The sequence below is a fragment of the Bradyrhizobium sp. 186 genome (genome assembly GCF_023101685.1).
In the GTDB taxonomy this organism is placed as follows: Bacteria; Pseudomonadota; Alphaproteobacteria; order Rhizobiales; family Xanthobacteraceae; genus Bradyrhizobium.
Genome location: NZ_CP082164.1, coordinates 9,387,534 through 9,441,608, shown reverse-complemented (window position 1 = coordinate 9,441,608; position 54,075 = coordinate 9,387,534). Strand labels below are relative to the sequence as shown.

Annotated in this window: 61 protein-coding genes (2 of these 61 running past the window's edge); 41 read left to right on the top strand and 20 right to left on the bottom strand. The window is 64.3% G+C overall.

What is annotated here, in order from left to right; translation table 11 throughout:
• A protein-coding gene (locus IVB18_RS45010; RefSeq protein WP_247986490.1) for a sigma-70 family RNA polymerase sigma factor crosses the window boundary here: on the bottom strand, positions 1–117 show its beginning. 741 nt of this gene lie to the left of the window's left edge; only the first 117 of its 858 coding nucleotides appear in the window; it begins with the start codon at positions 115–117; its stop codon lies beyond the left edge, outside the window.
• 99 nt (positions 118–216) lie between these two features.
• Here IVB18_RS45010 and IVB18_RS45005 point away from each other — a divergent pair, with 99 nt between their 5' ends.
• Positions 217–672, top strand: a complete 456-nt coding sequence (locus IVB18_RS45005; RefSeq protein ID WP_247991884.1) for a carboxymuconolactone decarboxylase family protein — start codon at positions 217–219, stop codon at positions 670–672.
• Positions 673–718: 46 nt separating this feature from the next.
• Here the strand turns inward: IVB18_RS45005 and IVB18_RS45000 are convergent, their stop codons facing one another.
• Positions 719–1,531 (bottom strand): alpha/beta hydrolase, encoded by an 813-nt coding sequence (locus tag IVB18_RS45000; protein ID WP_247986489.1) that lies wholly within the window; start codon positions 1,529–1,531, stop codon positions 719–721.
• A 2-nt stretch (positions 1,532–1,533) separates the two neighbouring features.
• On the bottom strand, positions 1,534–2,352 hold the full coding sequence (locus tag IVB18_RS44995; protein ID WP_247986488.1) for an alpha/beta hydrolase: 819 nt from the start codon (positions 2,350–2,352) through the stop codon (positions 1,534–1,536).
• Positions 2,353–2,489: 137 nt separating this feature from the next.
• Between IVB18_RS44995 and IVB18_RS44990 the strand changes: the two genes are divergently transcribed.
• Positions 2,490–3,032 carry a methylated-DNA--[protein]-cysteine S-methyltransferase gene (locus tag IVB18_RS44990; protein WP_247986487.1) on the top strand — a complete coding sequence of 181 codons (543 nt, stop codon included), beginning with the start codon at positions 2,490–2,492 and terminating at the stop codon, positions 3,030–3,032.
• 16 nt (positions 3,033–3,048) lie between these two features.
• Here the strand turns inward: IVB18_RS44990 and IVB18_RS44985 are convergent, their stop codons facing one another.
• From IVB18_RS44985 to IVB18_RS44975, 3 genes are all read right to left on the bottom strand, one after another.
• On the bottom strand, positions 3,049–4,593 hold the full coding sequence (locus IVB18_RS44985; RefSeq protein WP_247986486.1) for an acyl-CoA synthetase: 1,545 nt from the start codon (positions 4,591–4,593) through the stop codon (positions 3,049–3,051).
• Between the two features lie 116 nt (positions 4,594–4,709).
• The gene (locus IVB18_RS44980) at positions 4,710–5,882 is read right to left on the bottom strand and encodes an acetyl-CoA C-acetyltransferase (RefSeq protein WP_247986485.1); all 1,173 of its coding nucleotides are present in this window, start codon (positions 5,880–5,882) and stop codon (positions 4,710–4,712) included.
• A gap of 82 nt (positions 5,883–5,964) precedes the next feature.
• A complete protein-coding gene (locus IVB18_RS44975; RefSeq protein ID WP_247991971.1) occupies positions 5,965–6,159 on the bottom strand; it encodes a hypothetical protein in 195 nt (64 codons plus the stop codon).
• Here IVB18_RS44975 and IVB18_RS44970 point away from each other — a divergent pair.
• The 8 genes from IVB18_RS44970 (at position 6,095) to IVB18_RS44935 (ending at position 15,374) form a co-directional block, all read left to right on the top strand.
• Positions 6,095–6,691 carry a TetR family transcriptional regulator gene (locus IVB18_RS44970; protein ID WP_247991883.1) on the top strand — a complete coding sequence of 199 codons (597 nt, stop codon included), beginning with the start codon at positions 6,095–6,097 and terminating at the stop codon, positions 6,689–6,691. The two genes, IVB18_RS44975 and IVB18_RS44970, sit on opposite strands and share 65 nt — an antisense overlap.
• Positions 6,692–6,761: 70 nt before the next feature.
• Positions 6,762–7,520 (top strand): SDR family NAD(P)-dependent oxidoreductase, encoded by a 759-nt coding sequence (locus tag IVB18_RS44965; protein ID WP_247986484.1) that lies wholly within the window; start codon positions 6,762–6,764, stop codon positions 7,518–7,520.
• A 217-nt stretch (positions 7,521–7,737) separates the two neighbouring features.
• Positions 7,738–8,544, top strand: a complete 807-nt coding sequence (locus tag IVB18_RS44960; protein ID WP_247986483.1) for an enoyl-CoA hydratase/isomerase family protein — start codon at positions 7,738–7,740, stop codon at positions 8,542–8,544.
• A gap of 43 nt (positions 8,545–8,587) precedes the next feature.
• Positions 8,588–10,459 carry an AMP-binding protein gene (locus IVB18_RS44955; RefSeq protein WP_247986482.1) on the top strand — a complete coding sequence of 624 codons (1,872 nt, stop codon included), beginning with the start codon at positions 8,588–8,590 and terminating at the stop codon, positions 10,457–10,459.
• 158 nt (positions 10,460–10,617) lie between these two features.
• Positions 10,618–11,745, top strand: a complete 1,128-nt coding sequence (locus IVB18_RS44950; RefSeq protein ID WP_247986481.1) for an acyl-CoA dehydrogenase family protein — start codon at positions 10,618–10,620, stop codon at positions 11,743–11,745.
• Between the two features lie 15 nt (positions 11,746–11,760).
• Entirely contained in the window at positions 11,761–13,008 is a 1,248-nt protein-coding gene (locus tag IVB18_RS44945; protein ID WP_247986480.1) for an acyl-CoA dehydrogenase, read from the top strand.
• 113 nt (positions 13,009–13,121) lie between these two features.
• A complete protein-coding gene (locus IVB18_RS44940) occupies positions 13,122–14,366 on the top strand; it encodes an acyl-CoA dehydrogenase (RefSeq protein WP_247986479.1) in 1,245 nt (414 codons plus the stop codon).
• A 306-nt stretch (positions 14,367–14,672) separates the two neighbouring features.
• Positions 14,673–15,374 (top strand): nitroreductase, encoded by a 702-nt coding sequence (locus tag IVB18_RS44935; RefSeq protein ID WP_247986478.1) that lies wholly within the window; start codon positions 14,673–14,675, stop codon positions 15,372–15,374.
• 107 nt (positions 15,375–15,481) lie between these two features.
• On the opposite strand, the gene IVB18_RS44930 is transcribed toward IVB18_RS44935, so the two are convergent.
• Both IVB18_RS44930 and IVB18_RS44925 read right to left on the bottom strand, forming a co-directional pair.
• Complete coding sequence (locus IVB18_RS44930; RefSeq protein ID WP_092288831.1) at positions 15,482–16,030, bottom strand: sigma-70 family RNA polymerase sigma factor; 549 nt, start codon at positions 16,028–16,030, stop codon at positions 15,482–15,484.
• Positions 16,030–16,263 carry a NepR family anti-sigma factor gene (locus IVB18_RS44925; RefSeq protein WP_247986477.1) on the bottom strand — a complete coding sequence of 78 codons (234 nt, stop codon included), beginning with the start codon at positions 16,261–16,263 and terminating at the stop codon, positions 16,030–16,032. The genes IVB18_RS44930 and IVB18_RS44925 overlap by 1 nt, the downstream gene beginning before the upstream one ends.
• A gap of 217 nt (positions 16,264–16,480) precedes the next feature.
• Here IVB18_RS44925 and IVB18_RS44920 point away from each other — a divergent pair, with 217 nt between their 5' ends.
• From IVB18_RS44920 to IVB18_RS44870, 11 genes are all read left to right on the top strand, one after another.
• The gene (locus IVB18_RS44920) at positions 16,481–17,287 is read left to right on the top strand and encodes a response regulator (protein ID WP_247986476.1); all 807 of its coding nucleotides are present in this window, start codon (positions 16,481–16,483) and stop codon (positions 17,285–17,287) included.
• A gap of 181 nt (positions 17,288–17,468) precedes the next feature.
• The gene (locus IVB18_RS44915; protein WP_247986475.1) at positions 17,469–18,068 is read left to right on the top strand and encodes a nuclear transport factor 2 family protein; all 600 of its coding nucleotides are present in this window, start codon (positions 17,469–17,471) and stop codon (positions 18,066–18,068) included.
• A gap of 253 nt (positions 18,069–18,321) precedes the next feature.
• A complete protein-coding gene (locus IVB18_RS44910) occupies positions 18,322–18,720 on the top strand; it encodes a hypothetical protein (RefSeq protein WP_247986474.1) in 399 nt (132 codons plus the stop codon).
• A 138-nt stretch (positions 18,721–18,858) separates the two neighbouring features.
• Complete coding sequence (htpG, locus tag IVB18_RS44905; protein WP_247986473.1) at positions 18,859–20,736, top strand: molecular chaperone HtpG; 1,878 nt, start codon at positions 18,859–18,861, stop codon at positions 20,734–20,736.
• Positions 20,737–20,974: 238 nt separating this feature from the next.
• Positions 20,975–21,250, top strand: a complete 276-nt coding sequence (locus IVB18_RS44900) for a DUF3551 domain-containing protein (RefSeq protein ID WP_247986472.1) — start codon at positions 20,975–20,977, stop codon at positions 21,248–21,250.
• 33 nt (positions 21,251–21,283) lie between these two features.
• Positions 21,284–21,553: a DUF3551 domain-containing protein gene (locus IVB18_RS44895; RefSeq protein WP_247986471.1), complete on the top strand. Its 270-nt coding sequence runs from the start codon at positions 21,284–21,286 to the stop codon at positions 21,551–21,553.
• Between the two features lie 319 nt (positions 21,554–21,872).
• A complete protein-coding gene (locus tag IVB18_RS44890) occupies positions 21,873–23,687 on the top strand; it encodes a long-chain-acyl-CoA synthetase (protein WP_247986470.1) in 1,815 nt (604 codons plus the stop codon).
• Positions 23,688–23,830: 143 nt separating this feature from the next.
• The gene (locus IVB18_RS44885; protein ID WP_247986469.1) at positions 23,831–24,076 is read left to right on the top strand and encodes an acyl carrier protein; all 246 of its coding nucleotides are present in this window, start codon (positions 23,831–23,833) and stop codon (positions 24,074–24,076) included.
• Positions 24,063–25,445, top strand: a complete 1,383-nt coding sequence (locus IVB18_RS44880) for an AMP-binding protein (protein ID WP_247986468.1) — start codon at positions 24,063–24,065, stop codon at positions 25,443–25,445. Before IVB18_RS44885 ends, IVB18_RS44880 begins: the two co-directional genes overlap by 14 nt.
• Positions 25,438–26,160, top strand: a complete 723-nt coding sequence (locus IVB18_RS44875) for an SDR family NAD(P)-dependent oxidoreductase (protein WP_247986467.1) — start codon at positions 25,438–25,440, stop codon at positions 26,158–26,160. The genes IVB18_RS44880 and IVB18_RS44875 overlap by 8 nt, the downstream gene beginning before the upstream one ends.
• A 117-nt stretch (positions 26,161–26,277) precedes the next feature.
• Positions 26,278–26,499 carry a hypothetical protein gene (locus IVB18_RS44870; protein WP_247986466.1) on the top strand — a complete coding sequence of 74 codons (222 nt, stop codon included), beginning with the start codon at positions 26,278–26,280 and terminating at the stop codon, positions 26,497–26,499.
• Positions 26,500–26,631: 132 nt separating this feature from the next.
• Here IVB18_RS44870 and IVB18_RS44865 read toward each other — a convergent pair whose 3' ends face one another.
• On the bottom strand, positions 26,632–27,936 hold the full coding sequence (locus IVB18_RS44865; protein WP_247984493.1) for an IS701 family transposase: 1,305 nt from the start codon (positions 27,934–27,936) through the stop codon (positions 26,632–26,634).
• A 227-nt stretch (positions 27,937–28,163) separates the two neighbouring features.
• On the bottom strand, positions 28,164–28,553 hold the full coding sequence (locus IVB18_RS44860) for a hypothetical protein (RefSeq protein ID WP_247991882.1): 390 nt from the start codon (positions 28,551–28,553) through the stop codon (positions 28,164–28,166).
• 223 nt (positions 28,554–28,776) lie between these two features.
• Between IVB18_RS44860 and IVB18_RS44855 the strand changes: the two genes are divergently transcribed.
• Positions 28,777–29,931 (top strand): DUF3095 domain-containing protein, encoded by a 1,155-nt coding sequence (locus tag IVB18_RS44855; protein WP_247986465.1) that lies wholly within the window; start codon positions 28,777–28,779, stop codon positions 29,929–29,931.
• Here the strand turns inward: IVB18_RS44855 and IVB18_RS44850 are convergent.
• A complete protein-coding gene (locus IVB18_RS44850; protein WP_247986464.1) occupies positions 29,928–30,365 on the bottom strand; it encodes a DUF2147 domain-containing protein in 438 nt (145 codons plus the stop codon). The genes IVB18_RS44855 and IVB18_RS44850 overlap by 4 nt on opposite strands.
• Positions 30,366–30,514: 149 nt before the next feature.
• A complete protein-coding gene (locus tag IVB18_RS44845; RefSeq protein WP_247986463.1) occupies positions 30,515–31,042 on the bottom strand; it encodes a GNAT family N-acetyltransferase in 528 nt (175 codons plus the stop codon).
• Between the two features lie 229 nt (positions 31,043–31,271).
• Between IVB18_RS44845 and IVB18_RS44840 the strand changes: the two genes are divergently transcribed.
• From IVB18_RS44840 to IVB18_RS44790, 11 genes are all read left to right on the top strand, one after another.
• Entirely contained in the window at positions 31,272–31,868 is a 597-nt protein-coding gene (locus IVB18_RS44840; RefSeq protein WP_014491764.1) for a superoxide dismutase, read from the top strand.
• A 261-nt stretch (positions 31,869–32,129) separates the two neighbouring features.
• A complete protein-coding gene (locus IVB18_RS44835; protein ID WP_247986462.1) occupies positions 32,130–32,741 on the top strand; it encodes a permease in 612 nt (203 codons plus the stop codon).
• Complete coding sequence (locus IVB18_RS44830) at positions 32,738–33,238, top strand: hypothetical protein (RefSeq protein WP_212342110.1); 501 nt, start codon at positions 32,738–32,740, stop codon at positions 33,236–33,238. Before IVB18_RS44835 ends, IVB18_RS44830 begins: the two co-directional genes overlap by 4 nt.
• 42 nt (positions 33,239–33,280) lie before the next feature.
• A complete protein-coding gene (locus IVB18_RS44825; protein ID WP_247986461.1) occupies positions 33,281–33,499 on the top strand; it encodes a hypothetical protein in 219 nt (72 codons plus the stop codon).
• 2 nt (positions 33,500–33,501) lie between these two features.
• A complete protein-coding gene (locus tag IVB18_RS44820) occupies positions 33,502–34,257 on the top strand; it encodes an ABC transporter ATP-binding protein (protein ID WP_247986460.1) in 756 nt (251 codons plus the stop codon).
• Between the two features lie 6 nt (positions 34,258–34,263).
• On the top strand, positions 34,264–35,133 hold the full coding sequence (locus IVB18_RS44815) for a metal ABC transporter permease (RefSeq protein WP_247986459.1): 870 nt from the start codon (positions 34,264–34,266) through the stop codon (positions 35,131–35,133).
• Positions 35,134–35,139: 6 nt separating this feature from the next.
• A complete protein-coding gene (locus tag IVB18_RS44810) occupies positions 35,140–36,003 on the top strand; it encodes a metal ABC transporter substrate-binding protein (protein ID WP_247986458.1) in 864 nt (287 codons plus the stop codon).
• A gap of 55 nt (positions 36,004–36,058) precedes the next feature.
• Positions 36,059–37,096, top strand: coding sequence for a GTP-binding protein (locus IVB18_RS44805; protein WP_247986457.1), 1,038 nt, complete (start codon positions 36,059–36,061; stop codon positions 37,094–37,096).
• Entirely contained in the window at positions 37,096–38,115 is a 1,020-nt protein-coding gene (locus IVB18_RS44800; RefSeq protein ID WP_247986456.1) for a WD40 repeat domain-containing protein, read from the top strand. The genes IVB18_RS44805 and IVB18_RS44800 overlap by 1 nt, the downstream gene beginning before the upstream one ends.
• A 30-nt stretch (positions 38,116–38,145) precedes the next feature.
• Entirely contained in the window at positions 38,146–38,862 is a 717-nt protein-coding gene (locus IVB18_RS44795; protein WP_247986455.1) for an MgtC/SapB family protein, read from the top strand.
• Positions 38,863–38,963: 101 nt separating this feature from the next.
• Positions 38,964–39,296 (top strand): hypothetical protein, encoded by a 333-nt coding sequence (locus tag IVB18_RS44790; RefSeq protein ID WP_247991881.1) that lies wholly within the window; start codon positions 38,964–38,966, stop codon positions 39,294–39,296.
• A 132-nt stretch (positions 39,297–39,428) separates the two neighbouring features.
• Here the strand turns inward: IVB18_RS44790 and IVB18_RS44785 are convergent, their stop codons facing one another.
• From IVB18_RS44785 to IVB18_RS44765, 5 genes are all read right to left on the bottom strand, one after another.
• Entirely contained in the window at positions 39,429–40,871 is a 1,443-nt protein-coding gene (locus IVB18_RS44785; protein ID WP_247986454.1) for a homospermidine synthase, read from the bottom strand.
• 48 nt (positions 40,872–40,919) lie between these two features.
• A complete protein-coding gene (locus IVB18_RS44780; protein ID WP_247986453.1) occupies positions 40,920–41,309 on the bottom strand; it encodes a RidA family protein in 390 nt (129 codons plus the stop codon).
• A 143-nt stretch (positions 41,310–41,452) separates the two neighbouring features.
• A complete protein-coding gene (locus IVB18_RS44775) occupies positions 41,453–42,040 on the bottom strand; it encodes an N-acetyltransferase (protein ID WP_247986452.1) in 588 nt (195 codons plus the stop codon).
• A gap of 144 nt (positions 42,041–42,184) precedes the next feature.
• Positions 42,185–43,327: a type III PLP-dependent enzyme gene (locus IVB18_RS44770; protein ID WP_247986451.1), complete on the bottom strand. Its 1,143-nt coding sequence runs from the start codon at positions 43,325–43,327 to the stop codon at positions 42,185–42,187.
• 651 nt (positions 43,328–43,978) lie between these two features.
• The gene (locus IVB18_RS44765; RefSeq protein ID WP_247986450.1) at positions 43,979–44,233 is read right to left on the bottom strand and encodes a hypothetical protein; all 255 of its coding nucleotides are present in this window, start codon (positions 44,231–44,233) and stop codon (positions 43,979–43,981) included.
• A 136-nt stretch (positions 44,234–44,369) separates the two neighbouring features.
• On the opposite strand from IVB18_RS44765, the gene IVB18_RS44760 reads away from it, so the two are divergent.
• Genes IVB18_RS44760 through IVB18_RS44750 form a run of 3 tightly spaced genes read left to right on the top strand, consistent with a single transcriptional unit; the run spans position 44,370 to position 48,192 of the window.
• Positions 44,370–46,451, top strand: a complete 2,082-nt coding sequence (locus tag IVB18_RS44760) for a M3 family metallopeptidase (protein ID WP_247986449.1) — start codon at positions 44,370–44,372, stop codon at positions 46,449–46,451.
• Entirely contained in the window at positions 46,451–47,089 is a 639-nt protein-coding gene (locus IVB18_RS44755) for a DUF1007 family protein (protein WP_247986448.1), read from the top strand. The genes IVB18_RS44760 and IVB18_RS44755 overlap by 1 nt, the downstream gene beginning before the upstream one ends.
• Positions 47,080–48,192: a nickel/cobalt transporter gene (locus tag IVB18_RS44750; protein ID WP_247986447.1), complete on the top strand. Its 1,113-nt coding sequence runs from the start codon at positions 47,080–47,082 to the stop codon at positions 48,190–48,192. Before IVB18_RS44755 ends, IVB18_RS44750 begins: the two co-directional genes overlap by 10 nt.
• A 90-nt stretch (positions 48,193–48,282) precedes the next feature.
• On the opposite strand, the gene IVB18_RS44745 is transcribed toward IVB18_RS44750, so the two are convergent.
• Positions 48,283–48,678, bottom strand: a complete 396-nt coding sequence (locus tag IVB18_RS44745) for an MAPEG family protein (protein ID WP_247986446.1) — start codon at positions 48,676–48,678, stop codon at positions 48,283–48,285.
• A gap of 80 nt (positions 48,679–48,758) precedes the next feature.
• Between IVB18_RS44745 and hemH the strand changes: the two genes are divergently transcribed.
• From hemH to IVB18_RS44725, 4 genes are all read left to right on the top strand, one after another.
• Positions 48,759–49,796: a ferrochelatase gene (gene hemH / locus IVB18_RS44740; protein ID WP_247986445.1), complete on the top strand. Its 1,038-nt coding sequence runs from the start codon at positions 48,759–48,761 to the stop codon at positions 49,794–49,796.
• A 10-nt stretch (positions 49,797–49,806) separates the two neighbouring features.
• Positions 49,807–50,772, top strand: a complete 966-nt coding sequence (locus IVB18_RS44735; protein WP_247986444.1) for an ABC transporter substrate-binding protein — start codon at positions 49,807–49,809, stop codon at positions 50,770–50,772.
• 240 nt (positions 50,773–51,012) lie between these two features.
• On the top strand, positions 51,013–52,008 hold the full coding sequence (locus tag IVB18_RS44730) for an SPFH domain-containing protein (protein WP_247986443.1): 996 nt from the start codon (positions 51,013–51,015) through the stop codon (positions 52,006–52,008).
• Between the two features lie 78 nt (positions 52,009–52,086).
• Positions 52,087–52,530, top strand: coding sequence for an NfeD family protein (locus IVB18_RS44725; protein WP_247986442.1), 444 nt, complete (start codon positions 52,087–52,089; stop codon positions 52,528–52,530).
• A gap of 171 nt (positions 52,531–52,701) precedes the next feature.
• Here IVB18_RS44725 and IVB18_RS44720 read toward each other — a convergent pair whose 3' ends face one another.
• Positions 52,702–53,028: a helix-turn-helix domain-containing protein gene (locus IVB18_RS44720; protein WP_247986441.1), complete on the bottom strand. Its 327-nt coding sequence runs from the start codon at positions 53,026–53,028 to the stop codon at positions 52,702–52,704.
• Positions 53,029–53,100: 72 nt separating this feature from the next.
• Between IVB18_RS44720 and IVB18_RS44715 the strand changes: the two genes are divergently transcribed.
• On the top strand, positions 53,101–53,658 hold the full coding sequence (locus tag IVB18_RS44715; protein WP_247986440.1) for a carboxymuconolactone decarboxylase family protein: 558 nt from the start codon (positions 53,101–53,103) through the stop codon (positions 53,656–53,658).
• 98 nt (positions 53,659–53,756) lie between these two features.
• Here the strand turns inward: IVB18_RS44715 and IVB18_RS44710 are convergent, their stop codons facing one another.
• Positions 53,757–54,075 carry the end of a KpsF/GutQ family sugar-phosphate isomerase gene (locus tag IVB18_RS44710; RefSeq protein WP_247986439.1) on the bottom strand. 689 nt of this gene lie beyond the right edge of the window, so the window shows 319 of its 1,008 coding nt (coding positions 690–1,008); the start codon falls outside the window, past its right edge — the gene reads right to left on this strand; it ends in the stop codon at positions 53,757–53,759.

The window sequence follows — 54,075 nt, the reverse complement described above, 5'->3', positions numbered from 1 at the left end:
TGCCTCCTGCACGGCATCGTCGACCTCGCCGCGCGAGCCCAGCATCCGGTAGGCGACGCCGCGCAAATGGTCCCGATTGACCTCGAACTGTTGGGCGAGAAAATTTTCTTCAGCCATCGGTCACATTCCCTCATCGCGATCCGTCATGCCCATGACGAAGCCAATCCGGCCGATGTGACCGGAACCGTCGCAATTCTCAAACGGAGACGCAAGATGATGCACGCCCGCATGAATCACCCGGTCATGGTCCTGCCTGAGGCCATGAATGTGTTGCAGTCCCTGGCCACCGTGTCCAAGCAGGGACTATCGGAAAAGCTCCTGGAACTGGTGCATCTGCGCGCCAGCCAGATCAATGGCTGCAGCGTCTGTGTCGACATGCACCCGAAGCTCGCCCGCAAGGTCGGCGAGACCGACGAGCGGCTGTTCGCGGTCTCGGCCTGGCGAGACACGCCGTATTTTACGGACACCGAGCGCGCCGCGCTGGCGCTCACCGAGGCGCTGACGCGGCTGTCCGACCGCGCCGACCCCGTGCCGGATGCCATCTGGAACGACGCAGCCAAGCATTTTGACGAGCGTGAACTCTCGGCGCTGCTGCTCGGCATCTCCACGATCAATGTCTGGAACCGGCTGAACGTGGCAATCAAGGCGCCCGTCGGCGCGTGGAAGGTGTGAGCGAGGCGCTCTCACCCTCTTCCCACGCGGGGAGAGGGTGAGAGAGCTACTCCGCCAAGAACGCGTTCACCGCCTCGCCGAATTCCAGCGGCGCCTGTTCGAACATCCAGTGGCCGGCATTCGGGATCACCGCCGTCTTCGCGCCGGCGATGTGTTCGGCCAGCACACGCCATATCACAGACAGGCTGCCGGTGGTGGCGCCGCCGCCGATCAGAAGCGTTGGCGTCCTGATCGCCTCAGCATCAGTCAGCGAATAGGACCTGCGCTGCTCGTTGATCTGGCCGAGAAAGGTGATGGCGTTGTCGCGCAACTGCTGCTTCGCCGCCGCCGGCACGCGTCGCCAGGAGCCGTCGCCTTCGATGCCTTCGTAGAAGTTCTGGAGCGCGCCCTCGATGTCGCCGGCGCGGATCATCTCGACCGAGCGCGCCGTGCGCGCGGCCAGCGGCGGATGCGCGGGCGCGTCGGCCGGTACCGGCAGGCTGGCGTCGAGATCGCCGCCGGGCTCGGCCAGCACCAGTTTCCGCAACAGATCGGGCCGCGCCCGGGCCACGCGAAACGCGATGTGCCCGCCACGCGAATGTCCCATCAGATCGACCGGCGCGGGCCCGACCTGCTCGATGAAGGCGATCAAATCGGCGACGTGCTGCGCCATCTTGTAATCGTCGCCGATGGCGTCCCAATGCTCGGGAAAGAAATGCCGCAGGCTGACCGAGATGACGCGACGGGACTTCGACAGCGGGCCGAGCACCGAATACCAGGTGCGGAAATCGCCGAGCGTGCCGTGCACGCAAACCAGCGGCGGGCCTTCGCCCACTTCGAGATAGGCCATGTCGTAACCGTTGACGCGAAATGTCTGCATGATCAGCCCGCCAGAAAATCCAGGACCAGTTCGGAGTATTTTTGCGGCGCCTGCTCGAACATCGGGTGCGTTGCGTTGGGTATGATCGCCGTCTTCGAATATGGGACGTGCGCGGCGAGTGCATGAAGTACCTTCGGCAGCAGCCCCTTGGTTCGCGCGCCCAGGATGAACAGCGTCGGCATCAGAATCGATTCTGCGTCCGCCTTCGAGAACGGTGGGCGGTTGTCGCGGACCTGGCCGATCAGCGTAAAGGCGTTGTCGCGCAAATTCTGCTTCACCATCGCCGGCAATCGCGGCCAGGTACCTGGTCCTTCCAGCGTGTCGACGAAGACGGCGAGGCCGCCGTCGACATCGCCGGCGGCAATCTTCTCCGCCGAGGCCTTGAAGCGCGCCAGCAGCGGCGAGGGGCCGCCGACATAATCCGGATCGAGGCTCGCATCGAGCTCGCCACCGGGCTCGGCGAAGACCAGCCGGCGCAGCAGATCGGGGCGCGCTTGCGCCACGCGGAAGCAGATGTGCCCGCCGCGGGAATGGCCCATCAGGTCGACCGGGCCGAGGTCGAGCTGCTCGATGAAGGCGATGACATCGTCGACATGCTGGCTGATCGAATAAGTGTCGCCGACGCCGTCCCATCGTGCCGGGAAGAAGTGCCGCAGGCTGACGCAGATCAGCCGATGCCGCTGCGTCAGCGGCCCAAGCACGCACTCCCAGACGCGGAAGTCGTTGAGCGAGCCGTGCACGCAGACCAGCGGCGGCCCGGCCTTGGCCTCGCCCACGTCGAGATAGGGCATGTCATATCCGTTGACGTGGAGGCTTTGCATCGGGGGCTCGCGAAAGAGGCAGGAACTCCTGTGCAAGATTCCCGGAAACCGGGTGGATCGCAACTATTTCCAAGCCTAGATTTGGCTTCAGATCACACTGGGGGCCTGCGACGGGGAAGCAAGCCAGGAACCAAGCCATGACCGACCAGCATTTCACCCTGTTCGAGACCAGGATCGGCCTGTGCGCCATCGCCTGGGGTCCGCGCGGCATCAACGGCGTGCAGCTGCCGATGGGCGGCGAGCAGAAGATACGCACCCGCATCCAGCAGCGCCATATTGATGCCAGCGAAGCCGAGCCGACCGCCGAGGTGCAGCAGGCGATCGACCGTATCGTTAAGATGCTTGCAGGCGCGGCGGATGACCTCGCCGACATCCCGCTCGATCTCGACGGCGTTCCCGAGTTCAACCGCGGCGTCTACGAGATCGCCCGCACCATCCCGCCCGGCAAGACCGTCACCTATGGCGACATCGCCAAGCGCCTCGGCGGTGTCGAGCTGTCGCGCGATGTCGGCCAGGCGCTCGGCCGCAACCCGTGCCCGATCGTGGTGCCCTGCCATCGCGTGCTCGCGGCCGGCAACAAGCCCGGCGGCTTCTCCGCGAATGGCGGCGTGGTGACGAAATTGAAGATGCTCGAGATCGAAGGTGCGCTGGTCAACCACACGCCGAGCTTGTTTGATTGAGGCGACCGGGCGCTTTCTAAATCTTCGCCGGCGCCTTCGGCCAGTAGCGGTCGCGCAGATGGCGCTTGACCAGCTTGCCGGTGGGCGTGCGCGGCAGCTCGGCTTCGAAATCGACCGAGCGCGGGCATTTGATCGCGGAGAGGCGCGTCTTGCAGAAGGCGATCAGGTCGGCCTCGAGCTCCTTGCCGGCGCGCTTGGGGTCGTGCGGCTGCACCACCGCCTTCACCTCTTCGCCCATCTCCTCATTCGGCACGCCGAACACGGCGACGTCGGCGACCTCGGGGTGGGTGATCAGCACGTCCTCGGTCTCCTGCGGGTAGATGTTCACGCCGCCCGAAATGATCATGTAGGACTTGCGATCGGTGAGGAAGAGAAAGCCGTCCTTGTCGAGATAGCCGACGTCGCCGAGCGTCGACCAGCCTTTTGCGTTGTAGGCCTTCTTCGTCTTCTCGGGATCGTTGTGATAGGTGAAGGCCGGCGCGTCGGCGAAATAGACCGTGCCGATCTCGCCCGTCGGCTGCTCCGCGTCGTTCTCGTCAAGTATCTTGATCTTGCCGACCACGGCGCGGCCGACGCTGCCGCGATGCTCCAGCCATTGCAGCGAGTTGCAGACGGTGACGCCGTTGCCTTCCGAGCCCGCGTAATACTCGATCAGGATCGGCCCCCACCATTCGATCATTTTCGCCTTCACGTCGACCGGGCAGGGCGCTGCGGCGTGGATCGCGCCTTTCAGCGTCGAGACGTTGTACTTGGTGCGCACCTCGTCGGGCAGCTTCAGCATGCGCACGAACATGGTCGGCACCAGCTGCGACTGCGTGACCTCATGTTTTTCGACCAGCTTCAGGAATTCTTCGGCGTCGAAATGCTCCATGATGATGGAGCTGCCGCCGAGCACGATCGCCATCATGTTGAAGCGCAAGGGTGCCGCGTGATACAGCGGCGCCGGCGACAGATAGGTGCTGTCGGCGTTCATGCCGCACATGTCGGCGCAGAGCACGCGCAGGAACGCGTTCGGCACGTCGATTTTGTTGCCCTCGAACGCCTTCTTGATGCCTTTCGGCCGGCCGGTGGTGCCCGATGAATACAGCATGTCGTAGCCGGCGACTTCGTCGGCGACTGGCGTTGTTGGCTGCGCGGCCGCTTCCTTGTCGTAGGAGCGAAAGCCGGGCAGCGGCTCATCCACCATGTAGAAGATCGGCTCGCCCGCGGTGCCCTTGATCAGGTTCTTGATCTGGTCGGCGCATTTCGGTGTGGTGATCACGACCTTGGCGCCGCAATCGGCGATGATGTAATCGATCTCGTCCTGCTTCAGATAGCGGCTGATCGCGGTGTAATAGAGTCCGCTGCGCTGTGCCGCCCAACAGATCTCCATGAACGCGAGGCGGTTCTCCATCAACAGCGCGATGTGGTCGCCGGCCTTCAGCCCCAGCGAGCGGAACAGGTTTGCGCCCTGGTTCGAAAGCTCGTCGAGCTCGCGATAGGTGATCGCCTTGCCGGTGGCGGCCATTTGATAGGCGATCTTGTCCGGCGTGGTGCGGGCGTGGATGGAGGGGTGAGTCATGGCGTTTCCTCAGATGTGCGAATGGCGAGTTGCGAATGGCGAATAGGGAAGAAGGACACTCGCCGTTCCCCTGCTCACTATTCGCTACTCGCCACACGCTATTCGCCTTTTTGCTTCTACAACCGCTCCACGATCGTCACGTTGGCCATGCCGCCGCCTTCGCACATGGTCTGGAGGCCGTAGCGCTTGCCGCGCTGATGCAGCGCGTGCACCAGCGTCGTCATCAGCTTGGTGCCGGAGCCGCCGAGGGGATGGCCGAGCGCGATGGCGCCGCCATTGATGTTGAGACGCTCCGGATCGGCGCCGGTGGTCTTCAGCCACCCGGTCGGCACCGAGGCAAAGGCTTCGTTGACCTCGAACAGGTCGATGTCGTCGATCTTCATGCCGGCCTTCTCCAGCGCACGCTTGGTGGCGTGCAGCGGTGCATCCAGCATGATCACGGGATCGCCGCCCATCATGGTCATATGATGGATGCGCGCCAGTGGCTTGACGCCGAGCTGCTTCAGGCCGCGCTCATTCACCACCATGACGCCGGAGGCGCCGTCGCAGATCTGGCTGGCGCTGGCTGCGGAGAGCTTGCCGTTCTCGGCGATCAGCTTGACGCCCTTGATGCCGTCGAGCGTGACGTCGAAGCGGATGCCTTCGTCGATGTGGTGGGTGTCCTTGGAGCCGTCGGCGCGGGTGATCTCGAGCGGCACGATCTCCTTCTTGAAGTGGCCCGCCTGCGTCGCCGCGATCGCGCGCTGATGGCTGTTGTAGGAGTATTCGTCGAGCTCATCCTTCGACAGGCCGTACTTCTCGGCCATCATCTCCGCGCCGGTGAACTGGCTGAACACGATGTTCGGATAACGGTGCTCGATACCCGGGCTCTTATAATTGCCAAAGCCGTTCTTGGCGGGAAGCTGCGACGACAGGCCCATCGGTACGCGCGTCATCGATTCCACGCCGGCGGCGATCACCACGTCCATCGCGCCGGACATCACGGCCTGCGCGGCGAAGTGCAGCGCCTGTTGCGACGAGCCGCACTGCCGGTCGATCGAGGTGCCCGGCACGCTCTCCGGCAGCTTCGAGGCCATGATTGCGTTGCGCGCGACATTGTTGGACTGCTCGCCGACCTGCATCACGCAACCCATGATCACGTCCTCGACCAGGGCGGGATCGACCTTGCTGCGGTCGACCAGTTCGTCCAGCACCTTCGCGGCGAGATCGGCCGGATGCCAGCCGGCGAGGCGGCCCTCCTTGCGCCCGCCGGCGGTACGCGCAGCGGCGACGATGTAAGCCTCGGCCATGTCGGTTTCTCCCTGGATTGTTCTGTGTCGAATTGGGTTGTCGGCGCGGATTTAAGGGGTGGGAGATCATTTAGTCAATCGATCAATTAACTCTTGTGGGGAGGCGCTGCTTGGGCTTATCTGCGGCCGCTCGTGCGACGAGAACAGGGATCTCCGTGACTACCAGCGTACCGAACAGGCTCCCCAGCGGAAAGAATTCCACGGCAGAGAAATTGCTCGTGGCCGCGAGCGAGTTGATGATCGAGCGCTCGTCGATCGAGATTTCCTTGAGCGACATCGCGCAGAAGTCGGGCGCCAACGCCGCACTGGTCAAATATCACTTCGGCAACAAGGACGGCCTGCTACTGGCGCTGCTCGCGCGGGATGCCGCGACCGAGCTGTCCAATCTCGAATATTTGCTGGCGCAGCCGATCACGTCGACCGCGAAGCTAAAGCTGCATATCGGCGGTATCATCCGCGCCTATCACCGGTTTCCCTATATGAACCGGCTGATCCACTATCTCCTGCATGAGACCAATGCAGGCTCCGCCGACGAAGTCTCGAAATTCTTCGTGGCGCCGCTGCTCGATTTCCATCGCCGCCTGCTCGCCGAAGGCGTCAGCCGCGGCGAATTCCGCCAAACCGATCCGGTGCTGTTCTACACCAGCCTGATCGGCGCCTGCGATCACCTGTTCTTTGGCCGGCACGCGATGTCTCGCGCGACCGGCGTCGGCCCGGTCACCGACGAAGTCTGCCGGCAATACATCAAGCACATGGAAACGCTGATCTGCGGCGGAATACTGAATGGGCGAATGGCGAATGGCGAGTAGCGAATAGAGCTGCATGCTCCGTTCGCCACTCGCTATTCGCCATTCGCCAATAACAAGGAGAGGCTCTAAAATGCAGTTGAAAGACGTAGCCGTTCTCATCACCGGCGGTGGCTCGGGCCTCGGTGCCGCGACCGCCCGGGCCATGGCCGCCAAGGGCGCCAGGATCGGCGTGATCGACCAGAGCAAGGAAAACGCCGAGAAGGTCGCCGCCGAAGTGAAGGGCGTCGCCCTCCATGCCGACGTCACCGACGAGGACGGCATCAAGGCTGCCATTGCCAAGGCGGAAAGCGCCCACGGCATCGCGCGCGTTCTGATGAACTGCGCCGGCATCGGTGGCTCGCAGCGCATTGTCGGCAAGGACGGTGTCTATCCGCTGGCGAAGTTCGCCCGCATCATCAACGTCAATTTGATCGGCACCTTCAACTGCCTGCGCCTGTTCGCGGAGCGTCTCGTCACCGCAGAACCCATCGGCGAAGAGCGCGGCGTCATCATCAACACGGCATCGGTCGCCGCTTACGAAGGGCAGATCGGCCAGATCGCCTATTCGGCGTCGAAGGGCGGCGTCGTCGGTTTGACCCTGCCGGCAGCGCGCGATCTCGCCAGCCAAAAAATCCGCGTCAATACGATCGCGCCCGGACTGTTCCTGACGCCGCTTCTGATGGGCCTGAACGAAGAGGCCCGCAAGAGCCTCGGTGCCCAGGTGCCGCATCCCACGCGCCTCGGCGATGCCGCTGAATACGGCTCGCTCGCCGTGCACATCGTCGAGAACCCGATGCTCAACGGCGAAACCATCCGTCTCGACGGCGCCATCCGCATGGCGCCGCGGTAGCGGCAAACTCCGCCGCTGTCCCTTCTCCCCTTGTGGGAGAAGGTGGCGCGCTTTGGAGCGCAATTGCGCTCCTGAGCGCGACGGATGAGGGGTCTCTATCCGCGGAGACAGACCCCTCACCCAAGCGAATTCCTGGCTAGCGACGTACATGCCCTCTCCCACAAGGGGAGAGGGCGCAGCAATCGGCACCGCGACCGGCGGTAAGCAGGAGCGCTCCATGTCCCAACCGCTGCTGATCGAGCACAATGACGGCGTCGACCGGGTGACACTCAATCGTCCTGAAAGCCTCAACGCGCTCGATCCTGCGCTGATCGATGCGCTCAACACCTATTTCCAGGGCCTCCAGCGCAATCGCGACACGCGCGTCGTGGTGCTGAAGGGCGCCGGCAAGAACTTTTGCGCGGGCCTCGACCTCAAAGCGGCGATGCAGCGCCGCGCCGGACAGCAGGAGCCGCCCGGCGTTATGGAGTCGCTGGACTCGCAGCGGCGCATCGCCGACATCGTGATGTTGATGCGGCGCTGTCCGCAGCCGATCCTGGCGCTGGTGCAGGGCGCGGCGGCCGGCGGCGGCTTTGCGCTGGCGCTCGCCTCCGACATCCGCATTGCGACGAAATCGGCGCGGATGAACTGCGCCTTCATCAAGCTTGGCCTCGGCGGTTGCGACATCGGCACCAGCTATTTCCTGCCGCGCCTCGTCGGTGTTTCCGTGGCCTCCGAGCTGATCCTCACGGGACGCTTCATCGGCGCCGAGCGCGCGCTCGCGGTCGGGCTGGTCTCCGAGGTCGTCGACGAGGACAAGCTCGATGAAGCCGCCGAACCTTACGTCGATGCCATCATCACGGCGTCGCCCGTGGGCCTGCGTCTGTCCAAGGAATGTCTCAACATGAGCGTGGACGCCGGATCGCTGGAAGCTGTCATCGCGATGGAGGACCGCAACCAGGTCCTGTGCAGCCGCTCCGAGGAATTTTCGGAAGGCATCAGGGCCTTCCTTGAGAAGCGAAAGCCTGTCTATATCAGGCGCTGAACGACGAGATCCGTAAAGGACAAGAAATTCCGGGAGACGCAAAATGAGTGCGAGCGCGGCGGCGGTGATGACAAAACCCGCCTTTCGCAAGGTGGAGTGGCTGGCGCGTGACATCGATGTCGAGCGCCGCGACGACGGCACGGTGGTGCTGAAGTCGCGCATTCCCCTGCAATCTTACGAGAAGCACCTTCCGGCCTCGCTGGCGAAATGGGCGAAGGAGGCGCCGGAGCGCATCTGGCTGGCGCAGCGCGGCGGCGCTGATCGCGCGTGGCGAAAGGTCTCCTACGGTGAAGCCAAGGACACCGTGGATGCGCTGACGCAAGCGCTGCTCGATCTCGATCTTGATGGCCGCCCGGTCGCGATCCTCTCCGGCAATTCGATCGAGCACGCCTTGGTGACGCAGGCCGCGATGCAGGCGCGGTCGCCGGCGGCACCGGTGTCGCCCGCCTACTCCTTGATGAGCCACGATCACGTCAAGCTGAAATATTTGTTCGACCTGATCAAGCCGGCCGTGGTGATGGTGCAGGACGGCCCGACCTTTGCGAAGGCGCTCACCGCACTCGATCTCACCGGCGTCACTGTTGTTCAAGTCGTGCGGCCTTGCGACGGCATCAAGAGCGTCAGCTTTGCCGAGCTTGCGGCAACGCCGGTGACGGCTGATGTCGAAGCCTCGATCGCAAAAATCACGCCCGACACTGTCGGCAAGCTGCTGTTCACCTCCGGTTCGACCGGCATGCCAAAAGCCGTCATCAATACGCAAGAGATGATGTGCGCCAATGCGGCGATGATGATGCAGGTGCGACCGCGCACGCCCGGCGGCCCACTGTCGACCATGCTCGACTGGATGCCGTGGAACCACACCATGGGCGGCAACGCTGCGTTTCACCCGGTGCTGATCGATGGTGGGACACTCTATATCGACGACGGCCGGCCGATGCCGGGCCAGTTCGAGGAAACGCTTCGAAATTTGCGCGAGATCTCGCCGACCTATTACGCCAACGTGCCGGCCGGCTACGCTGCTTTGGCGGCAGCGATGGAGAAGGACGACGCGCTCTGTCGCTCGTTCTTCAAGAATCTCTCGATCATGGCGTATGGCGGCGCGCGCCTGCCCGACGATCTCTACGACCGCATGCAGGCCCTCGCCGTGAAGACCACCGGCGAGCGTATCGTGTTCTACACCGGCTGGGGCTCGACCGAGACCGCGCCGACCTCGACCGGAACCTATTGGGACACCGAACGCGTCGGCCTGATCGGCCTGCCGTTCCCGGGCGTCGAACTGAAGATGGTGCCGTGCGACTCGAAATACGAGCTGCGCCTGCGCGGCGTCAACGTCACGCCCGGCTATTTCGGCCAGCCTGATCTCACGCAGAAGATGTTCGACGAGGAGGGCTTTTATTGCATCGGCGACGCCGGCATCTTTGTCGACGACGCCGATCCGGTGAAGGGCATCATCTTCGCCGGCCGTGTCGTGGAAGACTTCAAGCTCACCACCGGCACCTTCGTCCATGTCGGCTCGCTCCGCACTGACACGATCGCCGCCGCAACGCCCGTCGTGCATGACGCGCTCGTGGCCGGGCAAGATTTTCCCTTTATCGGCTTGCTGGCCTGGCCGAACCTGCATGCCTGCCGCCAGCTCGTCGGCAATCCCGATCTGAGTTTTGAGGACGCCGTGAAGCATCCGGAGGTGATCGCCTGCTTCAGGCGCGGGCTGGAGGCGCACAACAGGGAATGTGAGGGCGCGAGCAGCCGCATCATCGCTCGCGCCATGCTGATGGCCGAGCCGCCCTCGATCGACGGCAATGAACTCACCGACAAGGGCTACATCAACCAGCGCGCCGGCCTCGAGCGCCGGGCTGTGCTGGTCGAGCGGCTCTATGCCGACAAGCCGGACCAGGATGTGATCATGCTGCGATGAGGGCGCAACTCTCTCCATTCGTCATTCCGGGATGGCCCGGAGGGCCAAGCCCGGAATCCATAGCCCCGGCTCGTGGTTATGGATTCCGGGCTCGCGCTACGCGCGCCTCGGAATGATGGCATCAATGAATGAGAACGAATAAACAAAGGTAAGCCGCCATGAACTTCGATTTCTCTGACGATCAGAAACAGCTCCGCGACCAGGCGCGCAAATTCCTCACCGAAAAATGCTCGCCCAAGGCGGTGCGCGTCGTGCTCGACGGCAAGACGCCCTATGACAAGGAGCTCTGGAAGGGCCTCGCCGAAATGGGTTTTCTCGGTGTCGCTATTCCCGAGGATTTTGGCGGCGCGGGCGCCGGTCATCTCGAACTCTGTGTGATTGCGGAAGAGATGGGCCGGGCGAACGCGCCGGTGCCGTTTTCCTCGACCGTCTACCTCGCGGCCGAAGCGCTGCTGATCGCGGGCCGCGACGCGCAGAAGAAGAAGTGGCTGCCGGCGATCGCGTCGGGTGAGGCGATCGGCACGCTCGCGCTGTTCGAGGGCAAGGGCAATCCGTCGCCGAAGAACGTCAAGCTTGCGGCGGCTGGCGGCGTGCTCAACGGCGTCAAGAAGCCGGTTGCCGATGGCGCGATCGCCGACTTCGCGGTCGTTGCCGCGCGCACGGGATCGGTCGGGCGCGACAGCGACATCTCGTTGTTCCTGGTCGACCTCAAGGCCAGCGGCGTCGAGGTCAAAAACCTCGCCAATCTCGACCCGACCCGTGGCCAGGCCGAGATCACCTTCAATAACTGCAAGGCCGAGCCGCTGGGCGCGGCAGGCGAAGGCTGGAGCATTCTCACGCAGGTGCTCGACCGCGCAGCGGTGCTCTCTGCCTTTGAGCAGGTCGGCGGTGCCGATCGCGCGCTGGAGATGGGCCGTGACTACGCGCTCGACCGCATCGCCTTCGGCCGGCAGATCGGTTCGTTCCAGGCCGTCAAGCACATGCTGGCCGATATGTATGTGTCGGCGACGCTGGCGCGTTCCAACAGCTATTACGGCGCCTGGGCGCTCTCGACTAACGCGTCCGAATTGCCGGAAGCCGCCGCCGCCGCGCGTATCAGTGCAACGCAGGCGTTCCAGCACTGCGCCAAGAACAACATCCAGGTTCACGGCGGCATGGGTTTTACCTGGGAGTTCGACTGCCACATGTACTACCGCCGCGCCAACGCGATGGCCCTCGGGCTCGGCAGCCTGTCCTATTGGGAAGACCAGTTGATCGACCGCATGCGCAAGAAGAACGCGGCGTAAGCGAAGGACAACGTCATGAACTTCGACGACACCCCGCAGGAAGCCGAATTCCGCAGCCAGGCGCGCGCCTGGATCGCGGCGAACGCACCCAAGCAGTACGAGGACGAGCTGCGAAAATCTTCGCTCGGCCGCACGCAACTCAAGAACGCCAACATCCTCGAAGTCGCAAAGGCCTGGCAGAAGAAGAAGGCCGAGGCCGGCTGGGCCTGCCTGCACTGGCCGAGGGACTATGGCGGCCGCGGCTCGTCGCCGATCGAGCGCGTGATCTGGCAGCAGGAAGAGGGCCCGTTCGGCAAGCTCTCCGGCATGTTCATCATCGGTCACGGCATGTGCGGGCCGACCATGATGGCGTTCGCGCGCGAGGAGCATAAGCGCAACTATCTGCCGCCGCTCGCGTCCGGCGAAAAGGTCTGGTGCCAGCTGTTCTCCGAGCCGGCGGGCGGCTCCGACGTCGCGGGCCTGCGCACGCGGGCGGAAAAGGATGGTGACGAATGGGTCATCAACGGCCAGAAGATCTGGACGTCAGGCGCGCATTACTCGGACTACGGCATCTTGCTGACGCGCACCGATCCCAACGTGGCCAAGCACAAGGGCCTCACCATGTTCTTCCTGGACATGAAGAGTCCCGGCGTCGAGGTGCGGCCGATCAAGCAGGCGAACGGTGCCTCCGACTTCAACGAGGTCTATTTCACCAATGTCCGCATCCCCGATCACCAGCGCCTCGGCGAGGTCAATGACGGCTGGAACGTCTCGCTGACCACGCTGATGAACGAGCGCATGTCGATCGGCGCAGGCGTCTCGACCGGCTTCCCTGAATTGTTCGACTATTGCGCGAGCCTGATGTTGGACGACGGTCCCGCGATCGAGGACCGCGCGGTGCGCTCGAAGCTTGCGAACTGGGCGGTGAAGGCGAGCGGGCTGCGCTACACCAGCATGCGCGCGATCTCGGCGCTGTCGAAGGGCGAGCGTCCGGGGCCGGAAAATTCCATCGGCAAGCTGGTCGCGGGGGCGATGATCCAGGACGTCGCGACCTACGCGCTCGATCTTCAGGGCGCGGCCGGCGTGGTCAGCGGCCCCGAAGACGCCGATGTCGCCGGCCGCTTCCAGGCGATGTTGCTGCGCGCGCCCGGCACCCGTGTCGAGGGCGGCACCGACGAGATCATGCGCAACATCATCGCCGAGCGGGTGCTGGGCCTGCCCGGCGACATCCGTGTCGACAAGGACGTGCCGTTCAACAAGATCCCGACGAAGGGAGGAAATTAGCCGTCATTCCGGGGCGCCGCAAAGCGGCGAACCCGGAATCTCGAAGTGAGTAAGCAACCTCTAGATTCCGGGTTCGCGCTGCGCCCCCCCGGAATGACAGAAAGGAAGCAGCCATGAATTTCGACGACACGCCGCAGGAAGCCGCCTTCCGCGAGACCGCGCGCAAATGGGTCGACACCAACGCGCCGAAGGAATTTTTGGCGGAGCTGTCAAAATCCTCGCTCGGCCGCATCCGGCTTGCCGAGCACGATATCGTCGACGTCGGCAAGGCCTGGCAGAAGAAGAAGGCCGAAGGCGGCTGGGTCTGCCTGCACTGGCCGAAGGAATATGGCGGTCGCGGCGCCACACCGATCGAGCGCGTGATCTGGCAGCAGGAGGAGGGCGTCTATGGCAAGCTGACGCAGCCGTTCCAGATCGGCGAAGGCATGTGCGGCCCGACCGTGATGGCCTGGGGCAGCGAGGAGGCGAAACGCCGCCATCTGCCGAAGCTTGCGGCGGGCGACGAGATCTGGTGCCAGCTGTTCTCCGAGCCGTCCGCCGGCTCGGACGTCGCCGGCCTGCGCACGCGCGCGGAGAAGAAGGGCGACAATTGGGTCGTCAACGGCCAGAAGATATGGACCTCCGGCGCGCATTATTCCGATTACGGTTTGCTGATCGCGCGCACCGATCCCAATGTGCCCAAGCACAAGGGCCTCACCATGTTCTTCCTGGACATGAAGAGCCCGGGCGTCGAGGTCCGCCCGATCAGGCAGGCCAACGGCATGCAGGAGTTCAACGAGGTCTATTTCACCGACGTCGTGATCCCGGACAGCCAACGCCTCGGCGCCGTCGGCGAGGGCTGGAGCGTCTCGCTGACCACGCTGATGAACGAGCGCATGTCGATCGGCTCGCGGCTTGCGACCGGCGTGCCTGAAATGTTCGAGTTCTGCTCCAATCTGATGCTGGAGGACGGGCTTGCGATCGACGATCCGGCCGTGCGCTCGAGGCTTGCGAGCTGGGTCGTGAAGTCGAGCGGCTTGAAGTACACGAGCTACCGCGCGATCTCGTCGCTGTCGAAGGGCGAGCAGCCGGGTCCGGAAAACTCCATCGGCAAGCTGGTGTCGGGCATGATGCTCCAGGACATCGCGACTTACGCGATGGACCTCCAGGGCGCGGCCGGCGTTCTCACCGGCACGGACGAGGAAACCGCGCACGGCCAGTTCCAGCAGATGCTGCTGTCGTCGCCCTCGATGCGGATCGCCGGTGGCACCGATGAGATCTTGCGCAACATCATCGCCGAGCGGGTGCTGGGCCTGCCCGGCGACATCCGCGTCGACAAGGACGTGCCGTACAACAAGATTCCAACCAAGGGGCGGTGATCCCTCGCGTCCCCGCATCTTGTAGGGTGGGCAAAGCGAAGAGGCTGGGCAAGTATTCATTGCGGCGGCCGCGTCGTAGAACATCGTTCTTATCGCGTGGGCCCAAGGCGACTTTGATGGAATTTCCTGACTGCCTCCTCGTACAACAACGGATAATTTTCTACAGCATTGAAGATGCATTGGATACTTGCCCAGCCTCGAAGCGTGCCCACCATATGCAGATGCTCCGGGGAGGCACGCCTGCTTGTGGGCACGGCGCTACGGCGCCTTTGCCCACCCTACGAAGAAAAGAGCACGAGCTAATTCATGGATGCAACAGTGAGCCAGAACCAGGACCGCATCGGCGTGCTCGAGGAGCTCCTCAATGAGCGCTACTCCGTCCGCGCTTTCCTCCCCCAGGACGTCGATCGCGCGACCATCGAGCACGTGCTGAGGACCGCGCAGCGCACCGCGTCCTGGTGCAACAGCCAGCCGTGGCAGGTGGTCATCGCCAGCGGCGAGGCCAAGGAGCGCTTCCGCAAGCTGATCTACGCGGAGGCTTCGGGCGGCCTCGGCGACGACTACGATTTCACCCCGCCGCGCGAATATCTCGGCACCTATCTCGAACGCCGGCGCGAGAGCGGTTTTCAGCTCTACAACACGCTCGGCATCGCCCGCGGCGACAAGATGGCCTACGCCAAGCAGGCGCTGGAGAATTACAATTTCTTCGGCGCGCCGCATGTGGCGATCATCCACACCAACGAGCCGCTCGGCATCTACGGCGCGATCGATTGTGGTGCTTATGTCAGCAATTTCATGCTGGCCGCTCAGGCGCTCGGGCTCGGCACGATTCCGCAGGCCGCGCTTGCGCGCCATTCCGGGCTGATCCGCCGCCACTTCAACTTGTCCGACGACCGCCGCGTCGTCTGCGGCATCTCGTTCGGCTATGCCGACAACGCCCACAAGGTCAACAGCTACCGCACCTCGCGCGCAAGCGTCGCCGACACGGCGATGTTCGTGGAAGAGTGATCGGGCGGCTTAAGCACGACCGCCATCACGTTTTCGGACACGCGTAAAGACGGCCGCGGGAACGGCCGTCTTCATCGTCGTCGTCCTGGTCCGATTGACGCCGGCCGCTATCCGCCGCTGCCGCCGATCACGGCGCGCACGGTTTCGTCGGGCCCAAAGTCCTCGGCGCCGTCGACATAGAGCAGCGCGGCGAGCTTCGAGCGGGCGCGGTTGACGCGGCTCTTGATCGTGCCGACCGCGCAGCCGCAGATCGAAGCCGCATCCTCATAGGAGAAGCCGGAGGCGCCGACCAGGATCAAGGCTTCGCGCTGGTCCTGCGGAAGCTTGTCGAGCGCCGTGCGAAACTCCTCAAACTCGAGATGCGCGTTCTGCGAGGGCTGCGTCTTCAGCGTTTTGGCATAGTTGCCTTCCGCATCCTCGACCTCCCGCCGCCGCTTCCGATAATCGGAGCGGAACAGGTTACGCAGGATCGTGAACAGCCACGCCGGCAGGTTGGAGCCGGGCTGGAACGAGTCGATGTTGGCGAGGGCGCGCAACAGCGTCTCCTGGACCAAATCGTCGGCGCGGTCCGCATTGCCGCTGAGTGAGATGGCGAACGCGCGCAGGCTAGGCACGGCCGCCAGGATATCGTCGCGCAGGGAATTCGTGAGAGGCATTAATCCCTCCCAGTGTTGTTGTCGTTAGAGCCCCCGTCATTTTCCACTTGGGGTGACGCTCCCGGCGCATCAAGCTTCTTGATTAGCTCCGCGAACCGGTCCGGAACCCCCTGCCGCACGACATCGTCGTACATGGCGCGCAGTTGGTGCCCAATCCGGGACTGGATCTCCGGTGTCAGGCCTCCCTTGCCGGGGGTCGTGTTTCTGCTGGCTTGAGATTTGAGATCTTTCATGACCTGTTCCACGTTTCCCCGAGTTAAGTCACTGCGAAATCGAGAGGTTTTCTCAACCGGGAGCCGTTCCCTGGATAGGCACAATGCGAGGTTCGATAAAAAGTTCCCCCTCTCGCGGAACTTTTGTTGATTTGGAGCGTAGTCAGTCGTGCAGGGGAACCGGGCCTCCCCGCGGTTATGCTGGTTGAAGTTTGGCCTGAAGATGAATGGAGTGGGGATGTCCCGTTCACAGCTTGTTGCTGAACACCTGCCCTTGTTGCGCCGGTACGCGCGCGCCCTGACGGGCAGCCAGGCCTCCGGCGACGCCTATGTCGCAGCCATGTTGGAAGCCATGCTGGGGGATCCGTCGGTGCTCGACGAGAGCCACGGACCGCGCGTCGGCCTGTTTCGGCTGTTCACCCAGATCTGGAATTCGGTCTCCGTCAACGATGATTCCGAAGTGGCGACCCTGCCGATGCCGCCGGAGCGGCGGCTGTCGAACATCACGCCGCTGCCGCGGCAGGCGTTCCTGCTGCTGTCGCTCGAAGGATTCTCGGAAGAGGAAGTCGGCTACATCCTCGGCACCGACGTCGGCGAGACGCGGCGGCTTGCGGATGCCGCGGGCCGTGAGATGGCGGCCGAGATCGCGACCGACGTGCTGATCATCGAGGACGAGACCTTCATCGCCATGGACCTCGAGAGCCTGGTGAAGAATCTCGGGCACAACGTCGTCGGCGTCGCGCGCACCCATGCCGATGCGGTGGCGCTCGCCAAGAACAGGCGGCCCGGCCTGATCCTTGCCGATATCCAGCTTGCCGACGGCTCGTCCGGCCTGGACGCCGTCAACGAATTGCTGCGAACCTTCGAGGTGCCGGTGGTGTTCATCACCGCCTATCCGGAGCGCTTCCTCACCGGCGAGCGGCCCGAGCCGGCGTTCCTGATCTCGAAGCCGTTCCAGCCGGCGATGGTGTCGGCGGTGGCGAGCCAGGCGCTGTTCTTCCAGCGCAACTCGCGCAACCGCACGTCGAAGGCACCGGCGGCATAATAAGAAAGGCGCCTGCGTCGTAAGAAGGAGCCTGAATCTAGCGAATGGTGATTTGATCCGGCGTGCCGCAAGGTGCGCCGGATTTTTCATGTCGTTTGCCGCGCTTGACGGCCATCGAATTCGCCGCTCATACCTCATGCAGCGGACGCGTTGCAGCCGCAGTGCAATCGGAGACGTGTTCATGGACCAGCAACTCCTCGACCGCCTCGCCATCCGCGACCTCGTCGAGAACTGGGCGGTCTGGCGTGATGCCGGTGATTGGGCGCGCTTTGCGACCGTCTGGCATGAGGAAGGCTGGATGTCCGCCACGTGGTTTCAGGGGCCGGCGCTGGATTTCATCCGCGTCAGCCAGGAGGGGTTTGCCAAGGGCGTGCGCATCCTGCATTTCCTCGGCGGCACCAGCATCGACCTCGAGGGCGAGCGCGCCATCGCGCAGACCAAGATGACCATCTCGCAGCGCGCGCCGGTGCATGACGTGCTCTGCGACGTGGTCTGCACGGGGCGCTTCTATGATTTCCTGGAGAGGCGGCAGGGCCAATGGGGCATCGTCCGCCGCCAGCCGATCTACGAGAAGGACCGGATCGACCCGGTTGATCCCGCCGCGACCCTCCGCCTGGACCAGCAGGCGCTGGCCGCGCTGCCCGAAGGCTACCGCCACCTCGCCTACATGCAGGAGCTGATCGGCTACAAGGTCAAGCGCGACATGCCGGGCCTGACCGGTGCCGAGGTCGAGAAGCTCTATGCCGAGGGGCGGGAGTGGCTCGCGGGGAAGGCGAAGTAGACGCCAGAAAAAAAGTAAGGCGCGACCGGCATCACCACGGTCGCGCCCTACGTCACCGGCTTATGGGGCAGGGGGGAATAGCCGGCTTCTGGGACGACTCCAAGGCCCGGGAGTCGTTCCAAGCGGTTGCAAAATTTTTTTGTGCCGCCTGCGATGATTTTTCGCACACGGTTAAGTGATCTTAACGGCTGAGAACTCCTGGTCCGCTGCTTGCGTTGTTCCCGCGATCGCATGGGGCGAGGGACCGATAGCTATGTCACAGATTTATAAGGGATTTTTGGGCGCGGTCGCGATTGTCGCGACGCTCGGCGCGGTGCAATTGGCCTTCGGCCATGATCTGACCGACCGCTGGCAGGCGGTCGCAGACCAATCCGGCAATGTCGTCAATCGCGCCGGCAAGGCGGACCGGCTCACCGATCTCAAGCCGGAGGCGGTTGCCACCCGCACCGTCTCGATGCGCCTGAACGATCTCGCCGATACGTCAGTGCTGCTGCGAATTCCTGCCGTCATCGAAACCGGCAATGCCAAGCCGCCGATCCCGCCCCAGAAGCAGAAGCAGGGCCGCAACAAGCCAACGATCGCCTGCGAGCCGATGGTCAGCTCCCTGACCGAGGTCGCCAAGCTGCTCCAGCCCGGCCGCTGTGTGACCTGATCCTCAGCGGCCATATCCTCAGCGGCCATGGATAAATCGCCCCTCCCGCCGGGAAGGGCGATATTTCATGTCACTTGATCCCCCGCCCCCTCGCGTTATATCCCGGGTTTCTTCCCTTCCTTTTGACCGGGTAAACGCATGACGACGTCAGATACGGCTGCGCATACGCAGCCTTTCCAGGCCGAGGTTTCCGAGCTTCTGCACCTCATGGTGCACTCCGTCTATTCGGAGACCGATATTTTCCTGCGCGAGCTCGTCTCCAACGCGTCGGATGCCTGCGACAAACTGCGCTACGAGGCGATCGCCAACCCGGCGCTATCAGGCGAGGGCGACGCGCTCAAGATCCGCATCAACCCCAACAAGACGGCGGGGACGCTCACGATCGCCGACAACGGCATCGGGATGGAGCGGCAGGAGCTGATCGACCATCTCGGCACCATCGCCCGCTCCGGCACCAAGGCGTTCGTGTCGAAGCTGAAGGAGGCCAAGGACGGTCTCGGCCTGATCGGCCAGTTCGGCGTCGGCTTCTATTCCGCCTTCATGGTCGCCGACAAGATCGTCGTCCTCAGCCGCCGCGCCGGCGAGAGCGACGTCTGGACCTGGACGTCCTCCGGCGGCTCCGGCTTCGAGATCGCCCGCGCCGATGAGGAGGACACGGCGCGCGTGCAGCGCGGCACCGAGATCGTCCTGCACCTGAAGGACGACGCCAAGAAATATCTCGAGACCTACGAGATCGAGCGCATCGTCGGGGCCTATTCCGACAACATCCTGTTTCCTATCGAGCTCGTGCCGGAAGAGGGCGAGCCGCGCCAGATCAATTCTGCGAGCGCGCTGTGGCAGCGCTCGAAATCGGAGCTTTCGGCGGAGGACTACAAGAGGGCCTACCAGCAGATCGCCTCCGCCTTCGACGATCCCGCAATGGCGCTGCACTATCGCGCCGAGGGCCGCTATTCCTACGCCGTGCTGCTGTTCGCGCCGTCGACCAAGCCGTTCGACCTGTTCGAGCCCTCGCGTAAAGGTCGCGTCAAGCTCTACGTCCGCCGGGTCTTCATCACGGACGACGCCGATCTGTTGCCGGGCTATCTGCGCTTCATCCGCGGCGTCGTCGACAGCGAGGATCTTCCGCTGAACATCTCGCGCGAGATGCTCCAGAACAATCCGCAGCTTGTGCAGATCCGTAAAGCGGTGGCGACGCGCGTGGTGAACGAGCTCGAAAGCCTTGCCGAGAAGGACGCCGAGAATTTTGCAAAGATCTGGGACGCCTTCGGTGCGGTCCTGAAAGAAGGGATCTACGAGGATTTCGAGCGCCGCGAAAAGCTGCTCGCGCTGTCGCGCTTCACCACCACCTCGGGTGAGAAACGCTCGCTCAAGGACGTCATCGCGGATTTCAAGCCGAACCAGACCGAAATCTACTATCTCGTCGGCGACAGCATCGAGCGGCTGAAGTCGAGCCCGCGGCTGGAGGCGGCTACCGCGCGCGGCATCGAGGTCCTGCTATTGTCCGATCCCGTCGACGCCTTCTGGACCTCGATGCCATCGGAGTTCGACGGCAAGCCGCTGAAGTCGCTGAGTCAGGGCGATCTCAACCTCGACCTGATCCCGCGCGTCGACGAGACCGACGAGGCGAAGAAGGACGAGCCGGAGGCGGATGAGGCCGCCACCATCGCCGTGATCAAGGCCGCGCTCGGCGACCGCGTCAGCGACGTCAAGGCCTCGACGCGCCTCACCAGCTCCGCCTCCTGCCTCGTCGCCGACAGCCAGGGCCCGAGCCGCGAGCTCGAACGCATCCTGGCGCAGCAGAACCGCGGCATGCGGACCAAGCCGATCCTCGAGATCAATTTGCGCCATGCGCTGGTCACTGCGATCACAAGGGCTCAGGCCGGCTCCAAGGCGGTCGACGATCTCAGCCTGCTCCTGCTCGAACAGGCGCAGATTCTGGACGGCGAATTGCCGGAGGACCCGGCTGCGTTTGCTGCGCGGCTGAACCGGCTCGTGTTGCAGGGGCTCGGCGGATAGCCGCCGCTTTAGACGTGCGCCATTGCCGCGTGCTCCGCCGCGCTCCCTCGCCCGTTGCGGGGAGGGCGGGCTCGTCGTCGTCACAAAAACGCCGCGCAAATTCGTCGGTCGCGCGAGCTACACCAGGCTCACCTTGCCGTCATCTGTACCTAGGAACAGTCGCCTCCAGCGTGGTGTTATGCCATATGAAGCCGTCGGTAATCCGAGCCGCCGACATGACCGATTCGAGGATTTCTCCATGCGTTTGCCGATCCTGACCCTCACTGCGATTGCCACGCTGTTTGTTGCGGCGGATGCCAGCGCCCAGACCTACGATCCGCGCTATCCGGTGTGCATGCACGTCTTTTCGCCGGGCAACTGGGGCGGTGGCGGGGACTATTACGATTGCTCCTTCACCTCGCTGCCGCAGTGCCGAGCCACGGCTTCGGGCCGCTCCGCAAGCTGCGACGTCAATCCCTACTACGCCTTCAACGAACCGCCGCCGCCGCGCCGGCGTCACAAGAGGGTGCAGTAGCGATCCGCGATGCGGCTTCCGGGGACAATTTTCATGCGTCGCTCATTCGGCCTGATCATCACCCTCGGTGCGTTGCTCATGGCCGCGCCCTTGCATGCGCAGACCTTCGATCCCCGCTATCCCGTCTGCATGCACGTCTATTCCGGCTCGAGCGGTGGCGGCGGGGAGTGGTACGACTGCTCCTTCATCTCGCTGCTGCAGTGCCGCGCCACGGCGGCGGGCCGCGCCGCGACCTGTGATCTCAATCCCTATTATCCCGTCAACGCACCGCCGCCGCGCTGGCGTCACAGAAGAAGCGGCTAGCGCCGGGCGCGGTCACCACTTGCTCACCGCGCAAGCCTCCGGCTAATCGTTCTTGATCCCCGACAGTTCCACCACTTTTCGCCAGCGGTCGATTTCCGCGGTGAGCATGCTGCCGAACTCGTTGGCATTGCCATGCAACGGAATCGCACGTCACTCGCTTTGCTATCGCAGAAACCACCTAAGCCGCACGCCGATCCCGCCAGCCTGGTAAAGGATGACTGGAGTTAATCGTGAGCTAACCGAGTTTTACCTTGTCTCTTAACACCTGGGCAGGGCTCGCCGGTCTAAGCTGCCGAAACAGCAGACACGTTCCGAAAGAATGAACGGCATGACCACCGGCGTCATCGAGCAACCGAAAGCCGCGCGCGCGCCTTCGGCCTCAAAAATCTGGCTGAAGGCAATCGAGCTCACCGCGCGCATCGAGACGCTGCCGGGCCGCCTGTTTGCTGACGTCGTCGCCGATTGGGCGCGGCGCCAACCCGACCGCGCCGCGCTGATCATCGATGACGCAAGCCTCGACTATGAGGGCCTGTCGAAGCGCATCAACCGCTACGCCCGCTGGGCGCGCTCGGTCGGCGTGGCCAAGGGCGACACTGTCGGCCTGATCATGCCGAACGGCATCGACTACGTCGCCGCCTGGCTCGGCATCAGCCGCGTCGGCGGCGTGGTGGCGCTGATCAATACAAAGCTCGTGGGGCAGTCGCTGGCACATTGCATCGACGTCGCAAAGCCGTCGCACATCATCGTCGCGCACGAGCTGACCGAGACGCTGGGCAGTGCGTCGCCGCATCTGAAGACAGAAGCAAAAATCTGGACACACGGCGATGCCCACGGCGAGCGCGCCATCGACGTTGCGCTTGCCGCGCTCCACGACGGACCGCTCTCGCCGGAAGAGCATGGCAACGTCACCATCGACGACCGAGCGCTGCTGATCTACACCTCCGGCACCACCGGCCTGCCGAAGGCCGCCAGCATCAGCCATCGCCGCATCCTCAACTGGGGCTTTTGGTTCGCTGGCCTGACGGGAGCCACGCCGCAAGACCGGCTCTACGACTGCCTGCCGCTGTTTCATTCGGTCGGCGGCATCGTTGCACCCTGCAGCATGCTGGCTGCCGGCGGTTCGGTGGTGATCGCCGAAAAATTCTCTGCCTCGAACTTCTGGCCGGACATCGTCCGGCACGATTGCACGCTATTCCAGTATATCGGCGAGCTCTGCCGCTATCTTCTGAAAGCGCCGCCGTCGGAATACGAGAACCGCCACCACGTGCGGCTCGCCTGCGGCAACGGCCTGCGCGGCGACATCTGGGAGGATTTCCAGGGACGCTTTGCCATTCCCCGTATCCTCGAATTCTATGCTGCGACCGAAGGCAATTTCTCGCTGTTCAACGTCGAGGGGCAGCCGGGCGCGATCGGCCGCATTCCGCCGCTGCTCGCGCATCGCTTTCCGGCGAGCCTCGTCAGGCTCGATCCCGACAACGGTGCGCCGCTGCGCAATGAAGACGGATTTTGCATTGCCTGCGCGCGGGGCGAGGCTGGCGAAGCCATCGGCCGCATCGGCACGGCGGACCAGGGCGGTGGCCGCTTCGAGGGCTATACCGACGCTGGCGAAACCGAGAAGAAGGTTCTTCGCGATGTCTTCGCCAAAGGCGATTCCTGGTTCCGCACCGGCGATTTGATGCGGCTCGACGACAAGGGCTTCTTCCATTTCGTCGATCGCATCGGCGACACCTTCCGCTGGAAGGGCGAGAATGTCGCGGCCTCGGAAGTCAACGACGCCGTGCGCGATTTCACAGGCGTGGTCGACGCCACCACCTACGGCGTCAGCATGCCCGGCACTGACGGCCGCGCCGGCATGAGCACGATCGTCGTGAACGAGGGCTTTGATATCGCAGCGTTGCCCGCGCATCTGGCGCAGCGCCTGCCGTCCTATGCCCACCCGGTTTTCATCCGCATCTCGCGGGAGCTCGACGCGACCGAGACGTTCAAGCAGAAGAAGAGTGAACTGGCGCGCGAGGGATTCGATCCGAACGCGATCTCCGATCCGTTGTTCATGGCCGAGCCGAAATCCGACGGCTATGTCGCGCTGGACCCCGGCGTGTATGCGCAGATCGTCGACGGTTCGATCAGGCTGTAGCGGCACAAATCCGGAGATAGGTCCAATTTTATCTGAATTGTCCAAGAGGCCATTTACTTCTGTCGGGTAAACAACACGGCCGAGGGAGGCGGTCATCAAGAACCGCCGCAACACGAACGAACGATAACAGAAGCGAGCCAGCCATGTCGGTAAGGTTAAAAGTCATTGAAGCGATCCAGCAGATCGCCAAAGAGCAGCACGTCGCGCTGCCCGAACTCTCGGACGATCTGTCGCTGCACGAGACGGGCTTCGACTCGCTCGCCTTCGCCATCCTGGTCGCGCGCCTGGAGGACGAGACCGGCGTCGATCCCTTCACCATTTCCGAGGACGCGGCGTTCCCCGCCACCGTTGGCGATTTCGTGCGGGCCTACGAAAATGTCCCCGCGTGAGATCTTTGCGCTTCGCGATCATCTCGGCGCGGAGCTGAAGGGCCGTACCCTGTCTGATGCACACGACGTCGTGTCCCTGACCGACGTCCTGTCGCAGACCGTCCTGGGGGGCCGCCTGCGCGAGCTGTCCGGCCGCGCGGTCCTGCTGAAGCTATCCGACCAGCTCCGGTCGGGCCTTGTCATGATCGAGCTCGACGGCATCGCCCGTCGCATGCTGTTGTGCCCGCCGGATCTCAACCCGGCGCATCTGGACGCGCTGATCGCGGATGCCGGCATCGATGCCGTAGTCACCGATGAGCCCGATCGCTGGGCGGATGCCGGCGTTCCGCTGGTCGTCACCGCACAATTGCCGCTCGTATCAACCGTTCCCGCTCAGACCGAGCGCGCCACCGAATGGCTGATGCTTACCTCGGGCACGTCGGGTGTGCCGAAGATCGCCGGGCATACGCTGGAAGCGTTGACCGGTGCGATCGTTGCCGAAGGCCCCGCGCGTGCACCGGCGCCGGTATGGGCCACGTTCTATGACATCCGCCGTTATGGCGGCCTGCAAATCTTTCTCCGCGCCGTTCTTTCCGGCGGCTCGATGGTGCTGTCCGACCCGCATGAGGCGCTCGCCGATCACGTCGCGCGGCTCAATGCTCGTGGCGTTTCGCACATCTCCGGCACGCCCTCGCATTGGCGCAAGCTGTTGATGAGCGGTTCGGCCGCGCACTTCGCGCCGCGCTATGTCCGTCTCTCCGGCGAGATCGCGGATCAGGCGGTGCTCGACGGATTGAAGGCGGCGTTTCCGGAATCGTCGGTTGGTCATGCCTATGCCTCGACCGAGGCCGGCGTCGGCTTCGCCGTCAATGACGGGCTGGAAGGCTTTCCCGAAAACTATCTCGGCGATCGCAATGGCGTCGAGATGAAGGTCGTCGACGGCTCGCTCCGCATCCGCTCGAGCCGTACCGCGCACGCCTATATCGGTCGCGACGCGTCTGCGCTCACCGACAGTGACGGATTCGTCGACAGCGGCGACATGGTCGAGCTGCGCGGCGACCGCTATTACTTCGTCGGCCGCCGTGGCGGCATCATCAACATCGGGGGCCTGAAGGTTCATCCCGAGGAGATCGAGGCGGTGATCAACCGTCACCCGGACGTGCGGATGTCACGGGCGAAATCGCGGCGCAGCCCGATCACCGGCGGCATCGTCGTCGCCGACGTGATCCTCGCCGACGGCACCGATCCGGCGCGGGCGAAAGAGATCCGTGAGCAGATCGTCAATCAGAGCCGCGCGCAACTCGCGTCACACAAGGTGCCGGCGGTGATCCGTTTCGTCGAGGCGCTCGACGTCACCCCGGCCGGCAAACTGGCGCGCACTGATGCATAACATTCTCGTCACCGGCGGCAGCCGCGGCATCGGCCTCGCGATCGGCAAGCGTCTGGCCGGCGCCGGCTACAGCGTGATCGCGGCGGCGCGGCGCGAGAGCGATGAGCTCAAGGCTGCGATCGCTGGGTCCGAGGGACGCCTGCATTTCCGCGCCTGCGATCTCGCCGTGATCGATGCGATCCCGGCTTTTGCAAAGCTCGTTCGCGAAGAATTCGGCGCGATCTATGGCCTCGTCAACAATGCCGGTCTCGGCACCGAAGGCCTGCTCGCGACCATGCACAATTCCGAGATCGAGGCGCTGGTGCAGCTCAATGTGCTGTCGCCGATCATCCTCACCAAATATGTCGCGCGCCAGATGATGGCGGATGGTGCGGGCCGTATCATCAACATTTCCTCCATCATCGCGACGACGGGCTACAACGGCCTCTCCGTCTACGGCGCGACCAAGGCGGCCGCCACCGGCTTCACCCGTTCGCTCGCGCGCGAGGTCGGCAAGCTCGGCATCACCGTGAACGCGATCGCGCCCGGCTTCATCGACACCGAGCTCACGCACAATCTGTCCGACGAGGGACGCAAGCGCATCGCCGGCCGCAGCGCGCTGCGGCGCTTGCCGGACACGGACGACGTCGCGCGCATGGTGGAATATCTCCTGGGCGACGGCGGCCGCAATGTGACCGGCACCGTGTTTACGATCGATGCGGGGAACACGGCGTAGTCCCGCCACAATTGAGTTGATCCGGCTCAATGACATCAAGCCGGATTTGGTCGTAAAATGCCCCGCGATCGAGTGGGTTACGTCAATCGATCTGCCCTAATCGACAGGGAGCAGTCCATGACCATCTCAAACATGACCGCTTCGAACACGACCGCCAATCGTGGCCGGACCGAGCAATCCTGCGCGAAGCCGGACGACGTCCACTGCCCGCCGATGACGCATCAAAATTCCGGCGGTCACGGCTATGAGATGTATCCGCAGCAGTTCGTGCGGCTCGTGGGTTGCCACGATGCACCTGCCCCCTCGCTGCGCAAGCGTCAGGACGAGAAGCTGCACTAATTCTACTGCGTCACAAATTTCGGGCGTGGTCGCATTTTGCTTTGGCCGCAACACGGGCATCGCGGCAAGGTTCTGGCGATCGCGTTGGCCAAACGGATGCGCATGGTCGCGATTGAGTTCGGGATGTGACGTTCAGGCCGCAACGGCAGTACCTCTGGGTCGGTAACCTGCGGGAAGGGCAAGTTGCGGGAAGATCGGGGCGTGACGAGGTCCTGAGGGGGGAATCGTCTCCCTTTCGGAGATCAGGAATCCGTAAGCTGCGATGCAGAGCGTTGCGTGATGATGGAAGCCACGCCATCCCCGACCTTCAAAATGCCCGAGGCCGACTTCTTGCTTGAGCTCCTGATAGTCGCGCTCAATGCGCCAACGCAGCTTGGCGAAGTAGACCAGACGGTGAAAGGCGATATCGGCGGGAAGCGTCGACAAAAAGTATTTGGTCGGCTCGGTCTCGTCCTTGGGCCACTCGATCAAGAGCCATTCTTGCGGGCACGGCTCGTGGCGCCTTTCGTCACGCCGCGCGGCACGCACCCGCACCCGCGCAAAGCGCGAAGACATGGTTTCCGCCGAACCTTCTCGCCATTCGATGGTGCGCCAGGCGCGCTTGGGCAGGCCGAGTGCAAGGTCTTTGACTGAGACCGGCCAATGCTTGGCGTCGCGCTGCAGGCGCTTTGGTGGCCGTCCGCGGCCCGACCAAGTCTTCGGCGGCAGCGGTCCCGTCCCGTCTGCCCACACCGTCGTATTCGACAGAATGCCCGCGACGTAAGCCAGCCCCAGGGCCGTGATGTCGGCGCGCAGATTGCTGTTATTGCCATAGCCGGCATCCAGCAGCGCCGCGCCACGCGGCAGACCAGCCGCGCAGGCCCAGTGCAGTTGCTCCAGCGCGATCTCATGCTTGGTCTTGAAGCCAATATCTTCAGGAACCCCCACCTTGCGCAGACGATCGCTATCCTCCGCCCATTCCTGCGGCAGATACAGCCGGTACGCCACCGGCAGGCTCGCATGTTCGTTGGCAATCGACAGCGACACCGCGACCTGGCAGTTGTCCTCCTTACCAAGTTGACCGCAATATTGCCGCGCAACACCGACCGACTGCCGCCCCTTCTTCGGCAGTCCAGTATCGTCGATAATCCACGCTTCGATCGGGCCGTGACGCTCGATCTCGGGCAAGACCTTCTCGCGCACCTTGGCCAAGACGCGTTCGTCGGACCAACGTCCCTCGCCGACAAAATGCAGAAGCGATTGATGCTGGGCGGCCACCCGCGCCGGTGCCGTGACCGCTGCGATCGGTTCGACGCTCTTGCGCTCGCCTCGCAGCATCAGCCCGGTGCAATAATCGCGAAGCGGCTGCTCTCGGTCTTTGTGCCCGATCACGCTCGCAAGCCCCTCGACATAGGCGGCAAATCGCGATTCACTGCTCTTAAACCTTCGGCGATCCATCCTCAGCCCCTACCGCTGGCCTGAATCCCGCCCACTACCTGATTCCTGAATCCCTGGTACTGCGACTTTCTGACTCAGTAGAACTAAAGCATGATCCGGAAAAGTGCGAAGCGGTTTTCCCTCGCGACAAACGCGGGACGCGCTTGCGCGGAGATCATGCTCAAACAACACCTAAAGCGCGATGATGATTCATCCTCATCTCATCGCGATTTAGCGTGTATCGGCGCTCACGGTTCGTGCTTCGGCAGATCGATCCGTTCGTGTGAAAACTCCGGCGGTCCTTCGGTGAGGCGGCGAATGCGGCGCTCGCGTTCGTCCTGCGGCAACGCGGGATCGAGCAGCCGGTCGATCTCGTGCACCGCGATCTCTTCGATTCGGGTGGCGTCCGATCCGGTCGTCAAGTGCGGTGGTGCCGGTGCCGCGGGTGCAGCCCTCAAGCCCAGTTCGACCAGCTTGCAGATCGCATCCGAACGGGTCAGATGATGAGCTTCGGCCCAGGCGTCGACGGCCGAGGTCAGTCCTTCCGGCATCTTCACCGCGCTGACCGCATCGAGCCCGGTGCGCCGGCGCATCGGAGAGGTGGAATCCATGTTGCCGAAGTCAGACACCTCGATCATCCCGCTAAAGGTATGAGTGATCCAATCGTAGTAGCGATCGCCGGGCAACTGTTTGATGCCGATCAATGACGAACTGCGGCAATGCGGCGCGGCGTGACCTTGTTGTCCGGGTCCATTTCAGCCAATGATCGGTAATTCGAGGGGGCGCGCTGGCTGGCGAACCCGGATCGACCCTGCCACGTATCTCTCTCGGACGCGCTTCCCAACCATCCGGCATCACCCGATGACATCAGGCGAATCCTTCTACGGCGGCATTTCAGTCTTCCGCGGCTTCACCAGCCTGATGGATCCCGCGCTCTATTCGCCACTGCCGGACGACTGGACCATCGGCGTCGCCGACATAGTCGAGTCCACCAAGGCGATCGCGGCGCAGCGCTACAAGGCGGTCAACATGGCGGGTGCCGCGGTGATAGCGGCGGTGACGAATGCACTGGAGGGGCGGGAATTCCCCTTCGTGTTCGGCGGCGACGGTGCCAGCTTTGCGGTCGCGCCCGGCGATCTCGATCGCGCCGGCGAAGCGCTGGCCGCGACCGCGACCTGGGTGCGGGAGGATCTCGATCTGAAGATGCGTGTCGCGCTGGTGCCGGTGAGCGCCATTCGCGCGCAGGGCCTCGACGTGCGTGTCGCGCGCTTCGGTCCGTCGGCCAACCTGTCCTATGCGATGTTCTCCGGCGGGGGGTTGGGCTGGGCCGATGCCGCGATGAAGCGCGGCGAGTTCGCCGTCGCTGAAGCGCCCGCCGGGACGCAGCCCGATCTCTCCGGGCTCTCCTGCCGATTCGAAGAGATTCCGGCCTCGCGCGGATTGATCTTGTCGGTGCTGGTGGTGCCGGCGCGCGGCACCGAGGCGCAAGCGTTCCGGAAGGTGATCGAGGATGTGATTCATCTGGTCGAGCGCAGTCCGGATGCCGGCCGGCCCGTGCCGTCGCAAGGGCCGCCGCTGACATGGCCGCCGCAGGGGCTGGAGTATGAGGCGCGCGCGAAGCGAGGCGGCTCGCTGTTCCAGCGGCGCGTCGGCGTGCTCGCTTACACGTTGTTTGCCTATCTCATCATGCGCTTCGACATCAAGGTCGGCGGCTTCGTGCCGAAGCTCTATACGCGGCAGGTGGTCGAGAACTCCGACTTCCGCAAATATGACGACGGCCTGCGCATGATCCTCGACTGCACGCCGGAGCTCGAACGCGCGTTGAGCGATCGCCTCGCGGCTGCCGCGCGCGATGGCATCGTGCGCTACGGCCTCTACCAGCAGGACGCGGCGATGATGACCTGCTTCACGCCGTCGGCGCTGCGCAGCGATCACGTGCACTTCATCGACGGCGCGCGGGGCGGTTATGCGTCGGCGGCGACGGCGCTGAAGGCGATGATGGTGGGAGCGAGTTAGCGTCCCGCCCGCGTCCAGGTCTCGCCGCCGCAGAGCGCGCCGACGCAGCCTTCGACCCGCAGCGCGTCCGCGCCCGTGACGGTGACGCTGCTCGCATAGGTGCTGCCGTCATCGGCATTGTAGATCTGGCCCGACCATTTGTTCGGGCCTGCGGGCTGCATGCCGCTGAACAGCGGCAATCCGATCATCGCCCGCCTGGCGAGCGCGGGATTGGGATTCTTGCTGTCGGTCGCGGGCTGGCCGGTCGCGGTGTCGTAGGGCTCCCTCAGCCAGATGATGACGCCGCAGACGCCGCTGCCGCACTTGCTGATCTTCACGCGCGCATCGCCCGCCTGGGTCAGCCAGGTGCCGCTCGCGTCAGCGCTCTGCGCATGGGCGGGTGCGCCGGACAGCGCAGCCAGGAAAACGGCCAGAACGGCGAATCTGAAAGTCATGGAGAGAGCCCCGGAATGGAGGCGCCTCCATAGCAGCCCATCAGGATAGTGCAACGCCCGATGGAATCACATTCCTGCGCTTATCTGCCTGCGCTCATTTGCCCCAGCGCACGAAGGCGACCGAGGCCGCGGTCGAGAGCCCGAGAACCTCACCACGGCAGACCGCATAGGTCGATGGTGCCCAGGCGTGGTGCGCGGGCGATGTCGAACACGAAAGGCGCCATGTGGTCGAACCGGATACGCCCCTCCGGCTGCTCGCAATAGACGTCGCCGGTAAAGGCGTGCCAGTTGCGGGCCTCGTAGAATTCGACATTGTGCGGCTCGCAGAACAGGAGCGCGAAGCGGACCGCCTCGTTGGCCCGCATGGTGTGCACCGCCGCGTCGATCGCCATCGTCGCGTAGCCGCGCCCGCGGCGATCCTCGCGCGTGCAGACGCCGCCGATGCCGCCGACATGCACCTTGCGTCCGTTCCAGCTGATGGTGCGGAAATAGATGCCGACATGGCAGACAAGGCCGTCCTCGGGTGTCTCGATCAGCACGCGAAGGTCGGCATCGGCCCATAGGATGTGACCCCAGGGCTGCTTCTCGACCCTGTGGCGCGGCCAGACTGCGCTATGCAGCGGCTCCGCGATCGACCACGAGGCGTCGCCGTTCAAAATATCGATCTCGATGCTCATCGCTTTACCTTTCGCCTCTCCGCTCCGTGATGCGTTCGTTCTGTCATAACCGCTTCAAAGGCAATGATATTTTACGGCGAACGACCATGCCCGTTGACGCCCGATTCCTGCGGCGAAGTTGTGCAACCAGGTCGCGCCCGCATTGCAAATAGCGGTATTTAACGGCCGCGGAACCTTCTATAAGGGATGACCGTTAAGCCTCGTTCCCATCAGTTGCGGACAAGAACCCATGACATTCACGCTGCCCCCACTTCCTTACGCCTATGACGCCCTCGGGCAATTCATGTCGAAGGAGACGCTGGAATTCCACCACGACAAGCATCATCAGGCCTACGTCACCAACGGCAACAACGCGCTCAAGGGGACCGAATGGGAAGGCAAGTCCCTTGAGGAGATCGTCAAGGGCTCGTTCGGCAAGAACCCCGCCGTGTTCAACAATGCCGGCCAGCACTACAACCACATCCACTTCTGGAGCTGGATGAAGCCCAATGGCGGCGGCACCAAGCTGCCGGGCAAGCTCGAGAAGAAGATCAACGAGGACCTCGGCGGTTTCGAGAAGTTCAAGACGGACTTCCAGGCGGCCGGCGTCGGCCAGTTCGGCTCCGGCTGGTGCTGGCTCCAGGTCAAGAACGGCAAGCTCGAGATCTCCAAGACCCCGAACGGCGAGAATCCGCTGGTGCACGGCGCCACCCCGATCCTCGGCTGCGACGTCTGGGAGCACTCCTACTACATCGACTATCGCAACCGCCGTCCGGACTATCTGAAGGCGTTCGTCGAGAACCTCGTGAACTGGGAATACGTCGAGTCCCTGTTCGACAAGGCGTGAGTTAGCCATTCGGTCATTCCGGGGCGCCCGCAGGGCGAACCCGGAATCCAGAATTGTGGTGCGAGATTCCGGGTTCGCGCCGTGCGCGCCCCGGAATGGCGAAAATGAAAGGCGGTCGCCAACGCGGCCGCCTTTTTGCCGTGCGGAATGCAGCGAACCAGCCCTGCGCAGTGCGCGCATCGGTCTGTCATCGTACTGTTTGCATCGCGTCGGCGTCGCCCTTAATCAGGACAGGCCTCCCACCGAGCCGATTCCAACCCGTTGTCAGAACCTTCCGCAAAAGACCCGGCGCCTGCCGCGGACGCCGAGTCCGAGCCGCGGCCGGGGCGTGTGCGCAAGCCGATCGGCTGGTCGACGATCATGATCGCGGTGCTGGTGGCGGTGAGCGCGGCGCTGGTCTGGCGGCGTGACGGCACCAGCGGCGTTCTGGACATCCTGACCCACGACCTCTCGCTGTTCGGCGGCATCCTGCCCCGCGTGCTCGCGGGCTGCCTGCTCGGCGCATTCATCTCGGAAATCCTGCCGCACGAAAGGGTGTCGCGCTCGCTCGGACCGAAGTCCGGGCTGAAGGGGCTTTTGATCGGCACCGCCTTCGGCGCGATCCTGCCGGGCGGACCGTTCACCGCCTATCCGGTGGCGAGCGCGCTGCTCGCGGTCGGGGCCGATTTCGGCGCCACCATCGCCATGGTCGTGAGCTGGACCCTGATCGGCTATGGCCGCGCGGTCGCCTGGGAAATCCCGATCATGGGCACCGACTTCACGCTGTGGCGCATCGTCATCTCGCTGCCGCTGCCGGTGCTCGCCGGCGCGCTCGGCCGCTTCGTCTATGTCCGGCTCTATCCGAGGCGTGCGAGCGACGAGGAGACGAATTGAGCGCCGCGCTTCTCATCGACATCCTGCTGTGGGGCTCGGTGCTCGGCGTTGGCCTGATCGCCTTCCGCCGCGGCCCTCCGGTGTTCAAGGCCTCGCTGCGCGAAGGTTCCATGGACTTCATCAACATCGTGCCGCGGATTGCGCTAGGGGTGATCGGCTCCGGCTATATCGCCGCCATCATCCCGCAGGAGGTGATCACCGGCTGGCTCGGGCCGGACAGCGGCTGGCTTGGGGTTGCGACCGCCGTGGTCGCCGGAGCCGCCACGCCGGGCGGGCCGGTGATCGGTTTCTCGATTGGGACGGTGGCGCTGAAGTCGGGCGGCGGCGTGCCGCAGGTGGTCGCCTATGTCGTGGCCTGGGCGCTGTTCGCCTTCCAGCGGGTGATCTTGTGGGAAATCCCGTTCATGCCGGCCCGTTTCGTCTGGTTCCGCTGCGCGGTTTCAGTGCCGTTCCCGTTCGTGGCCGCCGCCATCGCAATGGTGATCGGCAAGCCCTGAGCGGGCGTGGACAGGCGTAATGTTATAATATAACGTCCTCAAATGGTTCCCGCCGCGTCCCACGCCCACCATCACGACCACTCCCATGACCATGCCCATGGGCATGACCACTCGCACGCCCACGTCCATGACGCAGCAGTGCCGCATCCGGCTCAGGCGGCGCCCTGGTCGATCCTGCGCATGACCGTGATGGCACGCCTCTCGGCCGCACTTGCCGTCTGCGCAGTGCTGTGGGGCACCGTGTGGCTGGCGATGAGGTGACCATGGCGGGGCTGCATTTCCACAATGTCACGCTCGGCTACGACCGGCATCCGGCCGTGCACCACCTTAATGGCGAGGTCGCACCGGGCGCGCTGGTTGCCGTGATCGGACCGAACGGCGCCGGCAAGTCGACGCTGCTGCGCGGCATCGTCGGCATCCTCGGGCCGCTCGACGGCAGCATCCATCTCGGCGGCCTCGACTCCCGCGATATCGCCTATCTGCCGCAGAGCGCGGAGATCGACCGCAGCTTCCCGATCTCCGTGTTCGATTTCGTCGCCACCGGACTGTGGCGCGCGACCGGCCTGTTCGGCGGCATCGGCAAGGCCGCGCGCGAAAAGATCCTGCATGCAATTGCGGCCGTTGGCCTCAACGGTTTTGAGAACCGCCCGATCGGCACGCTCTCCGGCGGGCAGATGCAGCGGGTATTGTTCGCGCGCGTGTTGCTCCAGGACGCGAGCCTGATCGTGCTCGACGAACCCTTCAACGCCATCGACAGCAAGACCACGGCTGACCTGCTTGCGCTGGTAAGACACTGGCACGGCGAGGGCCGCACCGTGCTGGCCGCGCTGCACGACCTGGAGATGGTGCGAACGCACTTCAGCGAGACGCTGGTGCTGGCGCGCGGGCCCGTGGCGTGGGGGCCGACGGCGGAGGTGCTGACGCCGGAAAACCTGATGGTTGCGATGCGGATGTGCGAGGCCTTCGACGACAGTGCCGCGGCCTGCGCGGCCGATGATGCCCGCTCGCGGGCGGCGTGATAACTGATGCTCTACGACGCGCTGATCGGCCCGTTCACCGAATTCGAGTTCATGCGGCGTGCGCTCGCGGCCGTCATCGCGCTGTCGCTCGCGGGGGCGCCGATCGGCATGTTCCTGATGCTGCGGCGGATGAGCCTCGTCGGTGACGCCATGGCGCACGCGATCCTGCCGGGCGCGGCCGTCGGTTTCCTGCTCTCCGGCCTCAATCTGTTCGCGATGACGGCCGGCGGCCTGATCGCGGGCTTTGCCGTGGCGATCCTCGCAGGCCTCGTCTCGCGCTCGACCGGGCTGAAGGAGGACGCCTCGCTGGCGACCTTCTACCTGGCCTCACTGGCGCTGGGCGTCACCATCGTTTCGATCAAGGGCACCAATATCGACCTGCTGCACGTGCTGTTCGGCAACGTCCTCGCGATGGACGACCAGACGCTGCTGGTGGTCGCGTTTAACGCCACGGTTACGCTGCTCGTGCTGGCCGTGATCTATCGCCCGCTGGTGATCGAGAGCGTCGATCCATTATTTCTGCGTACCGTGAGCCGCGCCGGCGGCCCTGCGCACCTCGCCTTCCTTGCGCTGGTCGTCATCAATCTCGTCAACGGCTTTCAGGCGCTCGGCACGCTTCTGGCGGTCGGCCTGATGATCCTGCCCGCCGGCATCGCGCGGTTCTGGTCGCGCGATCTCACAGTGATGATCTGCATCGCCGTGATCGCCGCGGCGGTCTCGGGCTATGCCGGCCTCGTGCTGTCGTTCCAGACCCGCGTGCCGTCGGGACCTGCGATCATTCTCGTGGCGAGCGCGCTCTACATCGTCTCGGTCCTGTTTGGCCGCGTCGGCGGTGTCGTCAGGCAGATATTTCCCGGCCGGCATCTGGAAGCGTGACGACCGATGCGGCGTATCCTTCTTTGTGTGCTCTTGCTGATCGCCTCGCCGCTGCATGCCGCCGAGCGGCTCAACGTCGTCGCGAGCTTCTCGATCCTCGCCGATTTCGTCCGCAATGTCGGCGGTGACCGCGTCAGCCTGACGACGCTGGTCGGGGCCGACAGCGACGTCCATGTTTATACGCCAGCGCCCGGTGATGCGAAGCGGGTCGCGGACGCGAAGCTCGTCATCGTCAACGGGCTCGGCCTCGAAGGCTGGCTGCCGCGGCTGGTGCAGTCCTCGGGCAGCAAGGCGACGGTCGTGACCGCAAGCGCCGGCATCACGCCCCTGAAGCTCGGCGCGGCCGCCGATCCGCATGCCTGGCAATCCGTCCCCAACGCCAAGATCTACGTGACCGACATCGCCAATGCGCTGGCCGCCGCTGACCCGGATGGCGCGGACTTCTTCCGCGCCCAGGCCAAAGCCTATCTGGAAAAGCTCGAAACGCTCGACCGCGAGGTGCGTGAGGCCGTCGCCAAAATCCCCCCGGACCGGCGCAAGGTGATCTCGACCCATGACGCCTTCGGCTATTTCGCCGCCGAATATGGCGTCCAGTTCATCGCGCCCTTGGGGGTCTCCACCGAAACCGAGCCCAGCGCGCGGGACATTGCCGGCATCATCGGCCAGGTCAAGGCCCAAAAAATCCCGGCCGTGTTCCTAGAGAATATCAGCGATGACCGGCTGATCCGGCGGATCGCGGCCGAGACCGGCTCGAAAGTCGGCGGGATCCTGATTTCGGACGGTTTGACCGGCGAAAAGGGACCTGCCCCCACTTACATTGACATGGTCAGGCACAATATAAAGGCGCTGACCAGCGCGCTTGACCATTAGGGCAGGGGCCACCCCGCCTCGCGTCGCGCGAAAAAGCCCGATGTCCGGAGTTGTTATGTCTGAAGCGACCTCCCCAAAAATTCCCGTGACCGTTCTGACCGGCTATCTCGGCGCCGGCAAGACCACGCTGTTGAACCGCATCCTGTCGGAAAACCACGGCAAGAAGTACGCCGTCATCGTCAACGAATTCGGCGAGATCGGCATCGACAACGACCTCATCATCGGCGCCGATGAGGAAGTGTTCGAGATGAACAATGGTTGCATCTGCTGCACCGTGCGCGGCGATCTCGTGCGCATCTTGGACGGGTTGATGAAGCGCAAGGGCAAGTTCGACGCCATCATCGTCGAGACCACCGGGCTCGCCGATCCGGCGCCAGTGGCCCAGACCTTCTTCGTCGACGAGGACGTGCAGAAGAACGCCCGGCTCGATGCGGTCGTCACGGTTGCTGACGCGAAATGGTTGTCCGAGCGCCTGAAGGACGCGCCAGAGGCCAAGAACCAGATCGCGTTCGCCGACGTAATCGTGCTGAACAAGACCGATCTCGTCACCAAGGCCGAGCTTGCCGAGGTCGAAGCCCGCATCCGCGGCATCAACCCCTACGCCAAGCTTCATCGCACCGAGCGATGCCAGGTGGCGCTGACCGACGTGCTCGATCGCGGCGCCTTCGACCTCGACCGCATCCTCGACATCGAGCCGAACTTCCTGGAAGCCGATGACCACGACCATGATCATCACCATCATGGCCACGACCATCATCATGATCACGGCCACGGCCTGAAGCACTATCACGACGAGGACATGCAGTCGCTGTCGCTCAAGACCGACAAGCCGCTTGATCCGAACGTATTCATGCCCTGGCTCCAGAACCTGGTACAGGTCGAAGGCCAAAAGATTTTGCGCTCGAAGGGTATCCTCGCCTTCCACGACGATGACGACCGCTACGTCTTCCAGGGCGTCCACATGATGCTGGAGGGCAACCACCAGCGCAAATGGAATGACGGCGAGCCGCGCGAGAGCCGCCTCGTCTTCATCGGTCGCGAATTGCCCGAAGAGCTTATTCGCACGGGCTTCGAGAGCTGCATCGTCTCGTGATGAAAGAGTTTACGCCGGCTCCCGATTCAGCCTCGATCGTCTCCGTCACCGACCGCGTCAAGCCGCTCGCGCTCGGGATGGGCGTGACCTCGGTCCATTTCCTCGGCGACCGCGCCGCCTTTGTCGGCGGCGAGGAGAACGTTGCGCTGGTAGATAGCCAGGGCGAGATCAGCAAGGTCGCCGTGCACAGCGGCGGCATTCTCTCAACGGCGTCCGATGGCAAGCGCATCGTCATGGGCGGCGACGACGGCAAGGTCATAGCCCTCGATGCCAAGGGCGAGGTGACGCTGCTCGCGACCGACCCGAAGCGGCGCTGGATCGATGCGGTGGCGCTGCACTCGGACGGCGCCTTCGCCTGGTCGGCCGGGAAGTTCGCCTTCGTCAAGAGCGGCAAGCTAGAGGAAAAATCGATCGAGGTGCCCTCGACCGTCGGCGGGCTTGCCTTTGCGCCGAAGGGCCTGCGGCTCGCGATCGCGCACTACAACGGCGCGACGCTGTGGTTCCCCAACATGGCGGCGGGTGCGGAATTCCTGCCCTGGGCCGGTTCGCATCTCGGCGTCACCTTCAGCCCGGACAACAAATTCCTGGTCACCACCATGCACGAGGCGGCGCTGCACGGCTGGCGGCTTGCCGACAACCGCCACATGCGTATGACCGGCTATCCCGGCCGCGTCCGCTCGATGTCCTGGAGCGCGGGCGGCAAGTCGCTAGCGACATCAGGCGCCGACAGCGTCATCCTGTGGCCGTTCGCCAGCAAGGACGGCCCGATGGGCAAGGAGCCCGCGATGCTCGCGCCGCTCCAGGCGCGCGTGTCGGGGGTTGCCTGCCACCCGAAGAACGACATCTTTGCCGCGGGCTACAGCGACGGCACCGTGCTGATGGTACGGCTGGAGGATGGCGCCGAAATCCTGGTCCGCCGCAACGGCACCCCGCCCGTGGCCGCGCTCGCCTGGAACGCGAAGGGCACGCTGCTCGCGTTCGCGGATGAAAACGGGGACGGCGGACTTCTGGAGCTTTGATCTGTCATCGTTCTGACCGTATAGGGGGCCATGCGGTTTCTGACGACTTTCCAGATTGCTGATTTCCTCGACACGCTGGTCAGCCTGTTCACGGCCTTCGTGCTGGGCACGCTGATCGGTGCCGAGCGGCAATACCGGCAGCGCACCGCGGGACTGCGCACCAACGTGCTGGTTGCGGTCGGGGCTGCCGCCTTCGTCGATCTCGCCATGCATCTGACGGGCGCCGACGGTGCGGTCCGCGTGATTTCCTATGTCGTCTCCGGCATCGGCTTCCTCGGCGCCGGCGTCATCATGAAGCAGGGCATGGACGTGCGCGGGCTCAATACCGCGGCGACACTGCGGGCGTCCGCCGCGGTCGGCTCCTGCGCCGGCGCCGACATGGTCGCCCAAGCCGCGGCGCTGACCGTGTTCGTCATCGCCGGCAACACCATGCTGCGCCCGCTGGTCAACGCCATCAATCGCATTCCGCTGAACGAGAAGGCCTCCGAGGCGACCTACTACTTCAAGCTCGCGGTCGCGCCGGACGCCCTGCCCGACATGCGCGACCGGCTCGTCGAGAAGCTCGAGGGTGCAAAGTATCCGGTGGCCGATATCGATGTGGTCGAGACCGGCGACGATCTGATCGAGATCGTCGCAAAGCTGGTCGCGACCGCAGTCGACCCGAACGAGCTGAACGCCGTGGCGACCGACCTGCAGCACCTGCCCGGCGTGCGTCACGCCACCTGGGAAGTCAGCACCACGGAGTGAACGCGGCGTTTTGGCGCGCGAACGGACGGTTCCCGCCTTGCCCGGCACGGAACTGCAGTCGGACAACTTCGTTGATCCCGCGGACAAATGCGGTGATCGATATGCACGGCAATAATGACAAACGCAGACTGAAGCTCGACCTGATGATCGCCTGCTCGCTGTTCGCAGCAGGCATCGTGGTGTCCGGCCTGTCGCTGGCGCAAATCCGCGCCGAAAACCGGATGGAGATGGCGCAGGCGACGGGGCCGCTCCAGGGCACGCCGTCGGACGATCAGAACAAGACGCCCGCGGAATCCAAGCCTGGCGGCGACCGGCCGACCACGCCGGCGCCGGAACCCGCGCGCCCCGATCCGCAGACCCAAGGCGCAGCCACCAAGCCGGCGCTGCCGCAGGCGCCCGCGGAGAAGATCGCTCCGCCGATCAAGGAGAAGTAGCTATCTCCGTCATTCCGGGGCGCGACGTAGTCGCGAACCCGGAATCCATTTATCTGCAAACTCTGACGCCCGATAGATTCCGGGCTCGGCGCCAATGCGTTGCCCCGGAATGACGGGCGGAGTGAGTCCGCCTCAGCGCACCAAAATATTCCGGAACTGCCAGGGATCGCTCGTATCGATATCTTCTGGAAACAGTCCCGGACGATCCGTCAGCGGCGTCCAGTCGGTGTAGAAACCCTTCACCGGGCCGAGATACGGGATCTGGATTTCCAGCAGACGATCGAAATCCATCTCGTCGGCTTCGACGATGCCTTCGTTCGGGTTTTCCAGCGCCCACACCATGCCGCCGAGCACGGCGGAGGTCACTTGCAGGCCGGTGGCGTTCTGATAGGGCGCGAGTTTGCGGGTCTCTTCGATGGAGAGCTGCGAGCCGTACCAGTAGGCATTGTTGTCATGGCCGAACAGCAGCACGCCGAGTTCGTCGATGCCATCGACGATTTCGTTCTCATCGAGGATGTGGTGCTTTTCCTGCATCTTCGCTGCGCGGCCGAACATTTCATGCAGCGACAGCACGGCATCGTCAGCCGGATGATAGGCATAGTGGCAGGTCGGCCGATAGATCACCGTGCCCGATGCGTCGCGCACTGTGAAATAGTCGGCGATCGAGATCGATTCGTTGTGGGTGACGAGGAAGCCATACTGCGCGCCGCGGGTCGGGCACCAGGTGCGCACGCGCGTGTTGGCGCCAGGCTGCATCAGATAGATGGCGGCGCCGCAGCCAGCTTCGTGGCTACGCGCATTCTCGGGCATCCATTTTTCATGAGTGCCCCAACCGAGTTCGGACGGCTGCACGCCTTCCGACAGGAAGCCTTCCACCGACCAGGTGTTGACGAAGACGTCCGGCTCTTTCGGTGACTTGGAGCGCTGGGTGTCGCGTTCGGCGATGTGGATGCCCTTGACACCAGCCTGCCGCATCAAGTCCGCCCATTCGGCTTTGGTTTTCGGCTTGGGGGCATTGAGCTTCAGATCGGCGGCGACATTGAGTAGCGCCTGCTTGACGAAAAAGGAGACCATGCCGGGATTGGCGCCACAGCAGGAGACGGCCGTCGTCGAGCCCGCGGGGCGCGCCTTCTTGGCGGCCAGCGTCGCTTCGCGAAGGGCGTAGTTGGAGCGCGCTTCCGGGCCCTTCGAAGAATCGAAATAGAAGCCGAGCCAGGGCTCGTTGACGGTGTCGATATAAAGAGCGCCAAGTTCGTTGCAGAGCTCCATGATGTCGGTAGAGCCGGTATCGACCGAGAGATTGACGCAAAAACCCTGGCCGCCGCCTTCAGTGAGCAGCGGGGTCAGCAAGTCGCGATAATTGTCCTTGGTCACGCCCTGCTGGATGAATCTTACATTGTGCTTCTCGCAATGTGCCTTGCGACCCTCGTCCTTGGGATCGATCACGGTGATGCGCGACTTGTCGTAATCGAGATGCCGCTCGATCATCGGCAACGTGCCTTTGCCGATGGAGCCGAAGCCGACCATGACGATGGGGCCGGTAATCTTCGCGTAGATCTGCGAGGCGGGGCTCATGGGATGGCTTCTCCGGGAAGTGCTGGCGGACAAATGGTGAGGGGTGAATCAGGCGCTGCGGCGCTTCGCGGTCACTTCGATCTCGACCTTCATCTCGGGCTTGTAGAGCGCCGAGACGACGAGAAGCGTTGCCGCCGGGCGGATGTCGCCAAGGACTTCGCCGCAGACCGCGAAATAGGCGTCGGCATCCTTGGCATCGGTGAGGTAGTAGGTCACGCGGACGATATCGGCCATCTCGAAACCGCCCTCCTTCAGGGCGGCCGCGATGGTCTTGAAGCAGTTGCGTGACTGGCTGGTGACATCCGCCGGCATTGTCATCGTGGTGTAGTCATAGCCGGTGGTTCCCGCGACGAAGGCGAACTCGCCATCAATCACGGCGCGGCTGTAGCCGGCGGTCTTCTCGAAGGGAGAGCCGGTGGAGATCAGGCGACGGGACATGGTTTCGGCCTCGACTGAGGGGGTGTTTCGCGGGTTAAAGGGCGTTTCGCTGGCTTGCGCAACCCCAAAGGAACAGGCGTCAACGCAGGCACGGCCGAGCCGCCGCCGGATACGGCGTCGGTCTTCGCCATGATGGCAATCCCTTAAGCCGCGTGCGCTTGCAGGGCGCGAGCCGCCCGCCGTTTGGGCAAGACCGCGCCGGTCGGGACGATCATTCCGGACGCGCCGTCGAGCGCGCCTTCAGTGAATTCCAGCGCGAGCAGGCGGCCGCGCTCGAACGGGCCGGGCAGCGAGAGCTCAGCGGTCTTCTCAGCCGAGAAGCCGAAGCGGGCGTAGTAGGGGGCATCGCCGAGCAGGATCACGGCGGCGTGCCCGCGCGCCCGGGCGGCGGCCAGCGCTTGATGCATCAGCGCGGCGCCGATCCCGAGCTCGCGGCAGGCAGGATCGACCGCGAGCGGTCCGAGGACCAAAGCGGGCCTGCCTCCGGCGCTGACGTGCCACAGACGCACGGTTCCCACGAGCTTCCCCTCGTGCACCGCAGCCAGCGCGAGGCCGGTGGCGGGTGCACGTCCGTCGCGCAGGCGCTGGCAGGTGCGGCCATGGCGGTTCTCGCCAAAGGACGCATCGAGCAGCGCTTCACGCATCGCAACGTCGGCAGCACGTTCCGCACGGATCGCGAACGGAGCGGCTTTCGAAGTGAGGGCAATTTGTGTCTTCCGAAGAGCAGTCATGGCGCATCAGTCCCCGCTTGAACCTGCGTGCGAGAGCACGCCGGTCCAAGGCGTCGTCAGAAATCGAAAATGTCAGGGAGGAGCCGGCACGCCGGCTCCCGGGTTCGTCAGGCCTCGAAAGAGAGGCGGATCAGATGTGGCAAATCAGATGTGATACGTCTTCAGCGGCGGGATGCCGTTGAACGCCACCGACGAGTAGGTCGACGTATAGGCCCCGGTGCCTTCGATCAGCAGCTTGTCGCCGATCTCGAGCGTCACGGGAAGCGGATACGGGTTCTTCTCGTACAGCACGTCGGCGCTATCGCAGGTGGGACCTGCGAGCACGCACGGCGTCATGTCCGCCCCGTCATGCGGGGTGCGGATGGCGTAACGGATCGACTCGTCCATGGTCTCGGCGAGACCGCCGAACTTGCCGATGTCCAGATAGACCCAGCGCACCTCGTCCTCGTCGCTCTTCTTCGAGATGAGCACGACCTCGGATTCGATGATGCCAGCGTTGCCCACCATGCCGCGGCCCGGCTCGATGATGGTCTCCGGAATCTGGTTGCCGAAGTGCTTGCGCAGCGCGCGGAAGATCGAGCGGCCGTAGGTGACGACCGGCGGCACGTCCTTCAGGTATTTGGTCGGGAAGCCGCCGCCCATGTTGACCATGGTCAGGTTGATGCCGCGCTCGGCGCAGTCGCGGAACACCTGCGAGGCCATCGCCAGCGCACGGTCCCACGCCTTCACCTTGCGCTGCTGCGAGCCGACATGGAACGAGATGCCGCACGGCTCCAGGCCCAGACGCTTGGCGACGTCGAGCACCTCGACGGCCATTTCCGGGTCGCAGCCGAACTTGCGCGACAGCGGCCACTCGGCGCCGGCGCAGTCATAGAGGATGCGGCAGAACACCTTCGCAGCCGGGGCGGCACGGGCGACCTTCTCGACCTCGGCGGCGCAGTCGACTGCGAACAGCCGAATGCCGAGCGCGAAGGCGCGCGCGATGTCGCGCTCCTTCTTGATCGTGTTGCCGAAGGAGATGCGGTCGGGCGTCGCACCCGCGGCCAGCGCCATCTCGATCTCGGCGACCGTCGCGGTGTCGAAGCAGGAGCCCATGGAGGCGAGCAGAGCCAGCACTTCCGGCGCCGGGTTCGCCTTGACGGCATAGAACACACGGCTGTCGGGCAGCGCCCTGGCAAAGGTCTGGTAATTGTCGCGCACGACCTCGAGGTCGACGACGAGGCACGGCTCGGTGTCGAGGCCCTCGCTGCGGCGGTTGCGCAGGAATTCCTGGATACGTTCGGTCATAGCACTCTCCCAAACGGCCCAGCGACGGGGATCCGTTCAAAAAATGACGTCGGATAAGAGCGCTCCGGCCAGATCGCGCGATGGAGGCGCGACGAAGCCAAAGACTCAAACCAGACTGTGCTGCCGTGGATTGGTTGGGAATTTCCCGCCCGCACACCTGGCAATGAAGGACAAGCCTTTTCAGTAGCCCGCGCCGGCGTTGGAATGCCGGTAGAGACCAAAAAAGCCCGATCCGTCGTTGCTTTAAGTCGCGTCCCCCGTTGAGAGCGGGGTGCGCCGGTTCGCCTCCGGCTGCCAGTCACGGTTGCAAAGAGCGAAGTCACCTTCGAGAAGGCATCTCTTGAGAGAGATGCTGGACGCTTCGGTCTGGCTTCCGTCGTCTAGCGACTTCTGCATCTCCGAAGAGCCCCTCGGCTTCTTCGCCCCTTGGCGGCTGTCCGGCCTCTTGTCCGGATACCTACCGACTGACACACGACCACAGGCACGTGCGAAATTGGGCAAGTCCGCAAATAAGCGTTTTGACTCTGCTTCGCAAGAATTTTTTTAGGTTGAGAACAGAATTGCCTAACATCTGCTTGCGCCGTGATGCGCGAGCGCCACTGAAGATGAACAGGCGTTAAGTTTTTCTGTGCAGCGCGCGTGTCGCGCGCTTCAGCCGCGCTTCGTGAACGGCTCGACGCGCTGAGCTGTGCGGATGAAGGCGGTCATGACGAGCACGCCGAGCGCGAACAGCACGGCCTGGAGGATATGGGCGCCCTGATCGCCGAGCCCGAACAGGATCGCGAGCGCCCAGCCGCCGGCAAACGCGGCGCCGAACACTTCGGCACCGATCAGGATGGCGGCGCTGATGACGGTGATGACACTCCACCAGACGATCTGACGGGAGGACGAGGAAGGCGCGTTCATGGGCTCAGGATCCGTGGTCTCTAGGGGCCGCAATCTCTCTGAAAAGGCAGCCGGGAGCAAGGCCAAATGGCCCAAAAAAGCCCCATCGCGTGCTATAGCTGGCTCCAACAAATCAGCTCAAAAAACCGGACTTGCGATGTCAGAACCCCGCCAAACTACGGACTCCGAGACCAATCCGCTGCTGAAGGCCTGGGTCACGCCGTTTGCGACCCCGCCCTTCGACGAGATCAAGCCGGAGCACTTCCTCCCGGCCTTCGAGCAGGCCTTTGCCGACCATTCCGGCGAGATCGCGGCGATCACCAATGATCCGGCCGTGCCCGACTTCGCCAACACCATCACGGCGCTGGAGCGCTCGGGCAAGCTGTTGAACAAGGTCGTGGCCGTCTTCTACGACCTCGTCTCGGCGCATTCCAATCCGGCCATCCTGGAGATCGACAAGGAGGTTTCCTTGCGGATGGCGCGGCACTGGAATCCGATCACGATGAACGCCGTGCTGTTTGGCCGCATCGCCCAGCTGCACGAGAACCGCGCCAATCTCGGTCTGACGCCGGAGCAGCTTCGTCTGCTGGAGCGCACCTACACCCGCTTCCACCGCTCCGGCGCCGGCCTCTCCGACCAGGCCAAGACGCGGATGGCGGAGATCAACGAGAAGCTCGCCCAGCTCGGCACCGGCTTCAGCCATCACCTGCTCGGCGACGAGCAGGAATGGTTCATGGAGCTCGGCGAGGCCGACCGCCAGGGCCTGTCCGAGAGCTTCGTCGCTGTCGCCAAGGCCGCGGCGGAAGAACGCGGGATGGCCGGCAAGGCCATCGTCACGCTGTCGCGCTCCTCGGTCGAGCCGTTCCTGAAGAGCTCGGCGAGGCGTGACCTGCGCGAGAAGGTCTACAAGGCTTTCACCGCGCGCGGCGATAACGGCAATTCGAACGACAACAACACGACCATCGTCGAGATCCTGAAGCTGCGCGAGGAGAGCGCCCAGCTGTTGGGCTACCCGACCTTCGCCGCCTACCGGCTCGAGGATTCCATGGCCAAGACGCCGGACGCGGTGCGGGGCCTGCTGGAGCGGGTCTGGAAGCCGGCTCGGGCGCGAGCGCTAGCCGACCGCGACGAGATGCAGACGCTGATCACGGCCGAGGGCGGCAACTTCAAGCTCGCGCCCTGGGACTGGCGCTTCTACGCCGAGAAGCTGCGCCTTCAGCGCGCCAATTTCGACGACGCAGCGATCAAGCCGTATCTCACGCTCGACCACATGATCGCCGCCGCCTTCGACTGCGCCACGCGGCTGTTCGGCATCACCTTCGCCGAGCGCAAGGATGTCCCGGCCTGGCATCCGGACGTCCGTGTCTGGGAGGTCAAGGGGCCGGACGGCAAGCACAAGGCGCTGTTCTACGGCGACTACTATGCCCGCCCGTCAAAGCGCTCCGGCGCCTGGATGACCTCGCTGCGCGACCAGCAGAGGCTCGACGGCGAGATCGCGCCCTTGATCATCAATGTCTGCAACTTCGCCAAGGGCGCGGGCGGCGAGCCGTCGCTGCTGTCACCCGACGACGCCCGCACCCTGTTCCACGAGTTCGGCCACGGCCTGCACGGCATGCTCTCCAACGTGACCTACCCGTCGCTGTCGGGCACCTCCGTGTTCACCGACTTCGTCGAGCTGCCGTCGCAGCTCTACGAGCACTGGCAGGAGCGGCCCGAAGTGCTCCAGCAGTTCGCCCGTCACTATCAGACCGGTGAGCCGCTGCCTGACGACCTGCTGCAACGGTTTCTTGCCGCGCGCAAATTCAACCAGGGCTTTGCCACCGTCGAGTTCGTCTCCTCGGCGCTGGTCGATCTCGAATTCCACACCCAGCCGGCCGCGGCCGCGCAGGACGTGAGGGCGTTCGAGAAGAAGGAGCTGGAGAAGATCGGCATGCCCGAGGAGATCTCGCTGCGTCACCGGCCCACGCAATTCGGCCACATCTTCTCCGGCGACCACTATGCCGCGGGCTATTACAGCTACATGTGGTCGGAGGTGATGGACGCCGACGCCTTCGGTGCGTTCGAGGAGGCCGGCAACATCTTCGATCCGGCGGTTGCCAAGCGTCTGCACGACGACATCTATTCCTCGGGCGGATCGGTCGACCCGGAAGCCGCTTACGAAGCCTTCCGCGGCCGCCCGCCGGAGCCCGACGCGCTGCTGCGCCGGCGTGGTCTGCTCGACGGCGCGAAGGCGGCCTGATGGGTATGCGTGCCCTGTTCGGATTGCTGCTCGCCGTTGGCCTGTCGCTCGCGGCGGGTGCGGCGAGCGCGCATCCGCATGTCTGGATTACCGCAACCAGCGAATTGCTGTACGCGGAGGACGGCACGATCACCGGCGTCCGCCACGCCTGGACCTTTGACGACATGTTCTCGGCCTATGCGGTGCAGGGGCTCGAGGGCAAGACCAAGGGCGCCTATTCGCGCGAGGAACTGGCGCCGCTGGCGCAGACCAATGTCGAGTCGCTGAAGGAATATGCCTACTTCACCTTCGCGCGAGCCGACGGCAAGAAGGAGCGATTCCAGGAGCCGGTCGATTACTTCCTCGACTACAAGGATACGGTGCTGACCCTGCACTTCACGCTGCCGCTGAAGAATCCGGTCAAGCCCAGGCAACTGATGTTCGAAGTGTTCGACCGCTCCTTCTTCATCGACTTCCAGATGGCCAAGGACAATCCGGTCAAGCTGGTCGGCGCGCCCGCCGGCTGCCAGATGAAGCTGGAGCGCCCGAGCGACGGCACCGCCAGCGCCCAGAAGCTCAACGAGCAGACCTTCATGAGCGGCGAGAACGCCAATTTCGGCATGATGTTCGCCAACAAGATCACGGTGGATTGCCCTTGACCCCGCGCCTCCAGTCCCCACTTGCGCGCGGGCTCATCGCCTGCGCTGCGGTTCTCCTCGTCGCCGGCGTGGCCGATGCGGCGCTCCACGATCTTTTGGCGCAAAATCCGTTTGGCGCGCCACGACCGGCGGCCGAGCCCGAGGCCGGCGGCCTCATCGGCTGGCTGCTCGCCAAGCAGTCGGAATTCTATCGGCAGATGTCCGCGACCATCCGCGCTGCCAAGACCGACGGCTCGGCGGTGTGGACGCTGCTCTTCATCTCCTTTGCGTACGGGATCTTCCATGCCGCCGGTCCCGGCCACGGCAAGGCGGTGATCGCCTCCTATCTCGTCGCCAACCGCGAGACCGCGCGGCGCGGCATCGTGCTGTCGTTCGCGTCCGCCTTGATGCAGTCGCTGGTGGCGATCCTCATCGTCGGTATCTCGGCCTGGGTGCTGAACGCGACCGCAAAGACCATGTGCAAGGCGGAAGGCGCGATCGAGATCGCAAGCTACGCGCTGATCGCGGCGTTCGGCCTGCGCCTGGTCTGGGTCAAGGGCGGCACCTTCATCCGCGCGCTCCAGGCGGCGCAGCCGGTGCCGGCGATCGCCGGCGTGCCGCATCACCATGATCACGATCATCACCATCATCATGATGCGCATGATCATGGTGACCACGATCATCATGACCACGATCACGCCCATACCCACCACGGGCCTGACCACGTCCATGACGAGCATTGCGGCCATTCCCACGGCCCCGCGCCGAGCGAGCTTGCCGGGCCCGGCGGCTGGCGTCGCGGGTTTGGCGCGATCCTCACCGTCGGCATCCGCCCCTGTTCGGGCGCGATCCTGGTGCTGGTGTTCGCGTTGGCCCAGGGCCTGTTCTGGGCCGGCATCGCCGCAACCTTGTTGATGGGGCTCGGCACCGCGATCACGGTTGCGGCCATCGCGCTCGTCGCCGTTTCCGCCAAGGACATCGCCGGCCGCCTGAGCGGAGCCCGCGACGGCGGCGGCGCGCTGTTCATGCGCGGCATCGAATTCGGCGCCGCCGGCCTCGTGCTGCTGTTCGGCGCGGGCCTGCTGTTCGGCTACATCGCGGCTGAACGGACGACGTGTTTTTGAGTGCAGGCCTTGTAGCCCGGATGGAGCGAAGCGCAATCCGGGACAGTGCCATCGCGGAAGGACCCCGGATTACGCTTCGCTCCATCCGGGCTACGGCAAAAACCGCTTCAACATCGGCATCAAGAAGATCCCGAGATTGATCGCAAAGCCGATGCTCCAGAGGATGGAGCGCAGCGTCGGGCGGTTGCCGAGATAGGTCAGAACGTAGGCGACCCGCACGATCAGGAACAGCACGGCGAGCTCGTCGATCAGGCGCTGCGGCGAATCCCGGAATTCGGCGAGCAGTACGGCGAAGGCGAAGAACGGGAAGGTCTCGATGCCGTTCTGGTGCGCGCCGAGCGCGCGCTGCGCGATGGCGTCTTCATAGAAGGCGGGATCGCGCGGCCGGGAATTGTCGAATCCGCGAAACCGGATCCATTTGATCGAGGCGATCGTCGTGAGATAGAGCAGCAGCGCCCCGAATACGCACCATTCCGCCAGCGTCATGGTTCCTCCCCCTCCACGCCGACCCTAGCCAAATCGGCCCAATCTTGACAAGTTCGGAGCAACGCGCGACGCAACGGACTATGACGACGATTGTCCCCATCGAGGCAGCGAAGCCGGGCGTCCAATCCGGCCTGCCCCGTGTCGGCGTGCTGCTGGTCAATCTCGGCACGCCCGATACCGCCGACGCCCCCGGCGTGCGGGTTTACTTAAAGGAATTCCTCTCCGATCCCCGCGTGATCGAGGACCAGGGCCTGATCTGGCAGTTCGTGCTGAACGGGATCATCCTGCGCAGCCGGCCCCGCACCAAGGCGCTCGACTACCAGAAAATCTGGAACACCGAAAAGAACGAGTCGCCGCTCAAGACCATCACGCGGTCGCAGAGCGACAAGCTCGCAGCCACGCTGTTGGACCGCGAGCACGTCGTGGTGGACTGGGCGATGCGCTACGGCAATCCCTCGATCCGGTCGGGCATCGAAGCGCTGATCGCGAAGGGTTGCGAACGCATCCTCGCCGTACCCCTCTATCCGCAATATTCGGCCCCGACCTCGGCGACCGTCTGCGACGAAGTATTCCGCGTGCTCTCCCGCCTGCGGGCGCAGCCGACGCTGCGGGTGACGCCGCCTTACTATGAGGACGAGGCCTATATCGAGGCGCTCGCGACCTCGATCGAGGCGCATCTCGCCACGCTGCCCTTCAAGCCGGAGCTGATCGTCGCCTCCTTCCACGGCATGCCGAAATCCTATGTCGACAAGGGCGATCCCTATCAGGGCCACTGCGTCGCCACCACCGAGGCGCTACGCCGCCGGCTCGGGATGGACACGACAAAACTGCTGCTGACCTTTCAGTCGCGCTTCGGCAATGATGAATGGCTCCAGCCCTACACCGACAAGACGATGGAGCGTCTCGCCAAGGAAGGCGTGCGCCACATCGCGGTGGTGACGCCGGGCTTTTCCGCCGACTGCCTGGAGACGCTGGAGGAGATCGCGCAGGAGAATGCCGAGATCTTCAAGCATCATGGCGGCGAGCAGTTTTCCGCGATCCCCTGCCTCAACGACAGCGCGCCCGGCATGGATGTGATCCGCATCCTGGTGCTGCGCGAGCTTCAGGGCTGGATCTGATGGGCGCCCGATGAATCGCCGCGAACTCCTGGCGCTTCTTGGAACGATCGCGGCGCTGCCGTCCTCAGTGCTGGCGCAACAGCCGAACGGGACGCGCCGGCTCGGCGTGCTCTCGGTTGTGGCCGACGACGTGATCGGGCAGACCCGCCTGGCCGAGGCGCTCGCCGCCCACGGCTGGAAGGAGCATGGCAACCTCACGATCGACTGGCGCAGCGGGGCTGGCGACCGGGCGCGCATCGAGTGGCTTGCCGATGAGCTGATCGCACTCAAGCCGGACATCCTGCTCGCGGTCGGCACGCCGTCGGTGGAAGAGCTGCGCCGGCGCACCGCGACGACGCCGATCGTGTTCGCCGTGGTGACCGACCCCGTCAGCCAGGGTTTTGTCCAAAACCTCGCCCATCCCGGCGGCAATATCACCGGCTTCACCGATTATGACGGTCCGCTGGCCGGCAAATGGCTGGAGATGCTGATGCAGGTCACGCCGCACGTAGCTCGCGTCTTCGTCGTCTACAATCCCGCCACTGCGCCGTTCGCCGGCCTCATGCTGCGCACGATCGAGGACGCCGCGCGGACGCTCAGTGTGACCGTCGAGCCCGCGCCGGTGCATGACGACGCCTCGATCGCCGCGCTGGCATCGCGCAAGGACGGCGGCCTCTTGATCCTGCCGGACTTCTTCACCATGGCCAATCGCGCGCATCTGTTGGCGGCGATCGCCGAGGCGCGCGTGCCTGCGGTGTTCTGGAGCCGCAGCTTCGTCGACGAGGGCGGGCTGATGTCCTACAGCACCGATAGCGTCGAGCAGTTGCGCCGCGCGGCCTCCTACATCGATCGCATCCTGAAGGGCGCGCAGCCCGCCGACCTCCCGGTCCAGAATCCCACCAAGTTCGAGCTCGCGATCAACCTGAAGGCGGCCAAAGCTCTCGGCGTCACCATTCCCCCCAGCCTGCTCGCACTGGCAAACGACGTCATCGAATAGGGTGTCCGTGACAGGCGGTATGGCCGGATTTGCCAACTTCCGCCGCTAGGTCTGCGCCTACACGCTTTCAAGAGCGTCTTGCAAATACTTAATCGTGACCGTTCCCTCTCCGTGCGTCTTGTGCAGAATTGCGCGGATGCCGACGTGAGTCGCGGCCGCTGAACCCACTGCTGAACCCTTGGGGTCGTGATCCCGACCAATGACAGCGCGGGAAAGGTTTTTTCCTGCCTTGGAGGAAATATGAGCGGTTTCGATATTTTCGCGATTGTTCTGGTATTGCTCGTCATCGTTACGCTGATTGCCGGCGTGAAGACGGTGCCGCAGGGCTATGACTGGACCATCGAGCGGTTCGGCAAATACACCCAGACGCTGACACCCGGGCTCAATCTGATTGTGCCCTATTTCGATCGGGTCGGGCGCAAGATCAATATGATGGAGCAGGTGATCAACATTCCCGAGCAGGAGGTGATCACCAAGGACAACGCCACCGTGACGGTCGACGGCGTCGCGTTCTTCCAGGTGTTCGACGCGGCGAAGGCGAGCTACGAGGTCTCCAACCTGGAGCAGGCGATCATCGTGCTGACCATGACCAACATCCGCTCGGTGATGGGCTCGATGGATCTCGACCAGGTGCTGTCGCATCGCGACGAGATCAACGAGCGCCTGCTGCGCGTGGTCGATGCCGCGGTCTCGCCTTGGGGCCTCAAGGTCAACCGGATCGAGATCAAGGACATCGTGCCGCCGGCCGATCTCGTCGAGGCGATGGGCCGCCAGATGAAGGCAGAGCGCGTCAAGCGCGCCGACATCCTCCAGGCCGAAGGCGCGCGCCAGTCCGAGATCCTGCGCGCCGAGGGCGCCAAGCAAGGCCAGATCCTTCAGGCCGAGGGCCGCAAGGAAGCCGCTTTCCGCGACGCCGAGGCCCGCGAACGTTCCGCGGAAGCCGAGGCCAAGGCAACCCAGATGGTCAGCGAGGCCATCGCCAAGGGCGACGTGGCCGCGCTGAATTACTTTATCGCCGACAAATACATCAAGGCATTCGGGCAACTGGCCGACTCACCGAATCAGAAGATCCTCATGCTGCCGATCGAGGCGACCAGCATTCTGGGTTCGCTCGCCGGTATCGGCGAAATCGCCAAAGCGACGTTCGGCGAAAGCGCCGCATCCGCCGCGGCTGCCGCCCGCCGCGGCTCGGTGCCCTCATCCAGTCCCACGCCGCCGGCGGTGCCGCCGCGATAACGGCATCATGCGCATGACCCGGAAAAGTGGACACCGGTTTTCCGATGGGGTCATGCGCCAATACAATGAGGTCGTGTCATGACGGACATGTTCGTATCGCTCGGCACCTGGAACTGGCTGATCTTCGGCTTCATCCTGATGGCGCTGGAGGTGCTGGCGCCGGGCGTGTTCCTGTTCTGGCTGGGGCTCGCCGCGCTGCTGGTCGGCCTGATCTCGTTCGCTGTTGTCGTGTCCTGGCAGATCCAACTCGTGATGTTCGCGGTGTTCGCCGCGGCTGCCGTGCCGGTGTGGCGCCGGCTCGCCCGGCCGAAGCTGGGTGCGAGCGCGAGCCCCTTCCTCAACAAGCGCACCGAGGCGCTGCTCGGACGCGAGTTCACGCTGGAGAAGCCGATCATCGACGGCAACGGCACCGTGCGCATCGGCGACACCGTCTGGCGCGTCACCGGCCCGGATACGCCGGCCGGGACCAGGGTGAAGGTGGTGCAGGTGGATGGTGCGAATCTGACGGTGGCCGCGGCTTAGTCTTTTCTTACCTCGCCCCGCTCGCGGGGAGAGGTCGGATTGCATCGAAGATGCAATCCGGGTGAGGGGGAGTCTCCGCGAGTCCGTCTCTCACATTGTTTGCGGAAGCAGCCCCTCACCCCAACCCTCTCCCCGTAAGAACGGGGAGAGGGAGACAACCGGCGTCTCAGCTCACTTCCGCCACCTCTCCGCAAACCTGTGCAGCGGCATGAACGTCTCGCACAAGTGGCGGCCCAGCGGCGTCAGGCTGTAACCTCCGGCGTCGCCGAGCTCAACAAACCCCGCCTCGCGCAACTCCGTCAATCGCGCTTGCAATACCGTCGGCGAGGCCTCGTCGCACGCGGTGCGCAGCGCGCGGGAGGTGAGGGGGGCATCGCGCAATTCCCAGAGGATCCGCAAGCTCCAGCGCCGGCCGAGCAGGTCTAGCAGGACCATGATCGGTCGTCCGGTGCGCGAGCCGCGGACGTTGCTGGTCCTGGAGGCGGCCTGTTTCGCCATCGATGTCCCCTTGCGTTTTGCTACGGATAATGTAGCGTCGTGCTACGTTAATTGTAGCAATGGAGGCGGCCTATGTCTCAAATCATGCCGCGCATCGCGCCGCTCGAGCCGCCTTATCCCCCGGCGATTCAGGCGCAGTTTGATCGCATCATGCGCGGTGCACCGCCGCTGATGCTGTTCCGGGTGATGGCAGGCCACACCCGCGCCTGGGACAAGTTTCGCGCCGGCGGCCTGCTCGATCCCGGGCCGTTGTCCTTGCGCCAGCGCGAGATCGTCATCGACCGCACTTGCGCGCTGAATAGATGCGAATATGAATGGGGCGTGCACGTCGCGATTTTTGCGGGGCCCGCGCGCCTCACTGAGGATGAGATCCGCGCCACCGTGCAGGGCGATGCGATGTCAGCGTGCTGGTCGCCGGCCGAGCAGGCGCTGATCGCCGCGGTCGACGCGCTGCATCACCGCGCGACGCTTGCCGATGCCGAGTTCGCCGCGCTCTCGGCGCATTACGACGAGCCGCAGATTCTGGAGATCATGCTGCTGTGCGGCTTCTATCGCACCGTGTCGTATCTCGCGAATGGGCTGCGATTGCCGCTGGAGGACAAGGCGGCGCGGTTTCCGGCACAGGTCTAACCGCCCGTCATTGCGAGCGCAGCGAAGCAATCCAGAATCTATCCGCGGAGGCGGTCTGGATTGCTTCGCTGCGCTCGCAATGACGACGAAGTTGCGACCTACGCCACGCCCGCTCGCAGCAGGTCGTGCAGATGCACGATGCCGACGACCTTGTTCGCCTCGGTCACGACCAGCGTCGTGATCTTGCGCGTGTTCAGGACATCGATCATCTCGGTTGCGAGCATCGAGGGCGGTACGGTTTTCGGCTGGTTTGTCATGATGTCGTCGACCGACGCCGTCAGCAGATCAGGCCGCATGTGACGGCGCAGATCGCCGTCGGTGATGATGCCAACCGCCTCGCCGGCGGCGTTGACAATGCAGACGCAGCCCAAGCCCTTGGCCGACATCTCCATCACGGCGTCCGACATCTTCGTGCCC

What these genes read in the sequence shown, in the direction of transcription:
- IVB18_RS45005 (WP_247991884.1), top strand. Translation starts at nt 217, where the DNA reads ATGCACGCCCGCATGAATCACCCGGTCATGGTCCTGCCTGAGGCCATG.
- IVB18_RS45000 (WP_247986489.1), bottom strand. Translation starts at nt 1,531, where the DNA reads ATGCAGACATTTCGCGTCAACGGTTACGACATGGCCTATCTCGAAGTG.
- IVB18_RS44995 (WP_247986488.1), bottom strand. Translation starts at nt 2,352, where the DNA reads ATGCAAAGCCTCCACGTCAACGGATATGACATGCCCTATCTCGACGTG.
- IVB18_RS44990 (WP_247986487.1), top strand. Translation starts at nt 2,490, where the DNA reads ATGACCGACCAGCATTTCACCCTGTTCGAGACCAGGATCGGCCTGTGC.
- IVB18_RS44985 (WP_247986486.1), bottom strand. Translation starts at nt 4,593, where the DNA reads ATGACTCACCCCTCCATCCACGCCCGCACCACGCCGGACAAGATCGCC.
- IVB18_RS44980 (WP_247986485.1), bottom strand. Translation starts at nt 5,882, where the DNA reads ATGGCCGAGGCTTACATCGTCGCCGCTGCGCGTACCGCCGGCGGGCGC.
- IVB18_RS44975 (WP_247991971.1), bottom strand. Translation starts at nt 6,159, where the DNA reads ATGTCGCTCAAGGAAATCTCGATCGACGAGCGCTCGATCATCAACTCG.
- IVB18_RS44965 (WP_247986484.1), top strand. Translation starts at nt 6,762, where the DNA reads ATGCAGTTGAAAGACGTAGCCGTTCTCATCACCGGCGGTGGCTCGGGC.
- IVB18_RS44960 (WP_247986483.1), top strand. Translation starts at nt 7,738, where the DNA reads ATGTCCCAACCGCTGCTGATCGAGCACAATGACGGCGTCGACCGGGTG.
- IVB18_RS44955 (WP_247986482.1), top strand. Translation starts at nt 8,588, where the DNA reads ATGAGTGCGAGCGCGGCGGCGGTGATGACAAAACCCGCCTTTCGCAAG.
- IVB18_RS44950 (WP_247986481.1), top strand. Translation starts at nt 10,618, where the DNA reads ATGAACTTCGATTTCTCTGACGATCAGAAACAGCTCCGCGACCAGGCG.
- IVB18_RS44945 (WP_247986480.1), top strand. Translation starts at nt 11,761, where the DNA reads ATGAACTTCGACGACACCCCGCAGGAAGCCGAATTCCGCAGCCAGGCG.
- IVB18_RS44940 (WP_247986479.1), top strand. Translation starts at nt 13,122, where the DNA reads ATGAATTTCGACGACACGCCGCAGGAAGCCGCCTTCCGCGAGACCGCG.
- IVB18_RS44935 (WP_247986478.1), top strand. Translation starts at nt 14,673, where the DNA reads ATGGATGCAACAGTGAGCCAGAACCAGGACCGCATCGGCGTGCTCGAG.
- IVB18_RS44930 (WP_092288831.1), bottom strand. Translation starts at nt 16,030, where the DNA reads ATGCCTCTCACGAATTCCCTGCGCGACGATATCCTGGCGGCCGTGCCT.
- IVB18_RS44925 (WP_247986477.1), bottom strand. Translation starts at nt 16,263, where the DNA reads ATGAAAGATCTCAAATCTCAAGCCAGCAGAAACACGACCCCCGGCAAG.
- IVB18_RS44920 (WP_247986476.1), top strand. Translation starts at nt 16,481, where the DNA reads ATGTCCCGTTCACAGCTTGTTGCTGAACACCTGCCCTTGTTGCGCCGG.
- IVB18_RS44915 (WP_247986475.1), top strand. Translation starts at nt 17,469, where the DNA reads ATGGACCAGCAACTCCTCGACCGCCTCGCCATCCGCGACCTCGTCGAG.
- IVB18_RS44910 (WP_247986474.1), top strand. Translation starts at nt 18,322, where the DNA reads ATGTCACAGATTTATAAGGGATTTTTGGGCGCGGTCGCGATTGTCGCG.
- htpG (WP_247986473.1), top strand. Translation starts at nt 18,859, where the DNA reads ATGACGACGTCAGATACGGCTGCGCATACGCAGCCTTTCCAGGCCGAG.
- IVB18_RS44900 (WP_247986472.1), top strand. Translation starts at nt 20,975, where the DNA reads ATGCGTTTGCCGATCCTGACCCTCACTGCGATTGCCACGCTGTTTGTT.
- IVB18_RS44895 (WP_247986471.1), top strand. Translation starts at nt 21,284, where the DNA reads ATGCGTCGCTCATTCGGCCTGATCATCACCCTCGGTGCGTTGCTCATG.
- IVB18_RS44890 (WP_247986470.1), top strand. Translation starts at nt 21,873, where the DNA reads ATGAACGGCATGACCACCGGCGTCATCGAGCAACCGAAAGCCGCGCGC.
- IVB18_RS44885 (WP_247986469.1), top strand. Translation starts at nt 23,831, where the DNA reads ATGTCGGTAAGGTTAAAAGTCATTGAAGCGATCCAGCAGATCGCCAAA.
- IVB18_RS44880 (WP_247986468.1), top strand. Translation starts at nt 24,063, where the DNA reads ATGTCCCCGCGTGAGATCTTTGCGCTTCGCGATCATCTCGGCGCGGAG.
- IVB18_RS44875 (WP_247986467.1), top strand. Translation starts at nt 25,438, where the DNA reads ATGCATAACATTCTCGTCACCGGCGGCAGCCGCGGCATCGGCCTCGCG.
- IVB18_RS44870 (WP_247986466.1), top strand. Translation starts at nt 26,278, where the DNA reads ATGACCATCTCAAACATGACCGCTTCGAACACGACCGCCAATCGTGGC.
- IVB18_RS44865 (WP_247984493.1), bottom strand. Translation starts at nt 27,936, where the DNA reads ATGGATCGCCGAAGGTTTAAGAGCAGTGAATCGCGATTTGCCGCCTAT.
- IVB18_RS44860 (WP_247991882.1), bottom strand. Translation starts at nt 28,553, where the DNA reads ATGATCGAGGTGTCTGACTTCGGCAACATGGATTCCACCTCTCCGATG.
- IVB18_RS44855 (WP_247986465.1), top strand. Translation starts at nt 28,777, where the DNA reads ATGACATCAGGCGAATCCTTCTACGGCGGCATTTCAGTCTTCCGCGGC.
- IVB18_RS44850 (WP_247986464.1), bottom strand. Translation starts at nt 30,365, where the DNA reads ATGACTTTCAGATTCGCCGTTCTGGCCGTTTTCCTGGCTGCGCTGTCC.
- IVB18_RS44845 (WP_247986463.1), bottom strand. Translation starts at nt 31,042, where the DNA reads ATGAGCATCGAGATCGATATTTTGAACGGCGACGCCTCGTGGTCGATC.
- IVB18_RS44840 (WP_014491764.1), top strand. Translation starts at nt 31,272, where the DNA reads ATGACATTCACGCTGCCCCCACTTCCTTACGCCTATGACGCCCTCGGG.
- IVB18_RS44825 (WP_247986461.1), top strand. Translation starts at nt 33,281, where the DNA reads ATGGTTCCCGCCGCGTCCCACGCCCACCATCACGACCACTCCCATGAC.
- IVB18_RS44820 (WP_247986460.1), top strand. Translation starts at nt 33,502, where the DNA reads ATGGCGGGGCTGCATTTCCACAATGTCACGCTCGGCTACGACCGGCAT.
- IVB18_RS44815 (WP_247986459.1), top strand. Translation starts at nt 34,264, where the DNA reads ATGCTCTACGACGCGCTGATCGGCCCGTTCACCGAATTCGAGTTCATG.
- IVB18_RS44810 (WP_247986458.1), top strand. Translation starts at nt 35,140, where the DNA reads ATGCGGCGTATCCTTCTTTGTGTGCTCTTGCTGATCGCCTCGCCGCTG.
- IVB18_RS44805 (WP_247986457.1), top strand. Translation starts at nt 36,059, where the DNA reads ATGTCTGAAGCGACCTCCCCAAAAATTCCCGTGACCGTTCTGACCGGC.
- IVB18_RS44800 (WP_247986456.1), top strand. Translation starts at nt 37,096, where the DNA reads ATGAAAGAGTTTACGCCGGCTCCCGATTCAGCCTCGATCGTCTCCGTC.
- IVB18_RS44795 (WP_247986455.1), top strand. Translation starts at nt 38,146, where the DNA reads ATGCGGTTTCTGACGACTTTCCAGATTGCTGATTTCCTCGACACGCTG.
- IVB18_RS44790 (WP_247991881.1), top strand. Translation starts at nt 38,964, where the DNA reads ATGCACGGCAATAATGACAAACGCAGACTGAAGCTCGACCTGATGATC.
- IVB18_RS44785 (WP_247986454.1), bottom strand. Translation starts at nt 40,871, where the DNA reads ATGAGCCCCGCCTCGCAGATCTACGCGAAGATTACCGGCCCCATCGTC.
- IVB18_RS44780 (WP_247986453.1), bottom strand. Translation starts at nt 41,309, where the DNA reads ATGTCCCGTCGCCTGATCTCCACCGGCTCTCCCTTCGAGAAGACCGCC.
- IVB18_RS44775 (WP_247986452.1), bottom strand. Translation starts at nt 42,040, where the DNA reads ATGACTGCTCTTCGGAAGACACAAATTGCCCTCACTTCGAAAGCCGCT.
- IVB18_RS44770 (WP_247986451.1), bottom strand. Translation starts at nt 43,327, where the DNA reads ATGACCGAACGTATCCAGGAATTCCTGCGCAACCGCCGCAGCGAGGGC.
- IVB18_RS44765 (WP_247986450.1), bottom strand. Translation starts at nt 44,233, where the DNA reads ATGAACGCGCCTTCCTCGTCCTCCCGTCAGATCGTCTGGTGGAGTGTC.
- IVB18_RS44760 (WP_247986449.1), top strand. Translation starts at nt 44,370, where the DNA reads ATGTCAGAACCCCGCCAAACTACGGACTCCGAGACCAATCCGCTGCTG.
- IVB18_RS44755 (WP_247986448.1), top strand. Translation starts at nt 46,451, where the DNA reads ATGGGTATGCGTGCCCTGTTCGGATTGCTGCTCGCCGTTGGCCTGTCG.
- IVB18_RS44745 (WP_247986446.1), bottom strand. Translation starts at nt 48,678, where the DNA reads ATGACGCTGGCGGAATGGTGCGTATTCGGGGCGCTGCTGCTCTATCTC.
- hemH (WP_247986445.1), top strand. Translation starts at nt 48,759, where the DNA reads ATGACGACGATTGTCCCCATCGAGGCAGCGAAGCCGGGCGTCCAATCC.
- IVB18_RS44735 (WP_247986444.1), top strand. Translation starts at nt 49,807, where the DNA reads ATGAATCGCCGCGAACTCCTGGCGCTTCTTGGAACGATCGCGGCGCTG.
- IVB18_RS44730 (WP_247986443.1), top strand. Translation starts at nt 51,013, where the DNA reads ATGAGCGGTTTCGATATTTTCGCGATTGTTCTGGTATTGCTCGTCATC.
- IVB18_RS44725 (WP_247986442.1), top strand. Translation starts at nt 52,087, where the DNA reads ATGACGGACATGTTCGTATCGCTCGGCACCTGGAACTGGCTGATCTTC.
- IVB18_RS44720 (WP_247986441.1), bottom strand. Translation starts at nt 53,028, where the DNA reads ATGGCGAAACAGGCCGCCTCCAGGACCAGCAACGTCCGCGGCTCGCGC.
- IVB18_RS44715 (WP_247986440.1), top strand. Translation starts at nt 53,101, where the DNA reads ATGTCTCAAATCATGCCGCGCATCGCGCCGCTCGAGCCGCCTTATCCC.